The organism is Flavobacterium rhamnosi (assembly GCF_048286515.1).
Taxonomy (GTDB): domain Bacteria; phylum Bacteroidota; class Bacteroidia; order Flavobacteriales; family Flavobacteriaceae; genus Flavobacterium.
Genome location: NZ_JBLVPS010000003.1, coordinates 115,344 through 173,014, shown reverse-complemented (window position 1 = coordinate 173,014; position 57,671 = coordinate 115,344). Strand labels below are relative to the sequence as shown.

Genomic DNA, 57,671 nt, shown 5'->3' with positions numbered 1-57,671 from the left:
GGAACAACGAATTTACTTTCGGGAATTTTAAGACGACAATTCAGAACGCATCAGGAATATTTGGATTTCTGGTATTCAGCTTTGATTGATAAAATTGGAATGAACTCCATGATTATAGAAACGGATATGGCAGGTAATTATGTGGGTTCATCTTACGGATGGGCAACCGCTAGAGATTGGTCAAAATTTGGCCTGCTGTATTTGCACAAAGGCAATTGGAATGGCGAACAGATTTTAGATGAAAGCTGGGTGAAATATACTGCAACTCCCACGAATACTTCAAACGGAAGATATGGAGGACACTTTTGGCTCAATGCGAGCGGGCATTTTCCAGATGTTCCACGAGATATGTATTACTGTAGCGGTTTTCAAGGACAAATGGTGGCAATTATTCCATCTCTGGATTTAGTGATTGTACGAATGGGGTTAAATGAAGAATATAATTTTGATTTTAATGGGATGTTAAGTGGTATTATTGGAAGTTTGGAAAAATGATCCTATAAATAAAACAACCCTTTCAGAGAGTTTTAAAACTCTGAAAGGGTTGTTTTTATAACCTCTTGTTAGTGTTGATTACAAATCAAATCCTAATTTTACGCCTAATTTATTAGCTATAATAGTAGTAATTCGTTTTTTAAGTTCTGGTATTTTGATGTTTTCGATAACGGCATTTGAGAACGCATACATCAATAACGCTTTGGCTTCTTTTTTAGGTATTCCACGCGCTTGCATGTAGAACATAGCAGTTTCGTCCAATTGCCCGACAGTACAGCCGTGAGAGCATTTTACGTCATCAGCAAAAATTTCCAATTGTGGTTTTGCGTTTATAGTAGCTTTGTCACTCAATAAAATATTATTGCTTTTTTGGAACGCATTTGTTTTTTGAGCATCTTTCTCAACATACACTTTTCCGTTAAAAACGCCTGTAGAACGATCGGAATAGATTCCTTTATAGTCTTGGAAGCTTTCGCAATTTGGAGCTGAATGCTTCACCAAAGTATAATGATCTACGTGTTGTTTTTCACCAATAATAGTAATTCCGTTTAACGTACTTGTCAATCTTTCTCCAAAATGGTAGAAATTCAAGTTGTTTCTTGTCAAGTTTCCTCCAAAAGAGAAGGTGTGAACCGAAACGTGACTTTCTTTTTGTTGAGAGACGTATGTGTTATCGATTAGATTCGCTTCTAGGGTATCGTTTTGAATTTTGTAATAATCAACGATAGCACGTTTTTGGGCGAAAATTTCTGTAACGGAATTCGTTAGTACTGGATTTTCGTTTAAACTTTGATGGCGCTCAATGATTTGAACATGAGAATTCTCTCCAACAATAACCAAATTTCTTGGTTGAACCAAAAGAGCTGCTTCGCTTCCTGTTGAAAAGTACATGATCTCAATAGGTTTATCCGCTACTTTACTTTTTGGGATATGGATATATGCTCCTTCATTGGCAAAAGCCGTATTCAGTGAAGTCAAACTTTCTTCTTTGCTGGCAATTTGGTTAAAATACGTGTCAATAACCATTTTGTATTTTGGTTTTGTCAATGCCGATGACATCAAACAAATATCAATTCCGTCGTGCGTTGTTGATGATAAGTGTGAACTGAAAACGCCATCAATAAATACCACCTTATAGGTATCTATTTCGTGTAAAAAGTATTTTTTTACGTGGTTGAATTCAACTGCACTTTCTTGCTTTGGAAAAACGGTAAAGTCGTTTTTTAAGATGGCGTTTAGCGAGGTGTATTTCCAAGCTTCGTCTTTTTTGGTTGGGAAACCTTTATTTTCAAAGTTTTTTATAGCTGAAGTTCTCAAATCATGAAGTTCAGTGTGAACATCGACACGCTCTTCGAAAGCCATAAAAGACGATAGTAATTTTTCTTTTAATTCCATTTTTGGTAGTTATAAGTTGGTAGTTATAAGTTGGAGTTTTGCAAACTGCAAACTGTAAACTGCAAACTAATTTTACGCTTCTTGTTCTTGTTTAATCCAGTCGTATCCTTTTTCTTCCAGTTCATGAGCTAGTTCTTTGCCACCGGATTTTACAATTTTTCCGTTGTATAGTACATGAACGAAATCAGGAACGATATAGTCTAATAATCTTTGGTAGTGCGTGATAACTACGATAGCATTTTTGTCGCTCTTAAGCTTGTTAACACCATTTGCAACAATTCTTAAAGCATCAATATCAAGTCCAGAATCGGTTTCGTCAAGAATAGCCAATTTTGGTTCCAACATTGCCATTTGAAAAATTTCGTTACGTTTTTTCTCGCCACCAGAAAAGCCTTCGTTTAAAGAACGAGACAAAAATTTTCTGTCGATTTCTAATAATTCTGATTTCTCACGAATCACTTTTAGCATTTCGTTGGAAGGCATTTCTTCCAGACCATTTGCTTTACGTGTTTCATTGATTGCTGTTCTCATGAAGTTAGTTACTGAAACTCCTGGAATCTCTACTGGATATTGAAAGGACAAAAACACTCCTTTGTGTGCTCTTTCTTCTGGTGCTAAATCAGAAAGGTCTTCTCCATCTAAAAAGATTTCTCCTTCGGTTACTTCATAGTTTTCGTTTCCTGCAATGATAGAAGCAAGGGTACTTTTTCCAGCACCGTTTGGTCCCATTATTGCGTGAATCTCTCCAGCTTTTACTTCAAGGTTGATTCCTTTTAATATTTCTTTGTCTCCAATGGAGGCGTGTAAATTTTTTATTGATAACATAAACGTCTTGTTTTTATAAAGTCTTAAAAGGTTATCCTACAGAACCCTCAAGAGAAATTTCTAATAATTTTTGTGCTTCTACTGCGAATTCCATTGGTAGCTTATTCAATACATCTTTACTAAAACCGTTTACGATTAAAGCGATGGCTTTTTCGGTTGGAATTCCACGTTGGTTGCAATAGAAAACTTGGTCTTCGCCAATTTTACTTGTCGTAGCCTCATGTTCGATTTTTGCTGTTGGATTTTTATTTTCAATATAGGGGAAAGTATGCGCTCCACAATTGTTTCCCATTAATAATGAATCACATTGTGAAAAGTTTCTGGCATTGTCAGCTCTAGCACTAATTTGTACTAAACCACGGTAACTGTTTTGTGATTTTCCAGCAGAAATTCCTTTAGAAATAATGGTCGATTTAGTATTTTTACCTAAATGGATCATTTTGGTTCCGGTATCGGCTTGTTGGAAATTATTAGTTACAGCAATCGAATAAAATTCTCCTACTGAATTATCTCCTTTTAAAATAACGGAAGGATATTTCCAAGTTATAGCTGAACCAGTTTCTACTTGTGTCCAAGAAATTTTTGCGTTTTTCTCACATAAACCTCTTTTGGTCACAAAATTAAAGACTCCGCCTTTTCCTTCTTTGTTTCCAGGATACCAGTTTTGTACCGTTGAATATTTTATTTCAGCATCGTCTAATGCAATTAATTCTACTACTGCAGCGTGTAATTGATTTTCATCACGACTTGGAGCGGTACATCCTTCAAGGTAACTTACATAGCTGCCCTCATCGGCAATTAGTAATGTTCGCTCGAACTGCCCTGTTCCTGCCTGGTTGATTCTAAAATAAGTCGAAAGTTCCATTGGGCAACGAATGCCTTTTGGAATATAACAGAAAGAACCATCAGAGAAAACTGCTGAATTCAAAGCAGCATAAAAGTTATCTTTTTGTGGTACTACTGTTCCTAGGTATTTACGAACTAATTCTGGATGCTCTTTGATTGCTTCAGAAATACTCATAAAAATAATTCCTTTTTCACCTAATGTTTTCTTGAAAGTAGTCGCTACTGAAACCGAATCGACTACAATATCCATAGCTACATTATTCATCATCTTTTGCTCATCAACAGAGATGCCTAACTTTTTATACATTTCTAAAAGTTCTGGATCTACATCATCCAGTGTTTTATTAGGATCTACAGCTTTTGGAGCTGAATAATAGGAAATGGCCTGAAAATCAGGTTTAGTATAATGTACATTAGCCCATTCTGGCTCGGTCATAAGCTCCCAGGCACGAAAAGCCTCAAGACGCCAATCAGTCATCCATTGTGGCTCACCTTTTTTCTGTGAAATAGCACGAACGATATCTTCATTTAACCCAATAGGAAACGTTTCTGATTCTAATTCGGTGTAAAAGCCGTATTCATATTCTTTGGTTTCGAGTTCGATTTTTAAATCGTCTTCGGTATATTTTGACATAATTTTTTGTTTAATGTTTTACAAAGAGAAACTCTCTCCGCAACCACAAGTTCTGTTGGCATTTGGATTGTTAAAAACAAATCCTTTACCGTTTATTCCTCCTGAAAATTCTAATATTGTTCCTGCTAAGTACAGAAAAGATTTTTTTTCTACAGCAATAGTGATATCGTTGTCTACAAAAATTTTATCGTCTTCGCTTTTTGTTTTATCAAATTTTAAATCATAAGACAATCCAGAACATCCGCCGCTTTTTACGCCAACTCTTACATAGTCGATTGCAGCATCAAAACCATCATCTTTCATTAGATCGATGATTTTTTTTCTCGCAGTGTCAGAAACTTTTATCATAGCTTATATTGATTTTGTCTAAATTAACAGCAAAGATAGTGTATAAAAACCTTTTTCCATAATTGATACCATTTTTATAACCAATGCAAAAATAGAAAAAACCTATTTCGTATCCTCATTATAAAAATTAAATTTATATTTAGGCTCTATTTAATTGTAACCAAATTACTAATAATAAAATTATGGAAAACGCTTTAGAAAGTCGCTCAACGTACAAATTGGAATTTCAAGGGAATGGCAAAGATTTTTTTGGTGTGGTAATAGTCAATTGGCTTTTGACTGTTATTACTTTGGGAATTTATTACCCATGGGCTAAGGCCAAGCAACTTCAGTTTCTTTATGGAGCTACTTCCTTAGAAGGTGACTCCTTTTCTTTTCACGGTACAGGAAAAGAGATGTTTAAAGGTTTTCTAAAAGCAATTCTGATTTTCGGTGTTCTTTACGGCCTCTTATTTTTGTTTTTATATCTAAAATTTCCTTTTGTGGGATTGCTATTATTTTATCTGGGATTTTTAGCTGTTTTACCATTGGCAATTCATGGTTCATACAGGTATAGAATGTCAAGAACCTCATGGCGTGGCATCCGATTTGGGTATAGGGGAGACAGAAAAGAACTTACCGTAAATTTCTTCAAATGGATTTTTTTTACCGTAATTACCTTTGGAATTTATGGTTCTTGGATGTCAATAAATTTAAGAAAATATTTGTTGGGGAATGTTCGTTTTGGAAATATTGAATTTGATTATAACGGAGATGGAGGTGATTATTTCGTATTAAATTTAAAAGGCTATTTCTTAACGATTTTCACCCTTGGAATTTATCTTTTTTGGTGGCAAAAAGACCTTTTTGAATACTATATCGAGAATTTAAGTTTAAATAAAGATGGGAAAGAAATAGCATTAAATTCGACTGTAACAGGTGGAGATTTCCTAAAATTAGGAGTTGTAAATATATTGATTATCATCTTTACTCTGGGCCTAGGTTATGCATGGGTCGTTACAAGAACATTGAAATACCTTTTCGATAACGTTGAATTAGACGGAAATATTGATTTGAATTCAATTCGACAAACAGAAGAGAATTTTAAAGACGCTACAGGAGAAGATATCAGTGATTTTCTGGATTTAGATTTTGTAATGTAAGGAGATGAAGGAAAAAGTAATCGGAGTTTTTTATGATGGCGCATCTTCTGTTTCACAAGAAGTTTCATTGAATTTTGACACGGACAAATGTATTTTTATTTTTGAAACCACCTATAATAAAACATATTATTGGGAATTAGCTGCCGTTATTATCAATGAAAAAGGCACGGAATTACAGCTTCAGCATGGAAACGATCCTATTCAAATCTTAAAAGTTGGAGATGCTCAATTCATAGACGATTTGACTGTTTTTAGAAGTAAAAATGGACATGTCGGGTGGTACCAAAGACTTTTAAATCTTGGAATTAAAGTCCACCTTGGCTTCGCGTTGTTTATTTTTTGTTTTATCGGTTTGTGTTATGTATATGTTATACCTTGGGTAGGCGAAAAATCGGTTGTTTTAATCCCTGCGGTGTATGATGACGCATTAGGAAATACATTTTTTGAGCAAAATACATTTTTAGGCACTGTTGATTCAAAGAAAACAAAGGCTTTGAATCTGTTTGCCAAAGAATTGAAACTAAGAAACACAAAAGAATTGAAATTCACCGTAATTGATTCGGACATTATGAATGCTTTTGCGCTTCCGGATGGTAGCATCGTTGTATATACCGGAATTATAGATTCTATGAAAGACTATGAGGAATTAGTGGGTTTAATAGGACACGAAGTTGCCCACGTAAATCAAAGGCATTCCATGAAAATGTTGTGCCGAAATTTATCGGGTTATTTATTTATTTCAACCATTTTAGGAGATGCAAACGGAGTCATGGCAGTACTTGGTGAAAATGTCAACACTTTGCAATCACTGTCTTTTTCGAGGGAATTTGAGCACGAAGCTGACGTCGAAGGTTTTAAAATAGTGACCTCAAATGGAGTTAACCCAAAGGGGATGTCAGTCCTTTTTAAACGTTTGCAGAAAGAGAATCATATCGAGATGCCTGAATTCTTAAGTTCACATCCAGTAACGGCGGATCGAATTCGATACATTGACAAAATGATAAGAACCGAATGTTTTCAATCCAAAGAAAATCCTCAACTGCAACGTTTATTTCAACAGATTAAGCAATAATTGTTCTTTGTGAAATTTTATTTCCGCCAATTCAAAGCTGAATTTTCTGCTGCGAATTGGCGGTTTTTTCTAGTATTAGCAGAAAACACTTAGTTTAACTAGAAATTATGCTTCTAAATGTGGTTTTAATTCGTTTTTAGTATTGAATCCTTTATATTTGGGTTTAATTACGGTTTTAAAAATAATTCTATGAGACTATATGCAATAGAAACTGGAAATTTTAAATTAGATGGTGGTGCAATGTTTGGAGTTGTTCCAAAAACTATTTGGAATAAAACTAATCCAGCAGATGAAAATAACTTAATTGATATTGCTGCACGTTGTCTACTAATTGAAGATGATAATAAATTGATTTTGATTGATACCGGAATGGGAAACAAGCAATCGGAGAAATTTTTTGGATATTATTCGCTTTGGGGAACGCATTCCATGGATAGATCTTTGGCTAAATTTGGTTTTCATCGTGATGATGTTACCGATATTTTTATGACGCATTTACATTTTGACCATTGCGGTGGGAGTGTGCAATGGAATGCAGACAAAACGGGCTACGAGTTAGCGTTTAAAAATGCTAAGTTTTGGAGTAATGATAAGCATTGGGAATGGGCAACAAAGCCTAATTTAAGAGAAAAACCTTCTTTTCTCTCCGAAAATATTTTGCCGATGCAGGAAAGCGGTCAGTTGAATTTTATAAAAAGACCAGAGGGTGATTTTCTTAAAAAATCGGAACTGGGTTTTGGTATACTGTTTGCTGATGGTCATACCGAAAAGCAAATGATTCCGCATATTCAATATCAAGATAAAACGATTGTTTTTTGTGCTGATTTATTGGCGACAGCCGGACATATTCCAATTCCTTATGTGATGGGCTATGATACCAGACCACTTTTAACATTAGATGAAAAATCAAAATTCATGAATGCTGCCGCAGATAATAAGTATTATTTATTTTTGGAGCACGATGCCCATAACGAAATTATAACTGTTGAAAAAACTGAAAAAGGAGTTCGATTGAAGGACGTTTTTAGGTGTGAGGATATTTTATAAAACATAAAAACCACATTTTCAAACGAATGAAAATGTGGTTTTTTACTTCTATATGGCCTTCTGTTTTACTCTACCGCTATTTTTTTGACAGTGTTAGCTCCTTCACTTTCTAAATACACATAATAGATTCCTTTTGCTAAACCAGCTAAATCTATACTATTAGTATTTGGACCATTAATGAATTTTGTTGTTTTTATCAATTTGCCTAAGGAATCGTACACCGTTACTTTTTCCAGTACAATATTATCAATATGCAACTGTCCTTTTACAGGATTAGGATATAAAGCTAGTTTGTCAAAAACTACATCTTCAATTCCTAAAGTACAGGCTGTTTTTGAATAAATTGCCGTTGCGTCTTTGGCTTCAGTCCAATTAGTATTAGAAAAGGCCGGATCATCTACGTTAATACACGATAATGACGAGTTGCTTTTAAAGTTTACATTTAGCATTTTAGTGTTATTGCCATTGCTCAAATTTAAATTTTGCAAACTATTGTTGGAACAATTTATATCCGTTAGAAAGGTGTTTTTAGAAACATCTAAACTTACTAATTGGTTATCGGAGCAACTCAATTTGGTTAAAAATAAATTATTGGAAAGATCTAAAACGATTAATTGTGCAGCAGTAGTGTTTTTTATAGTGCTATTTTTATTTGTAATTGTAACAACACCATCGCAGTAAAGTTCTGTAAGTAACTTATTTTTAGAAACATCGAGAGTTATTAGAGGATTATTGGAACAGTCTAAATATTTTAAGGCCGTATTATTAAAAACATTTATTGTAGATAGTGAATTTCCGCTGCAAATCAATGTCTCCAAAGAGGTAAATTGTTCAATGCCAGATAAATTCGAAATTCCGAAGTTTGATAAATCTAAACTCGTAATATTCGCTATATTAGAGATTGTGATTTTGCCATTTAGTCCATCGGTATCAATTCCCAATGCAATTAATTTGTTCTCAAAATTCACATCAGGGATCAAGGTATACGATATACACGCTGTATTATAACTCGCCGCCGCGTCCTTAAAATCAGCCCAATTGCTGTCGGAATAGGTCTTGTCATCGACTTGTATGCAACTTAAATCCGGATTTCCACCAAAAGACAACGTAGAATAGGTAGAAACTAGCTGCTGGTTATTTCCATTTTTTAAATTAAGGTTTTGCAATTTATTAACTGAACAATTCAATTTTTTCAAATTTTCATTTTTAGAAAGATCTAAATCTTTTAACTGATTACCAGAACAATTTAAACTATCCAGAACGATATTTAGAGAAATATCAAGTAATGACAACTGATTTTCATCGCAATTTAAAATTTTTATTGCAGTATTTTTAGAAACATCCAGCGTAAGTAATTGATTTGTTGAGCATCTTAAAGACGCTAATGATGAATTTGCAGAAACATCTAGGCTTTTCAAGCCATTTGAAGAACAATTTAAGGAATTCAAAGCAACATTCTGAGAAAGATTCAAAGTTGTTAAGTGGTTACCAATACATTCCAAAGTTGTCAAGGCTGTGTTTTTAGAAAGATCAAAAACTTTTAATCCATAATTATAAGAACAGTCCAAAGAATTCAAAGCGACATTTTGGGAAAGATCCAAAGCTGTTAATTGATTATTATTGCATTTTAAGGTTTTTAAGGCTGCAAAATAGTGGATTCCGGTAAGGTCAATAATATGACTAGAAGAAACATCCAAAGATGTTAACGAGGCAATATTTTCTTTAAGTACTTTTCCGTCAACAAGACCAGAGTCAATCCCAAGGGAAATTAATTTTTTTTCAAAATTCCCATCAGGGATTATTGTATAAAGATTAGCATTGTTTTTGAAATTATATAAACTGGTAATCTCATCCGCAGTTAATACACGATTCCAAATCCCAATATCGTCTATTGCACCTTCGAAATAGTTGTTTAATTTATTTCTTCCAATTCTAAATAGATTGCCAAAACCATTTGTATATAAATCGGCAGAACCACCCATCTTATATACGTTATTTATGTATAATGAATAGGTGTTGCTGGCATCATCAAAGGTCAATGCAAAAAATGTCCATGTGTTATTGAAATAATTTTCTTGAGATTGAAAAGTTTTAGAGTCAAATTGTACATCTAAATACCCTTTACTATAGAAACTGATTTTAAACCAATAATTTGGATCAGATATATTTCCATAATTTAAAAGACAAAAATTAAATTCTTTAGATGCAACAGGTGAAGCAGCTTTGAACCATCCTGTAATAGTACGTGATTCGCCTTTAAGAGGGTAGTTTTTTACATTTGCCTCAATGGTACTGCTAGTACCATTAAAAGAGTAAGCATTATTACTATTTCCAAATCTATCTGATGTTAAGGTTGCATCGGTAGTAATTCCATTATTTCCATTTCCGCTTGCGTCATTTGCATTAGCACTAAAAGGATAATATGCTATTAGCCCATTTGTTGGAACAAGAGAAGGAATATTTGAGTTTTGGGAGTAAGTTGAAAGACTCACTAAAAACACCAAAAGGAGTAGTTTTGTTTTCATATAAAAATTTGATGTCATACAAAAATAAGGATTTTTAATCATTTTCTTACATTTTTTTTATTCACAAAATTTTTCATAAAAAGCGGTTAATAAGTGCAGTAACTGTGTATAACTTAAAGTACTTTTGAACTTTAATAAATGAAATGACACGCAACTAATCTATGAAATTAGAACTGATTTGTCTTTGTGTCGTTCTTAAATGAAAAAATTTATGAAAGCCGCCGCCGTAACAATTACTATTTTTTTCGGAACACTATTTGCATAATGAAAAACGGTACAAAAAACCAAGAAACGATAAAGGAGTTGGTTGAAAGAACTATTTACTTGCAATGAAATCTTAACTTAGTGTTAATGCTATTTATTTTTGTAACAAATACATATATTTTAGACTAATTTTGTAACTTTTAAAAACGTAAACACATGAATACCATCAAACCTATTTACATTTCTGCTTTTGCTATTTTAGCTTTAGTCGGATGCGGCGCTTCAAAACAAGTTGCTAATTCTGCAGTAACGAGTACTGTGATAAGTGCACCGTTAAACATTAAAAAAAATGTCCCGATAAATGAAAATGATTTAAAGCGCTGGAGTCACTTAGATATAGTAAAAGATACTATTCCCGGAATGAGTGTTGACAGAGCATATTCTGAATTATTGAAAGGTAAAAAAGGGGTGACTGTAATTGTCGGGATTGTGGATTCCGGAGTGGATATTGAACATGAAGATTTAAAATCAGTTGTTTGGACTAATAAAAAAGAAATAGCAGGAAACGGAATTGATGATGATAAAAATGGATATATTGATGATATTCATGGTTGGAATTTTTTAGGTGATATCACCAAGGAGCATTATGAATATCAGCGAATTATCAAAAATAAAAACCTTGTAGACGAAAAAACATATCAAGAGGCTAAAGCTATAGGTGATAAAAAGATAGCGGATGCCGTAACTGGAAAAACGCGTACGGAGCAAATGTTACTAACGCTCAATGAGAGCGATGCGACTTTAGCGAAGCATTTTGGCAAATCGATTTATACCATTGATGAGGTGAAAGCAATTGTTTCACAAGAGCCAGAAATTCAAAAAAGTAAGGCAGCTATGGAACAAATGTTTTCTTATGGTATGCCTATTGCAGATTTGAAAGTTGGTGTTACAAAACAACTTAATGGTTTTGCCACAGCTTTAAGCGGAGAAAATTTAAAAACCGATTACAGAAAAATTATTGGAGATAATCCGGAAGATCTAACAGATACCAAATACGGAAACAACAATGTTATGGGACCAGACAAGGACGGGATTCTTCATGGAACTCATGTTGCTGGTATAGTTGCTCAAACGAGAAACAACGCTATAGGTGGCGATGGAGTTGCAAATAATGTTGAAATCTTAACTGTTCGCGCAGTGCCAGACGGAGATGAATACGACAAAGATATCGCTCTTGGTATTCGCTATGCTGTGGATAACGGTGCTAAAGTGATTAACGGAAGTTTTGGAAAAAGCTTTTCACCTCATAAACAATGGGTTTATGATGCTATTAAATATGCAGAAAAAAAAGACGTATTGATTGTTCATGCGGCTGGAAATGATGCTAAAGACATTGACTTTGCAGAGAATTTTCCGAATGATTCAGAAGATAAAGTAACAGAATTTGCGGATAATTTGATCACCATTGGAGCGTTGAATTTTGAATACGGAAACAAAGTGGTGGCGAGATTTTCTAATATTGGAAAAATCAATGTAGATGTTTTTGCTCCAGGAGTTAAAATTTACGCCACTACGCCAAATGATTCTTATAAATACTTACAAGGAACATCAATGGCTGCACCAAACGCTGCAGGAGTTGCTGCGTTAATACGTTCGTACTACCCAAAATTATCAGCTCAACAGGTAAAACACATTTTGATGGATTCAGGAGTGGCAATTACAGAAGATGTTATTGTTGCCGGAAAAAGTAATGACACTCGCTCTTTTACTACCTTATCAAAATCCGGAAAAATAGTAAATGCTTACAATGCTTTATTGATGGCTGAAAAAATGTCTAAAAAATAAAAGTTTCAATTTATTTATAAATGGAAGGGCAAATTGTCCTTCCATTTGTATTTTAGCCTGTATAAGAATTCCTTTTTTCATTATTTTACTTTCGATCAAATCTTAACAGAGTGTTAATCCACTTATATTCTTTTGAAAAAAGAAATAATTTAGGCCTCGCATTTAATTTAAAAATTTATAAATGAACAAGATTAAACCAATCTATTATTATGCTGTCGCTTTTTTTGCATTAGTGGGATGTAGCGCTCAAAAGCAAGTTTCCAAAAGTATTGCGCCTGTTGCGGTAACTAGTCCATTAATTATTAAGAAAGTTGCTCCTATAAGTGATGCTGATTTACAACGCTGGAGCCATTTAGATTTAGAAAAAGATACAATTCCCGGAATGAGCGTTGATAAGGCATATTCTGAATTATTGAAAAATAAAAAAGGAGTAAAGGTTATCGTGGGGATTGTAGATTCAGGAGTTGATATTGATCATGAAGATTTGAAATCAGTGATTTGGACCAATACAAAAGAAATCGCCGGTAACGGAATTGATGATGATAAAAATGGATTTATTGATGATATGCACGGTTGGAATTTTCTTGGCGATTCCGGATTTGAAAATTTAGAGATGACTCGAATTGTAAAAAAAGCAGATGACGGATCATTGGTTTATAAAAATGCTAAAGCTGACTATGAAAAAAAGTACAACGAAGCTTTAGAAGGGAAACAACAAGTAGATTTTCTGTTAAACACCAATAGCGTAATACAAACGTACTTAAAGAAAAACGATTATACACTTGAAGAACTTAATGCAATTGTTAGTACGGACGAAGTTTTAAATAGAAGCAAAATGATTATGACTCGCGTTATTGGGCAGTCAGGTCCTGCATTTAGTGCTGGTATTGAAGAATACAGAAAGTATATCTATGACCAATTGAATTATAATTTGAACAAAGATTTTAATGGCAGAAAAGTTGTTGGTGATAATCCTGATGATATAAATGATACAAAGTATGGCAACAATGTTGTTTATGGGCCGGATAAAGAAGAAGCATTGCATGGAACCCATGTTGCCGGAATTATTGCTCAAGTGAGAGATAACAGTATTGGTGGCGACGGAGTTGCAAATAATGTCCAAATTATGGCTGTAAGAGCTGTTCCTAATGGTGATGAATACGATAAAGATATTGCTTTGGCAATACGTTATGCAGTTGATAATGGGGCAAAAGTAATCAATGGAAGTTTCGGAAAAAGTTATTCTCCACACAAGCAATGGGTTTTTGATGCTATAAAATATGCTGAAAAGAAAGATGTTTTGTTTGTACACGCATCAGGAAACGATGGTAATGATATTGATTTAGAAAAAAACATCAGTTTTCCTAATGATTCTGAAGATAATAAAATAGAGTTTGCAAATAATGTTCTTACCGTTGGAGCCTTGAATAATGCATACGGAGAGTCGGTAGTAGCCCCTTTTTCAAATTACGGGTCAATCAATGTAGACGTTTATGCTCCGGGAATGGAAATTTACGCAGCAGTACCAAATAACAAATACAAATACGAACAAGGAACATCTATGGCTTCACCAAATGCGGCCGGAGTTGCTGCATTGATTCGTTCGTACTATCCGAAATTATCAGCAGCAGAAGTCAAACAAATCATGATGGATTCTGGAACACCGCTTCCCGTAACGGTTGAGTTGGGAGAAACTCAAGAGAAAAAAGCTACAGCTGATAGTTCAAAATCAGGAAAAATGGTTAATGCTTATAATGCCTTGATTCTTGCCGAAAGAATGTCAAAAAAACAAATTTAATAGTTATTAATCAAAAGGAAAAGCACTTGTTCTTCCTTTTGTATTAAAGAAATATAAAATCGCCAGGATTCAAAATATAAATCCTATAGATAATTAGCGGTTCTATATTTCATTAAAAAATAAATTTTAGCCTCGTATGAAAAAAATCCTTTTACTATCTTTTATCGCACTTAATTTTGGGGCCCTATTTGCCCAAAGTTCTACTTATTGGCAACAACATGTCGATTACAAAATGGATGTTTCCGTGGATGTAAAAACCTACCAGTACAAGGGGAAACAAGAACTAGTTTACACCAATAATTCTCCAGATACCTTAAAAAAGGTGTATTACCATTTATTCAATAATGCCTTTCAGCCCGGAAGCGAGATGGATGCTAGAATCCAAAGTATTAAAGATCCTGATGGAAGAATGGTTACTAAAATAAAAGTTGGTGATAAAGAAATCAAAGAAAGTCGAATCAAAACTTTAAAACCAAATGAAATTGGGTATTTGCGAATTTCGAATTTCAAACAAGACGGAGTAGCTGCTAATGCAAAAGAGGTTGGAACGATTCTCGAAGTTACTTTGGCAAAGCCAATATTGCCTAACTCAAAAACCACTTTCACATTAGATTTTGACGGACAAGTTCCAATTCAAATTCGTCGTTCCGGGAGAAATAATGCAGAGGGAGTAGAATTGTCGATGGCACAATGGTATCCAAAAATGGCCGAATTTGATTTTGAAGGTTGGCATGCGGATCCTTACATTGCCAGAGAATTTCACGGTGTTTGGGGAAATTTTGATGTCAATATTACTATTGATAAAGCATACGTTTTAGGAGGTACCGGTTATTTACAAAACAAAAACGAAATAGGTCATGGTTATCAGGACCAAGGAGTTGTGGTGTCTGTTCCAAAGAAAACAAAAAACCTTACGTGGCATTTTACAGCACCAATGGTTCATGATTTTACTTGGGCAGCAGATAAAAATTACATTCACGATGTGGTGAAAGGGCCTAATAATGTTGATTTGCATTTTTTGTATAAAAACAATCCAAAATATATCGAAAACTGGAAAAAGATCCAGCCTAAAACGGCTAAGTTGATGGAGGTTTACAACAAAACTGTTGGAGATTATCCTTACAAACAATATTCCGTGATTCAAGGTGGTGATGGCGGAATGGAATATGCAATGTGTACCTTGATTTTAGGTCAAGGTGATTTTGAAGGTTTACTTAATGTTACCGCACACGAAATGGCACATTCCTGGTTTCAGCATGTTTTGGCTTCCAATGAATCAAAACACGGGTGGATGGACGAAGGATTCACCTCTTTTCTTGAAGATTTTGGACTGAATGAACTTGCAGATAAGAAAATGGAAAATCCATTTACCGGAGCTTATAAAGGGTATTTGTCAATGGCAAATTCTGGAAAAGAATTGCCTCAAAGTACACATGCGGATCGTTTTGATGAAAATAGAGTTTACAGCATTACCTCATACAGTAAGGGAGAACTTTTTCTGACACAATTAATATATCTGATTGGAGAGGAAAATTTGATGAAAACCTTGAAAAAATACTATCAGGATTTTAAATTTAAACATCCTACGCCAAATGATATCAAAAGAACTGCTGAACGTATTTCTGGAGCAAATTTAGATTGGTATTTGGTAGATTGGACACAAACTACCAATACAATTGATTATGGAATTAAAGATGTAAAAGAAAATGCCGATAAAACTGTAGTACTATTAGAAAGAATCGGTAGAATGCCAATGCCGATTGATCTTATTGTTGAATATACCGACGGGAGTAAAGAGAGTTTCTACATTCCATTGCGTATGATGAGTTTTGAAAAAGAAAATCCGAATCCTTCGTTAAAAAGAACGATACTGAAGGACTGGGCTTGGGCATATCCAACTTTTGAATTTAGTATCTTGAAATCTAAAGCTTCAATCAAGAAAATCACTATTGATCCAAGTGGATTAATGGCTGATCTAAAACCAGAAAACAATACCTATCAATTGAAGTAATGTTTTATTTAAACCAAAAAAGTCTAGTTTTAACGCGAGACTTTTTTTGGTTTGTATTTTTTTGAAGAACTATTTTAAATGCTCCAGCATATCCACTGTCATGGATTCCAAATCAAATTTGTGATTCCAGTTCCAATCTTTTCTGGCTTGAGCATCATCAATACTCGCTGGCCAGCTGTCGGCAATTTTTTGACGAAAATCAGGTTTATACGTAACAGTAAATTCAGGAATATGTTTTTTGATTTCGGCCGCAATCTCCGTTGGCGTAAAACTCATTGCAGCCAGATTATAAGACGAATGAATTTTAATTTGTTCAACTGGTGCCTGCATAATCTGTATTGTTGCGGCTATTGCATCATCCATATACATCATTGGCATTTTAGTTTCTGATGATAAAAAACATTCGTAGGTTTTATCCGAAATTGCTTTATGAAAAATATCCACGGCATAATCCGTAGTTCCTCCTCCAGGGGGTGTAGACCAACTAATCAAACCAGGGTAACGGATGCTTCGTACGTCAACGCCAAAAATATTATGATAGTACTCACACCACCTTTCACCAGCTTGTTTGCTGATTCCATAAACCGTTGAAGGCTCCATGATGGTATATTGTGGCGTGTTTTCTTTGGGTGTTGTTGGACCAAAAACCGCAATACTGGAAGGCCAGAATATTTTTTTTATTTTTTTTGCTTTAGCTAAATTCAAAACATGAAACAAAGAATTCATATTTAAATCCCAGGCAAAAGCTGGATTTTTCTCAGCCGTTGCTGATAGTAAGGCCGCCATTAAATAGATCTCATCTATTTGGTGAATCTCTACAAGATGCTCAATTTGATTGAAATCCAGCGCATTTACTACTTCGAAAGGGCCTGAATTAACAACGTCATTATTCAGTTTTCGAATATCAGAAGCTATTACGTTTTCTGTTCCATATATTTTTCGCAACTTATGGGTAAGTTCCGTTCCAATTTGTCCGCAAGCGCCGATAATTAATATTTTAGTACTCATTTTGTCTGTTTTGATAAACAAAGATAACGTTTTCGTAAATAACACAAATTTAATGTAAAAAGTTATAAATTTATTAAAATAGCACTTAAAATAGCTGTAAAATTCTTAATTTTTGATTTTTTTATCTATAAAAATACTCCGTTACTATTAGATTGTTATTCCCGTGCTGTAATTCGTAATTATAAATTTACTTTGTAACTTTGTGCTTTAATGAAAATTCAATGAAATGAGCTGACGGGAATTTCATGCTAACAAGATAAATGTTATCTGCAAATTACATAGGATCATTAAAGACAATAAATTACAACATATGAAATATAAAATAGTGGTATTCTTTTCTATGGTTTTCATTTTGTTCTCGTGCCAAAATGACAATCAAAAGCGTTTAGCCGAAAACAAAAAAGAGGTCAAAAAAAGAGAAATAATATTTAAAAAAATAGAGAAAGGCTGGGTTTTTTATGACACGCCTATAACGGAGGCTTCTGAAGCAAGTATCGCTACTTGGAATGAATTCCGTATGTTTCTGGCTGAATTAGCCCAAAAACCTAAAAAGACTATCGGAGCTTTCCAACAAAAAGCAACAGCACTTTCTAAAAAAGCAACAGCTTTGAATGATAATATACCGTATGAGTTCAACAAACCTCAGATTAAAAGCAGAATTTCGACCTTAATCACTAAAGTACGATTGCTGGATTTATTCATTCATTTGCATAATATTCCAGATAAAAAGGTGACGCTGTTAGTTTCTGAAATTAATTTAGAATTGGTTTCACTACAAAGGCAAATGGATAAAATTGTTGAAAAAAGTAAGATTCCTGTTGAAGAAGGAGAGTCTGACTTGTTGAAAATGATGGATACCACAAGAGCTATTCCTAATACACCAATCGATCCAAATCTACCACGCATTGAGTAAAAAAGCTTTATATAATACTTACGATAATTCGCCAAAAACCCAGCAGATTGTTGCTCGTTTATTAGAAAATAATCAAGTAAAAATGCATCTTAACGGCTTACTTGGTTCTGCACTTTCATTTGTGATTCGTTCGGTGTTCAAGAAAGCTGAACTTCCTTTTTTAATCGTTTTAAACAATAAAGAAGAAGCCGCCTATTATCTGAATGATTTGGAACAGATGGTTGGCGATCAGGATGTGCTGTTTTATCCCGGTTCATATCGCCGTCCATATCAAATTGAAGAAACGGATAATGCGAATGTTTTGCTTCGTGCCGAAGTCCTCAACAGAATCAATTCCCGCAAAAAACCGGCGATTATTGTTACCTATCCCGAGGCATTATTCGAGAAAGTAGTGACTCGAACAGAATTGGATAAAAACACATTAAAAGTTAGTGTTGGCGACAAGATTTCTATTGATTTTATAAATGAAGTATTATTTGAATACGAGTTCAAAAGAGTTGATTTCATTACAGAGCCCGGAGAATTTTCGGTTCGTGGGGGGATTGTCGATGTATTTTCTTTTTCGAATGATAATCCGTATCGAATTGAGTTTTTTGGAGATGAGGTGGAGAGTATTCGTAGTTTTGATGTTGCGACCCAATTGTCAATTTTGCAACAAAAAAAAATCACTATAATTCCAAATGTGGAAAACAAGGTTTTTCAGGAGAACAGAGAAAGTTTCCTGGATTATATTTCGGAAAAAACAGTTATTTTTATTCAGAATACCGAAGATTTACTATCACAATTAGATAAACTATTTGCTAAGGCCGAAGAAGCTTTCGCAAAATTATCGCAGGAAATAAAGCGTTCTGCACCAGAACAATTGTTCTTGAACCAATCGGAGTTTATAAAAAGAGCGTTGGACTTTGCGATTGTGGAATTGAGTTCGAAAGCTATTTTCAGAACAAATGAAAAATTCGAATTCCACATACTGCCCCAACCTTCGTTCAATAAACAATTTGATCTGCTGTTGAATAACCTGAATGAAAATCATTTTAATGGCTACAAAAATTATTTGTTTTGTTCCAATGAAGCCCAAGCCAAACGATTTCATGATATTTTTGAGACTTTGGACGAAGCTAATTCAGAGAATATTCGCAAGCAATACCACACTGTTGTTTTGCCGTTGTATCAAGGATTTATAGATCAGGAAAACCAAATTACTTGCTATACGGATCATCAAATTTTTGAACGCTACCATAAATTCAGTATCAAAAATGGCTATTCAAAAAAGCAGAATATTACCTTAAAAGAATTAACGACCTTGTCTGTTGGGGATTATGTAACACATATCGATCACGGAATTGGACGCTTTGGGGGCTTGCAAAAGATACAGGTCGAAGGCAAAACACAGGAAGCGATCAAGCTAGTGTATGCTGATAATGATATTGTGTATGTGAGTATTCATTCGCTTCATAAAATCTCGAAGTACAACGGAAAAGACGGAACACCACCGAAGATTTATAAGTTAGGTTCGAATGCCTGGAAGATTTTAAAACAAAAAACTAAGGCACGTGTCAAACATATTGCATTCAATTTGATTCAATTGTACGCCAAAAGAAGACTGGAGAAAGGATTTCAGTTTGCACCTGACAGTTATTTACAAAACGAATTGGAAAGTTCGTTTATTTACGAAGATACACCGGACCAAACCAAATCGACACAAGAAGTAAAAGCCGATATGGAAAGTGATCGCCCGATGGATCGCTTGGTTTGTGGAGATGTGGGTTTTGGTAAAACAGAAGTCGCTATTCGTGCCGCTTTCAAAGCAGTGGATAACAGTAAACAGGTGGCAATATTGGTCCCAACAACAATTTTGGCGTACCAGCATTACAGAACTTTTACAGAACGTTTAAAAGATATGCCGGTTTCCGTTGGCTATTTAAATCGTTTCAGGACTGCAAAACAAAAAACGGAAACGTTAAAATTATTAGCCGAAGGAAAACTTGATATTGTTATCGGAACGCATCAATTAGTCAACAAAAATGTTGTTTTCAAAGATTTGGGATTGTTGATTGTGGATGAGGAGCAAAAATTTGGAGTCAACGTAAAAGACAAACTCAAAACGATTGCCGCCAATGTGGATACACTTACTTTAACAGCAACACCAATTCCTAGAACGTTGCAGTTTTCGTTAATGGCAGCGCGTGATTTATCCGTAATTACTACGCCTCCGCCCAATCGTTATCCGATTGAAACTAATGTTGTCGGTTTTAGCGAAGAGTTGATTCGAGATGCGATTTCGTATGAAATTCAGCGTAATGGACAGGTTTTCTTTATTAATAACCGAATAGAGAATATCAAAGAGGTTGCAGGAATGATACAACGTTTGGTGCCTAATGCCAGAGTTGGAATTGGTCACGGTCAAATGGAAGGGAAAAAATTGGAAGACTTGATGTTGGCTTTTATGAACGGGGAATTTGATGTCCTAGTGGCAACAACAATCATCGAAAGCGGGCTGGACGTTCCTAATGCGAATACTATTTTTATCAATAATGCAAATAATTTCGGATTGTCTGATTTGCATCAGATGCGTGGTAGGGTCGGGCGTAGCAATAAGAAAGCATTTTGTTATTTTATTTGCCCTCCATATTCAGCGATGACTGACGATGCCAGAAAACGAATTCAGGCATTGGAACAATTCAGTGAACTGGGAAGTGGTTTTAACATTGCGATGAAAGATTTGGAGATTCGTGGAGCGGGAGATTTATTGGGAGGCGAACAAAGCGGGTTCATCAATGAAATCGGTTTTGATACTTACCAAAAAATCATGAACGAAGCCATAGATGAATTAAAGGAAAATGAATTTAAGGATTTGTATCCGGAGGAAAATAATTTGGAAACCAAAGAATATGTGAAAGACCTGCAAATCGACACGGATTTTGAGTTGTTGTTTTCGGATGAATACATCAATAATGTCTCTGAACGATTGAGTTTATATAATGAATTGGGCGGTGTAAAAAATGAAGAAGAGCTTATCATTTTTCAGAATAAATTGATTGACCGTTTTGGTCCTTTGCCGCCACGAGCAAATGCGTTAATGAACAGTATTCGCATCAAATGGATTGCTACCCGCATTGGAATTGAGAAATTGGTGATGAAGCAAGGTAAAATGATTGGTTATTTTGTATCGGATCAGCAATCGGATTATTACCAATCCAATCGTTTTCAAGGTGTTTTGCAGTTTGTGCAAACACACACTTCTATTTGTAAAATGAAAGAAAAACAAACGCCGAATGGTTTGCGATTGTTGTTAACTTTTGACAATGTAAAATCGACTAGGAAAGCATTGGAACTTATGGAATTGCTAGGAAAAGTAGAGTAGATTGAAATAAAAAGCTTCCAGTCCTTAAAAGGCTGGAAGCTTTAAAATATATAGGAACTATTAATTTTTTAAATCCTTAATCACTTTAAAAGCGACGTCTACTTCATTTTCACTCACCAAAATTGTAAACTCATTTGAAGTCGAAATCACTTCATTGATGATAATTCCTTCCCAAGCCAAACGCTGAAAAATGAAGTAGTAAATACCAGGCACCACGATATTTTCTTTAGGCAATTTTACCGTAATAGAGGCAAGATTGTCTAGTTTTTGAATCAGTTTTTCATTGGCAAAGTGTTTGTCAACTAGGTGATTGATGGTATTGCTTACCACAATATTGGTTTCATTTACCCCTCTTGATGAGGTATAAAAAATATCAGGGAAAGCATTCAAATCTGTAATTAATTCAGCTTGTTTATTTAAAACCGTGTCTGATGCCGCAAAAGTATAATCAGTTAGCTCCGAGCGAACTGTGATTTCTCCAATATTTTTTATTACTTTATTGATTTTATGATTTAATCTGAAATCTAATTCTTCGGTAAGTCTTTTTAGAGACATAACAACTGCTCCTTGTTTTACTTCTTTACCAAATTCGGATTCCAATTCAGTCATTATATTTCGGGAAAGGGAAGTCAAATTGATGATTCCAAGAGATAAAGCATTTAATAAAAAAGGCTTTGTTTTGATGTAATTTTCTACAATGGATGAAACAGTTTTCATAATGTATTAGGTGTTTTTACTTAGTTCTTACTTAGCTAGAGTGTCAAAAATCTCTGCAAAGATAGATAAAAAACAATTTGTTACAAATATAACATTAAATTTTTTTGTTAAAAATGATAAAAAACAGCTATAAGGTGTTCAATTACAAAAGATTTGCCTTGTTTATAATAGGAAATGTCGTCAAAATGGACTTCAGTGTGCAAATTCCTCTTACTTACGAAAGTATCTAATTCCTTTGTCAGAAGCTAAATTTTTTGGTGTTAAAATCTTGTTGCAAACCAATTCTAGGGACGAATGAGTTTTAGCCTCAATAACAGCACGTCTATTCTTTTCAAGGCTGGAATGTTAATTTCAGCTTTTTAAACGTCCAATGGTTTTAATTACAGTTATAACGCTGTTCTGTGGTGTTCCGCAACCATTTCTTCCTTAAGCTTTCACAGTTTGTTCTGTTTAGCAATGAAAAATAGTATTCAGTGGTGATTTTTAGACTTCTCCCAGCAAAAAGTCGTTAATTGAATAACCTAAGATCAAATTTCTTTTTTTTACTCAAAAACAACACTACTGGAATTTTTATTCAAATGGAGCGTTACTTTACTGCCTAAAATCAGTGCTCTGTTATCATGAATATGGCCCGCCGGGAAATTATAAATAACAGGAATGTTGTATTTTTTAGTGACATCATCTACAATTTCAAGGGCATTTTTTCCCCAAGGAATATCATTGTCTTTCATTTTTGACATGGAGCCGACAATAATTCCTCTTATGCTTTCCAAGCAGCCGTTGCGTTTCAGGTTCATCATCATCCGATCAATATGATATAAATATTCGTCCAAATCTTCGATGAACAAGATTTTATCCGTGCAATCGATAGCCGATTCAGAACCAAATAAACTATATAAAATAGATAAATTTCCGCCTACTAATTCGCCAGAAGCATCACCGAATCTATTCATTGTATTTGGCTGAATTGCATATTTTAATGGCTCACCAAACATGGCAATCCTCAAGGATTCAATAGCTTCAGGTGTTGCTTTTGGTATGCTGATGGGCATAATACCATGAATGGATTTGAAACCCATTGTATTCAAATGGTTGTGCAAAACAGTGACATCGCTAAAACCAATAATCCATTTTGGATTTTGTTTAAACCTGGAAAAGTCCAATAAGTCAACCATTCGTACCGTGCCATAACCACCTCGAACACACCAGATTGCCTTAATGTTTGGATTGTCTAGTTGTTCTTGAAAATCGGCGGCACGTTGTTCATCGGTACCCGCTAATTGATTGTCATCTAAACCAATACTTTTTCCAATAACAACTTCTAATCCCCAGCTGTGTAACAAATCTATGGCAGGTTTAAGATTGTCGTCTATGTTTTTTCTGGCTGTAGCTAAAATAGCTATGGTGTCTCCTTTTTGTAAAATAGGTGGTGTAATCATTATTGTATGGGCTTGAGAGTTGAAGGATTGTAAAACAAAAATAAGAAATAGAAATTTATATAAAACAGAATTTCTACCTATAAAAGTAAATCGGCTAGCATGCATATTTGTTGCTTTTTTCTAAAATAAATCAAATGAAGTCTTTAGTGATTAAAACAAAGATAGACAATTTGAAAATAATTTTATGTTCCATCTTCAAATGACTATTTTTATAATGATCGGTAAATTTGGGGAATGTTGCAATGACAAAAAACAGATTTGTATTTATGAGAAGTATCGACTTTATTTCTTTGGTTTTTTATGGGAAGAATAGGAATTTGCAATAAGTCATTTCCGATGCAAGAATATAGTCTGTAGCAAGCATATCCATTGCGAAATTCTGCAGTTGAAGTGTGCTATAGTGTTTGTTTTGGAGTTTATTTATTTAAGCAAAGGAAAAAAATAGCGTTTTTTATTTCATAACTTTACATTTAAAAACAGAAAAAATGGCAATAGCAAAACCTTTCAACCTTAATAAATGGATAGACGAAAACCGTAGTCTGCTTAAGCCGCCAGTTGGGAATAGAAATTTGTACAGAGAATCCGGTGATTATATCGTGATGATTGTTGCGGGGCCTAATGCCAGAAAAGACTATCATTATAATGAAACGGAAGAATTATTTTACCAGCTCGAAGGTTCTATTAAAGTAATTATTCAAGAAGATGGTGAGCGAAAAGAAATGGAACTTCATGCTGGTGACATGTATCTTCATCCTGCCAAAATCCCACATTCTCCAGTCCGTTCCGAGGGTTCAATAGGTTTGGTGATCGAAAGAAAAAGAGCTGGTAAAGGCTTCACGGATGGCTTGATGTGGTTTTGCGATAACTGCAACCATAAATTACACGAAGTCTATTTTGAACTGCATAATATCGAAAATGATTTTCTGCCTCATTTCGAACATTTCTATAGTTCAGAAAAGTTGAGAACCTGTGAAAAATGCGGAACCGTTATGGAAACTGACCCAAGATTTGTTATACAAAAATAAAAATTTTTTGATGGAAGGCCTCCCTGAAGAGTCTTTACAAGTATACACTCTTGAAAGGAAAGAGGACAGGAATGCCGATTCAATGGTGTTAAAAACCGTTTGCTAAAAATTACCTGGCATACGACGAAGGAGGAATTTGATGGTTTGAGTGATTTATAATGAGTTTTTAGCTTGATTTTCAGGGTAAATGAGGAGGAAAGAATCGAGCGAGATAGTTAAAATAAAAGCGACAATGTTTAGTATTTCAGGTTAAAATAATATATTTGTAAAAAAACATAACAATTTTCAATAAAAAAGTTACAATGATAACAATAGCAGATCAGTTCGGAATGAAAGAGGCATTGGCGCAATTGGGTGTAAAGGCCATAAATGAAGGAACATCAACAGGAATAAAGCATTTTTCAAATGGTGAAATACTGGAAAGTTATTCACCAGTTGACGGTCAATTAATAGCAGCAGTAAAAACTTCAACCGCTGCTGATTACGAAAAAGTAATGCAAACCGCAACTGAAGCTTTTAAAACATTCAGATTAATGCCGGCGCCACAACGTGGTGAAATCGTGCGTCAGTTTGGGGATAAATTACGTAAAAACAAGGAAGCTTTAGGGAAATTGGTTTCCTACGAAATGGGAAAATCATTGCAGGAAGGATATGGAGAAGTTCAGGAAATGATTGATATCTGTGACTTTGCAGTTGGATTATCACGACAATTACATGGATTGACGATGCATTCAGAACGTCCTGGACATAGGATGTATGAACAATACCACCCCATGGGTGTTGTTGGAATCATCTCGGCATTCAATTTTCCTGTAGCGGTTTGGGCTTGGAATACAGCATTAGCTTGGATTTGCGGAGACGTTTGCGTTTGGAAACCTTCGGAAAAAACGCCACTTTGCGGAATTGCATGTCAAAACATTATTGCCGAAGTAATCAAAGAGAATAATCTTCCAGAAGGAATTTCTTGTTTGATAAACGGTGATTATAAAGTGGGTGAAATGATGACCAATGATAAACGTTTACCATTAATTTCAGCAACAGGATCAACTCGTATGGGTAAAATCGTTGCGCAAGCTGTGGCGGGCCGTCTTGGAAAATCATTATTGGAATTAGGTGGAAATAATGCGATAATTGTAACGCAGGATGCCGATATTAAAATGACTGTTATCGGTTCTGTTTTTGGAGCAGTGGGAACGGCAGGACAACGTTGTACGTCAACACGTCGTTTAATCATTCACGAGAGTATTTATGATAAAGTAAAAGATGCGATTGTTTCGGCTTACAAGCAATTGCGTATCGGAAATCCTTTAGACGAAAACAACCATGTTGGTCCGTTAATTGACAAACATGCTGTCGAAATGTACAATAAAGCGCTAGAAAAAGTGGTTGCTGAAGGTGGGAATATCCTTGTAGAGGGAGGCGTTCTTTCGGGTGAAGGATACGAAAGCGGGTGTTATGTAAAACCTGCGATTGCTGAAGCTGATAACAGTTTTGAAATCGTTCAGCATGAAACTTTTGCTCCCGTTTTATACCTGCTAAAATATTCGGGCTCTGTCGAAGATGCTATTGCTATTCAAAACGGAGTGGCTCAGGGATTGTCATCTGCGATTATGACGAACAATTTACGTGAAGCGGAACTTTTCTTAGCCGTTACAGGTTCTGATTGTGGAATTGCAAACGTAAACATTGGGACTTCAGGCGCTGAGATTGGTGGTGCTTTTGGTGGAGAGAAAGAAACAGGTGGCGGACGTGAGTCTGGTTCTGATGCTTGGAAAATCTATATGAGAAGACAAACCAATACAATCAATTACACAACAAGTTTACCATTGGCGCAAGGGATAAAATTTGATTTATAGGATAGTAATGGCTGTAAACCAAAAAAGGCAATTTGAAAGTTAAATTTCAAATTGCCTTTTTTCTTATTAAGAATTGCTAATCTAGTTCAGAAAAATCTTTGTACTAGTTATGCTACATATTGAATGAAGCGCCAATATTAAATGTAAATTGGTTGTTTAAATGATTGAAAACTTCAGAATTCTTATTGTATTTTGCAATTGGAAAACCAGCTTCGGAATAAATTCCAAAACCTTCCGAAAAGAAATAGCGCATGCCAACGTGTCCTCCAAAGTTTCTAAGTCCTAAATTCAATCCTGGATAGAAGTCTAATTTCTCATCTACTTTTAGAACGTTTCCAAGATTTGCATTGATTCTAAATTTAGCATCAAAACGATCTTTGAATTCTGGTTTTTCGTCTAAAACTTCTTTTACGCCTAATAAATAAGATCCAACAAATCCATAAGATAAATTTTCGCCAATTCCAAAATCAGAAGATACCTGGATTCCTGTTCCGCCGTTTTGAATATTAGCTCCTACATTAAACTTTGCATCACCTTTTCCTTTAAAAGCTTGTGCGTTTATTAAACCAAATGACAGTATTAGTGATAACGTAATAATCTTTTTCATAACCTTTTAAAATTTAAATTTTAATGCAAAAATAGTTTAAATAAACTAATTCCTACCTTTTTCACTTGGATATAAAGTCGGTAGAGGTTCGCTCTGCCAGAATTCTTTTGTATCAACATCCATAATGGTTAAAGGACCTTTGAAAGCGGCACCGGTATCTATATTCCAGATACAGGCCATTTGAACAGGAATGGTTTCCCCAATTCTCGAAACAGGCGTGTGGCCAATATAAATTTCGTTGTATAAGGTGAATCGTTTGGGGTATAATAAATTATCAGATTTCAGGTTTTTATCTAAGGCCAAAGCGGTTTCCCACAAGGTTCTGTCCCAATAAAAAAGTTTTGGAAAATATTCAAAATCAATACCGTTCATATTAGTAAAACCAGCGTGAATAAACAAACGATTTTGTTCATCAAGATAATAATTTTCCAGTGACTGTAGGAATTCGATATGTTTTTTCTTGGTCTCCGCATTCGTCTTTTCATACGCTATAACCGTTGCTTCACCACCATGTTTGTACCATAAAAGATTGTCTTTGCTGTCGTTAAGCCAGTGCAACAATAATTCATCGTGGTTGCCGCGAATAAAAACACAATTGTTTTTGCCGCTCAATTCAATTAAATAATCAATAACCTGAGGGGATTGGCTCCAGCCATCAACATAATCTCCCAGGAAAATTAATGTGTCTTTTGTGCTTACTTTCGCTCTTTCCATAATTTGGTGTAGCGCATGCAAACCACCATGTATATCGCCGATGACGAGTGTTCTCATTTCTTAGTATCTCAAATTGTTCTTTTACAAAAATAGCAGAAAAACCGTATCGTTTTCATATTTTTTTTTGTTTCAATAGGAGCTATTATGGTTTAAATAAAGAAGCAATTTCTTAAAAATATTTTCTCAATACGTTAGGCATTTTATTTGTTGATTTTATCATTACTCTTTGATACTGCTCTTTGAATAAATTAGGCATTGTGTTGGCGTGATAATTTAGGCTATTTATTTGAAATTAAACTGGTTGTATTTAATAATTTAGATTTATATTAGTACTTTAGCACTATGAAAAAATCACTATTTTTGGTGATAGCGCGGTAAGATATTTTGGGTTATTTTTACAAAAAATTTAAAAATATATAAGATGAATGCAGTTCTCGCTTTGTTGCTTCTATTGACCAGTTTGATATGCCAGGTGATCAATGAATTCCTAGTTTGGTTAGCGACTTTGTGGTTGTAAAACCTTCGAGAGGAATCAGTACCTCAATTTTTCACAATACATTCAATTTCATTTTCTCAGAATTTCCGAGCGAGCTGTGGTACGGCTTTTAAATTTGTCTTTTTGTAAAAGATAGAATTTCAAAATAAATATGAAAATATACCTACAAGTGCTATTTTGCTTTCTTCTAATTAGTTGTGTTTCAAATAATAATTTGATAAATGAAAAAACTGCAAATAAAAATTTTGAAGTTAAATTAGACAGTGCAAATTGGTACGACACTGTCCGAAAACGTTTAATTCCAGTTGCATTTTATTTGCCAAAAACAAACGATAAAATTATAAATCAAAAAGTGGTACTTGTCAGTCACGGTTATGCGGAAAATAAACCGGGGGCAAATAGAGGCTATTCCTATCTGACTAAAAAATTAGCTTCCAAAGGGTATTTTGTAGTTAGTATCCAGCATGAGTTGCCTACGGATGATTTGCTGCCTTTAACTGGTATTCCTCGGGTTGTACGGCGATCAAATTGGGAAAGAGGCGTTGAGAATATCTTATTTGTTATTAATAAATTAAAAATAACAAATCCAGAATTAGATTTCAAACAGCTAAACTTAGTAGGGCATTCCAATGGAGGTGATATGACCGTTTTATTTGCCCGTAAATACCCAAATTCAGTTAACAAAATAATTTCGTTAGATAACCGCAGAGTAGAATTGCCAAGAACTTCACAGCCTAAAGTCTACTCACTACGATCCAGTGACCAACCAGCAGATGAAGGCGTTTTATTGACTCTTGCTGAACAGGAAAAATTCGGAACAATAATTATTAAACTCCCCAATACGATTCATAATGACATGAGTGATAGAGGAAATAACAGACAGAAAAAAGAAATTAATGGGTATGTTATGCGTTTTTTATCGGAATGACATAACAAAAAATAATTAGAGTCGGCAAATATCACTGCACATCATATTTCATTTTCCTCAAAATACGTAATGCTTCCTTAAACGACAAATACACTTGAGTGAAAGGTTTTAAAAGTGTTTTTGCATCAATCAGTTTTTGTTTGGCTTCTTCAAAACCGTTGAGGTAACAAATCATGAACGTTGATGGCAGATTCTCTAAATCTTTACGTTCTCTTTCTGTTAAAGAAAGTCCTTTTTTTAGTTTGTTCAGCAAAGAAATATTGGTGTTATAAATATGGAATAACATTTTTTTGTTGAATTCAGGTGGTTGAAATAGCATTTCTCGCTCAATTTTGTAATAGCCATTATCATGAAAATGAATCGTTTGTTTCTCTAAAGGATAGTAACTCGTTTTGTCGTTCAAACCCAAAGGAACATACTCGATAATAATAAAAGTATCTTCGTCAAAAGTGATTTCGACAACATCCTGAGCTGAATAAAACAGTTTGATTTGCTCATTTATCAGTTCAATATCAACACGTGATAAATAGGTTTTGTCACGTGATTTTTTGGCAATTCCTGCCCAGCAAATCACAAACAGTTCTTTGAATACTTTATATTTTGGCGACATGTCTTTGTGCCGAAAATTCATGAAATCGATTACCCCATCAAGTGTGTATTCGATGCTGTTTCTAGAATTATTTTCGATCCCAATTACGGTTTCTGTGTTCTGGTAATTTTTTTCGATGTCGCCTTCTACCGGCATTGTATTACTGCCGCGTCGTATGAAAACGCTGTTGGCAGGAATGGTATGAATTCCTTTTTTAAAAAAGGAAGTGTTGCTTTTGGGTTTAATGGTTACTAAGCCAATCACTTTGTCCTTTGGTAAATTTGGGAAGGGTACATTTTCATATTGTATTTTCGGAGGGTTTTCAAGGTATGCATTTACTAAATTCTGGATTCTGCTATCATCAAAGAAATCATCGCCAACAATAGTATTGTCTTGATCTTCAACACCCACAACAATATAGGAATTGTTTGTGGGATTTGAATTGGATAAGGCGCAAATGTGTTTCAAAAACTTGGATTTTCCCTCTCGTGTATGTAAATTCAACTGCCGCTTTTTGTCATAAAAACTGCTTTCATCATTGTGAGCGAGAAGGTTTTTAATTAAAATGCGTTTATTGATCATTTTTTTTGAAATGTATTGATTTAATTGTCAGTTGTCCTATTTAAAATAGTTGGTGAAGCTTGTGCGGTTGGGAATACAATTAAATCGGCAATATTTACATGATAAGGTCTGGAAACTACAAAATGGATGATATCAGCAATGTCTTCTGGCTGTAAGGCTTTAAAACCTTTATAAACATTGGCAGCTCTGTCTGCATCGCCTTTGAAACGAACTTCGCTAAACTCGGTTTCTACCGCGCCCGGATGAATGGCACCAACCCGAATTCCAAAAGGATTCAAGTCCATGCGCATGGCTTGGTTTAGGGCATCAACGGCATGTTTTGAAGCACAATACACATTCCCGTTTAGATATACTTCTTTTCCGGCGATAGAACCGATGTTTATAATATGACCTGATTTCCGTTCGGTCATTTGTGGAATTATTGCTTTGGAAACATACAAAAGGCCCTTTACATTGATATCAATCATTGCGTCCCAATCATCTAAATTTCCATTTTGAATGGAATCCAAACCGTGCGCATTTCCAGCATTGTTAATTAAAACATCAATTTTAGAAAATGCTTCCGGCAACGAATTGATGCTTTCAAAAACGGCTTTTTTATCCCGAACATCAAATGCTAAAGTATGAATTTCCGTAAATTCAGAAAGCTCTTTTGCAAGAGCAATTAATCGGTCCTCGCGTCGTCCACAAAGAATAATTTTATAATTGTTTTTGGCTAATATTTGTGCTGTTGCTTTACCAATTCCGCTGGTAGCACCAGTCACTAGTGCTGTTTTACTCATGATTTTTTTTCTGTTTTGCAATCATCTGTTTTTTTGCGATTCCCAACCTGACTATGGTACAGTATTTCCCATACTTTCTGACCAGATAGCAAACCAGTCTTCTTTTTCTAATTTTAATTCGACCGCTTTCATCAATGCTTGAATTCTTGCCACATTTACAGTTCCGGCAATAGGAATAACTTGTGCAGGATGTTGTAAAACCCAAGAGAGCAAAATAGTGTCGGAGCCCAAATGATATTTTGAAACTAATGTTGCCAATAATTTTTTTAATCGGTGGGTTTGGGGAATATCTTCTCGGAAAACACATCCCAAAGGATTCCAGGACATAGGGCGAATGTGGTTCATTTGCATATAATCAAAACTTCCGTCAAGCATCGGTTCGAAGTTGGTAGCCGAAAACTGTATCTGATTGTAGCTAATTGCTGTTTTCTGACGAATTAATTCTGTTTGCCACGCGGTAAAATTAGAAAGTCCAAAATCAATGATTTTTCCGTCCGATTTTAGTTTCAAAACAGCTTCGGCAATTTCATCCGCTTGCATCAGGGGGCTTGGTCTGTGAAGCAAGAATACATCTAAATAGTCGGTGTGTAAATTTTTTAAGGAGTTTTCAACAGACCAAATGATGTAATCTTTTGAATAATCATAATGTTTTATTGAGTTTTTACGGTTTTCGGTCACCATTTGAATACCGCACTTGGATATGAGCTGTATTTTTTCTCTGGCTATTTTACTAGAAGCAAAAGCTTTTCCGAAATCGGACTCGGTGGTGTAGTCACCATATATATCCGCATGGTCAAAGGTGGTGATTTTGTTTTCTAAACAGAGATTAATCATGTTTTCCATTTCTTTGGTATTGAGATTTTTATCCCAAATTCCCCAATTCATGACACCTGCAACAATAGGTGATAATTTTGTTTTACTCATGGTTTTTATTTTTTATTGAAATGCGTAATTCTTCGAATTCAAAGTATATTTTTCAAAGTTCTTAAAAATATAAAAATTGTATCATAATTCGTCCTTAAAATTAGGGCATTTGTCGAAGTTTTAACCATTTTTTAACATCTTACTTCTAAAAAAAAATTCAATTTGCACTCTCAAAAGTAAGGCATTAAATAGACGGTTTTAAAAATAATAAAATGGAAGAAAATACAGCGACTTTGGACATCAGAGCAATCAATGAAAAAATCGAAAGAGAAAGTGCTTTTATAGACCTTCTCACAATGGAAATGAACAAGGTTATTGTAGGTCAAAAGCACATGGTGGAGCGCTTGTTAATTGGATTGTTGGGTCAGGGGCACATTTTGTTGGAAGGTGTTCCAGGATTAGCAAAAACTTTAGCGATTAATACACTATCACAAGCAGTACACGGATCTTTCAGTAGAATACAATTTACGCCTGACTTATTGCCTGCTGATGTTGTGGGAACCATGATTTACAACATTAAACAAAATGAATTTTCGATAAAAAAAGGACCAATTTTCGCTAATTTTGTCCTTGCTGATGAGATTAACCGTGCGCCTGCGAAAGTGCAGTCGGCATTGCTGGAAGCGATGCAAGAAAAGCAAGTGACGATTGGTGACACAACTTTCAAGCTGGATAGACCATTTTTAGTTTTGGCAACTCAAAATCCAATTGAACAGGAAGGAACATACCAATTGCCGGAAGCGCAAGTCGATCGTTTCATGTTGAAAACGGTTATTGATTATCCAAAAATGGAAGACGAACGATTGGTAATTCGTCAAAATCTAAAAGGAAGTTATGAAAAGGTAAATCCTGTTGTTTCCGTAGAGCAAATTTTGCGTGCTCAAGAAGCAGTTCGTGAAGTTTATATGGATGAAAAAATTGAAAAATACATCCTTGATATCATTTTCGCTACCCGTTACCCAGAGAAATATAAATTGGCTGATTTGAAACCATTAATTAGTTTTGGAGCGTCGCCACGTGGAAGTATTAATTTGGCGAATGCCGCAAAATGTTACGCTTTTATCAAACGTCGGGGGTATGTAATTCCAGAAGATGTTCGTGCCGTAGTTCATGATGTGTTACGTCACAGAATAGGGGTTACCTACGAAGCAGAAGCAGAAAATATTACTTCGGTGGATATTATCAACAAAATCGTAAACGAAGTAGAAGTACCTTAAATCAGATGGCAGTTTGCGGTATTCAGATAGTATTTTTATCTGAAATCTGACTAGAGCTTTTTGCACTGGCAGAGCAAATCTAAAATCTGAAATCTGAAAAAATGGATACAAAAGAGCTTTTAAAAAAAGTACGAAAAATAGAAATTAAAACCCGAAGATTGAGCGATCATATCTTTTCGGGAGAGTATCATACTTCTTTCAAAGGACGTGGAATGACGTTCAGTGAAGTGCGCCAATACCAATACGGAGATGATATTCGTGCTATTGATTGGAATGTAACCGCACGTTATAATGAAGCACACGTTAAAGTTTTTGAAGAAGAACGCGAATTGACCATGATGTTAATGGTTGATATTTCAGGTTCGGAAAGTTTCGGTTCAAAAAACCAATTCAAAAAAGATATCGTTACCGAGATTGCTGCTACGATGGCTTTCTCAGCTACTCAAAACAATGACAAAATCGGTTTGATTTTGTTTTCAGATGAAATCGAATTATATATTCCACCAAAAAAAGGTAGGTCACACGTATTGCGAATTATTCGGGAATTGATAGAATTCCAGCCTAAGAGCCGTAAGACAGATGTTGCCCAGGCCTTGAAGTTTTTATCAGGAACCCAAAAAAAGAAAGCCATTGTGTTTGTAATTTCTGATTTCATGTCGGACGATTACGAACAAACATTAAAAATAGCGTCTAAGAAACACGATATAACAGGGATCCGCGTATACGATATTCGTGAAGAAAAAATGCCAAATTTAGGTATGGTTTCTATGCTCGATGCCGAAACAGGAGAAATAGAATTGATTAATACTGGCTCAAAATCGGTGCGAATGAATTATGAAAAACATTATTACGATAAAGTAAACTATTTTAAAGAAACATTCAGTAAATCAGGTTCGGGTGTAGTAAATACAAGAGTTGATGAAAGTTATGTGACTAAATTATTAAGCTATTTTAAATCGAGATAAGACAAACCTGTTAGGTTTAAATAACAATTAAATGAAAATTAGACTTTACCTACTTTTTTTACTGGTTACAACGTTTGTTTTTGCGCAACAAAAACAAGTAGTTACAAGTATTGACACGATTAAAAATAAAATTGGTGCTGAATTTAAACTATCGATAAAAACGACTGTTGATACATCATCTAAAGTGATTTTTCCTAATCTAAAAAGCATTGGAGCTTTAGAGATAATTCAGTCCTATCCTATTGATACCATCAAAACGGACGGCCGTTATGAATTAATCAAAAAATATGGTTTAACCCAGTTTGATTCCGGTAGATATGTTATTCCGAGTATAAAAATTTTCATTGACAGTAAGCCTTTTATGACGGATTCGCTTCTGGTTGAAGTGGCGAATGTTCAGGTCGATACTTTAAAACAAAAAATGTTCGATATTAAGGATATAGCCCCTGCGGACAATTCAATAGGAGATTGGTGGAAGTATCTTTTGATTATCGCCTTGATTGTTGGAATAGGAGTGTTGATTTACTGGGTAATTAAAAAACGTCAGGAAAAGAAATTACAAGAAGAAATTTATAAAACTCCAATTGAAAAGGCGACCAGTCTGATGGATACTTTGGAGAAAAAAGAACTTTGGCAAAAAGGAGAAGTCAAAGCCTATTACAGTGAATTGACAGATATTGCCAGAAATTATATTGAAGAAGCGATTGAAATTCCAGCAATGGAAAGTACTACTTCGGAACTGATTCAAGGGCTTAGAGCGGCTTCTGTTAAAAAGAAAATGACGCTTTCACAGGAGACAATAGAAAATCTGGAGCGTGTTCTGAAACAAGCTGATTTAGTGAAATTTGCAAAATCTAAACCATTGGATTTTGAAATCACCGAAGACCGTAATAAGATTCAAAAAGCAATTCTGACATTGGATAATTCCATTCCAGTGGAAGTTCCGGTAGAAGAAGATACTTTATTGAATGAGGCACAGAGGCAAAAACAGATACAAATTCAATTGCAGAAAAAGAGGAATAAGCGTATCGTAACTGCAGTTGCTTCGGTTGTCTTTGTAGTAGTAGCTGTCACCACTTTTTTCATCGTTCTGAAAGGATTTGATTATGTAAAAGACAATATTTTTGGCCACCCTACTAAAGAATTATTGGAGGGCGAATGGGTGAAAAGTGATTACGGTAATCCAGGCATTATTATAGAAACACCAAAAGTGTTGAAAAGAGTTGATTTAACCAAAACATTGCCTAAAAATGGAATGGCTTTGATTAAAGAGATGCAATCTTTTGCATATGGAAGTGTAATAGATCCTTTTTACCTGATGGTTTCTACTTTAAAATTCAAACAGGAAACTGAAATAGATTTGGCTAAATCAATGGATGGTGCGCTGCAATCATTTGAAGCTCAAGGAGCCCAAAACATGATTGTTAAGCAAGAAGATTTTGAAACCAAAGAAGGGATTAAAGGACTTAAAGCATACGGAACATTCTCGCAAATTAATGGTGCTAATAAAACGAGCGTCAAAATGTACTATGAAGCACTTTTGTTTAGCCAAGAAGGCGGATTACAACAAATCTTGCTTTTTCATGAAGAAGGAGATACATACGCAAATGAAATATCAGAAAGAGTTTTGAACTCTGTCGAATTAAAACAAGCAAGTAAATAATGGACAAAATAACTTTTTTAAACCCAGAATTTTTTTGGTTGTTTCTGTTGATTCCAGTTGCAATTGTTTGGTTGTTTTGGAAGAAAAACCAACAATCAGCTACATTAAAAATAAGTTCAATACAAGGATTTAAAGGTACAACTTCTTATTTAACAAAGCTGAAACCAGTATTGAATGTGTTTCGAGTATTGGCTTTATGTTCTTTGATTGTTGCAATGGCACGACCAAGAACGGTTGACGTGAGCAATAAAACAAAAACTACCAAAGGAATCGATATTGTCATGGCAGTGGACGTTTCGGGAAGTATGCTTGCCAAAGATTTGAAACCAAATAGAATGGAAGCTCTGAAAAGAGTGGCGGCCGATTTTGTTGAAGAACGACCAAATGATAGAATTGGATTAGTAGTTTATGCATCGGAAGCATATACAAAAACGCCCGTAACCAGTGATAAAGCAGTTATTTTAGATGCAATCAACAGTATAAAATATGATACTGTTTTACAAGATGGAACGGGAATAGGAATGGGATTGGCCACTGCTGTAAATCGTTTGAAAGACAGTAAGGCAAAAAGTAAAGTGATTATTCTTTTAACGGATGGTGTAAATAACGCTGGATTTATTGAACCGGAAATGGCATCCGAAATAGCCAAACAATACGGGATAAAGGTGTATGCAATAGGAATTGGAACCAATGGAATGGCAATGTTTCCTTATGCAGTAGCGCCGAACGGGCAGTTTTTATTCCAAATGATGAAAGTGGAGATTGACGAGCAATTAATGAAAAATATTGCCAGAAAAACAGATGGAAAATATTTTAGAGCCACGAGCAATAGTAAATTGGCCGAGATTTACGCCTCGATCAACAAACTAGAAACCACAGAAATTGAGGAACTAAAATTCTACGATTATGATGAAAAATTCAGGCCTTTTATATGGTTTGCAGGGTTTTTGCTATTACTTGAAATAGGATTGCGTAATACGGTTTTTAAAAGCTTTATATAATTAAGAGTCGCAAATTGAAAGCTGCGACCAAAAGATAAGAAATGGAATTAGACGAAAAAAAATATTTATACCTTCTTTTTATACTACCCCTTGTGGTGTTGGTTTTTCTGATTAATTTATATTGGAAAAGGAAAAAACAACGCGAATTTGGAGATTTGGAATTGGTAAAAAAACTAAGTCCTGAAAGCTCTGTTTTTAAGCCTGTTTTGAAGTTGGTATTGTTGCTTTTAGTAATGCTGGGATTGATTTTAGGATTGGTAAATCCAAAGATTGGTACCAAAATGGAAACCGTAAAGCGTGAAGGAATTGACATTGTTTTTGCAATGGACGTATCCAAAAGTATGCTGGCTGAAGACGTAGCGCCAAATCGTTTGGATAAAAGCAAGCAAATTGTTTCGCAAATTATCAATCAGTTAGGAAGCGACAGAATAGGAATTGTGGCTTACGCCGGAAGTGCTTTTCCGGTATTACCTATTACAACAGATTATGGTGTTGCAAAAATGTTTTTGCAAAGTATGAATACTGGGATGGTTTCTTCTCAGGGAACATCGCTGGATGAGGCCATAAAACTGTCGTCAACTTATTTTGATGATAAAAGCAAAACCAGCAAATTATTGATTTTGATTTCAGATGGTGAAGATCATTCTGAAGGTTCCGAAAGTGCCGCTGAAGAAGCCAATAAATTAGGAATGAAGATTATCACTATAGGAATTGGAACTGAAAAAGGAGGTACGATTCCATTGAAAAAAAATGGAATTGTTGAAAGTTTTCAGAGAGACAATAACAATGAAGTCGTAATTACTAAATTGAATCGGGCCAGTTTGGAGGTCATTGCAAAGGCCACAAAAGGGGGGTATGTAAATGGGAATAATACCAAAGAAGTGCTGGAATACATCAAGAATGCTTTGGATAAAATCCAAAAAACCGAATTTGAGGCGACAGAAATGGCCGATTTTCAATCACAATTTCAATGGTTTTTAGGATTTGCTTTTGTATTGTTATTTCTAGATATTTTTCTTTTGGAAAGAAAAACAAGTTGGGTAAACAAATTGAATTTATTTAACGAGAATAAATAAAATACAGCAAAGTCTGAAAAATGCTCCGTTTTTGGAATAAAAGCTATTTACATTTAAAAAATAAAATGAAGAACATAATTTTATATTTACTATTACTTTTTTCTTTTGTTGTAGAGGCACAACAGAAAGACAGGATATTGCCTAAAGCAAACGAGGAATATGCTGATAATAAATTGGTAGAGGCCGAAGCCGATTATAGAATTTCGGATTCTAAATTTCCGAATAGAGCAGTTGCGCCTTATAATTTAGGGAATGCTATTTACAAGCAAAAACAATCTTCTGAGGCAAAATTTGCCTATGTTAAGGCATTGAAAAATTCTAAATCAAGGCCGCAGAAACACAGAGCTTTTCATAATTTGGGAAATGTTTTCATGAATGAAAAGGATTATACACAAGCGGTGGAGGCATATAAAAACGCGTTGAGGAATGACCCCGCAGATGAAGAAACCCGTTATAATTATGCTTTAGCAAAGAAAATGCTGAAAGAAAATCCTCCAAAGGATGATAAGAAAAAAGACGACAAGAAGAGCGATAAAGAGAAAAAAGAGGATAAAAAAGACGACAAGAAAGACGGCGAAAAAGATAAGAAGGATAAAGAGAAAAAAGACGATAAGGGAGATAAGGACAAAGATAAGAAAGAGCCTAAGCCAAACGAGAAAGGGGAGCCAAAGCCTGCGCCAGGGGGAATCTCTAAAGAACGTTTAGAAAATCTTTTGGATGCGGTAAATAAGGAAGAAAAGAAAGTTCAGGATAAAGTGAATGCCCAAAAAGTAAAAGGAAAACCAATGAAAACGGAGAAAGATTGGTAGTTCAATTAGATAGTTTGAAAATGAAAAAATTTATAGCAGTAGTTGTTTTATTAGTGTGTAACTCACTTAGCGCTCAAGTACAATTTGAGGCGCGGGTAAGTAAAACCACATTAGGCTTAAACGAAAGACTTCGTATCGATTTTATAATGAATGTGGATGGGGATAATTTTAATCAGCCTTCTTTTGATGGGTTTAGAATTATTGCGGGACCAAGCCAACAGGTGAGTCAGTCATGGGTGAATGGAAGAAGCTCCTTTGAGAAAGTATATTCTTATTTTTTGCTGCCAAATCAAAAAGGAACATTAGTTATCAAGCAGGCTGCCATAGAATACAATGGGCAAATTTATAAAACATCACCTCTGAAAATAAATGTTACAGCCGCAACTGAACAGCCAAGAGATCCTAACGATACAAGTGTTTCGGCAGATGATAATATTTATCTGGTTGCTGATATTTCTAAAACAAATCCATACATCAATGAACCAATTACGGTGGTTTATAAATTGTATTTCAGTTACAATATTGGGATTACTAATTGGAGAGAATTAAACAAACCGAAGTACAACGATTTTTGGAGTCAGAACATTGATATCAAACAGCTTGTTGCTGAAGAAGGTATTTTTAAAGGGCAAAAATACCGCTATGTGGTATTAAGAAAAACCGTTTTATATCCACAAAAATCCGGAAAATTAGCAATAGAACCTTTGTCATTAGATATTGATGTGCAACTGCCGACAAATCGTCGGGATATGTTTGGACGTGTAGTTGTTACTGAAGGGAACAAAAGAGTTTCTGCGGGAACAAAAACAATAACCGTTAAGCCGCTTCCTGAGGCAGGAAAACCGGAAGATTTTTCTGGAGCTGTTGGGAATTTTAGCTTTAAAGTAACGCCATCAAAAACCGACTTAAAAAACGGTGAAAGTCTTGATTTGGTTGTAAGTGTTACTGGAAAAGGGAATATGAAGTTATTCAGCTTGCCAAAACCAGTGGTACCCAATGCACTGGAAATGTATGACGCAGTTCATAGTGAGCAAGTGAATACGCCGCTTTCGGGAATGTCGGGAAAAATCTCGGATAGTTATACTATTATACCACAATACAAAGGGGAGTATCCTATAAAGCCATTAAAATTTTCATATTTTGATTTGGGTTCAGGAACCTATAAAACCCTAAGTTCAAAAGAAATAATGATTAATGTTCTGGATGGCCCAATGGCTTCGGATGCTGCTACTGCTTCGAATTCAGGAGAGAATAAAAACAAAATAGGAAACGTTGAGCAATTCAAATACATCAAGTTAAAAAGTAATTTCTTGACAATAAATAAGAAGGACTTCTTGGGGTCTAATTTATTTTACGGATTGTTATTCTTCCCATTTCTATTATTGCCTTTGATTGTATTATTCAAAAGGAAAAAAGAAGCTATTGATGGCGATATTACCGGAAACAGAATCCGAATGAATAATAGATTGGCAAAGAAATATTTATCGGAAGCCAAAAAGCAAATCAACAACAAAGAACTGTTTTACATTGCCCTTGAGAAAGCAATGCATAATTTCCTTAAAGCTAAATTGCATATTGAGACTTCAGAAATGAGTAAAGATAATATTCAGGAAGTTTTGTTGTCCCGAAATGCAAATCCAGAAGCGGTGAATGATTTTATTGCACTTACAGAAAACTGTGAAATTGCGCGGTATGCACCATCTTCAAGTGTTACGATACAACAAGATTTTGATAAAGCGGTGTTTATAATCTCCGAATTAGAAAAACAGATATAAATTTAGATTTACGATTAACAAAAAGTCAATCGACAACTTATAACTTTTGAAATGAAAAAATTACTATACATACTCTTACTTTCAACCCAAGTTTTCTTTGCCCAAAATGGCTTCGAAAAAGGGAATGAATACTACGAAAAAGGGAAATACGATGATGCGGTAACTGCGTACGAAAGTGTTTTGAAAGAGAACAAGCATTCCTCAGAATTGTATTTTAATTTGGGAAATGCGTATTATAAATTGAATAAAGTAGCACCATCTATCTATAATTACGAAAAAGCATTGGTGCTTAATCCAAATGATAGCGAAAGTATCAACAACTTAAAATTTGCTCAAAAAAGAACCATTGATGAAATTAAAGTAGTGCCTAAGGTTGGTTTTGGAAAGTTAGTCCGTGACTTTACGGGAATCTATCATTACAATACCTGGGCATGGATTTCTGTTGGACTTGCGATATTATTCTTGTTGTTTTTTATAGGGTATTATTTATCACAAACTACTTTATCAAAAAGGATTTTCTTTTTTGGAATGTTTGTATTTATTTTTCTCGTTCTGCTAAGTGTTTTATCCGCAATTTTCGAAAAAAGCCATTTTGATATTGAAAAACCGGCTATTATTTTTGCAGAAATTGCAGATATAAAAAGTGAACCCAGAAATGGAGGTCAGGCAATCTTTGTGCTACACGAAGGAACAAAAGTGTATGTAGAGGAAATTATTGGAAAATGGAAAAAAGTGCAATTAACCGATGGAACGGAAGGTTGGATTGATAGTAGTGCAATAAAGGAGGTTAAATAATTCAGCTTTCAGATTTCAAGCCATAGTCTTATCGTTAAAATAAATGTTTTTTATTTGCAGATTTCTATCCTAAAACTAGCTACTGCTGCTTTTTTATACCATCATACCATTTTGCTATTGAAGGAAAAATATACCCTGCAGTTTTTTGAATTGGATTGTAAAACAGGGATTTGTCCAGTGTTTCTTTTTTTGCTAAAATGTTATTGAAATTTATTTTTTCGAAAATTGTAAAGACAATACTGATTATTAAAACTGTTTTTAACACGCGAAAAAAACCGCCGCCTAATTTGTTCAGCCACCCTAAAAAGGCTAAATCAGCTATCCCAGTGAGGACTTTTCCTAAAAGCGTTACACCAATTACAATAAGAATAAAAGTGAAAATAAAAGCAATTATTTGAATAGTTTGGGGGCTCCAGTGAACAAATCCTACCAATATTTCCTTGATAAATGAAGAGAATTTTATAGCAAAATAAATTCCGGCTAACAATGAAATCAAAGAAGCTAATTCTACAAAAAGTCCATTTCTAAAGCCTTTATACAAAGCAAACGCAAGAAAAACACCCAAAATAATATCTAAAAGTCCCATGAAAGTTAATTGATAAAAATTGAAGTGCAAATATAAAAGAATTGTTCGGTATCAATTGCCAATTAACAAGTTCTTATCTTTGTCCAAATAATTTTATGGGATGTGAATTAATAACTCATGGTCCGTAACTGATAATTCATAAAAATGTCTAGAGATATACAACTTAAAGAACGCTGGGAACAGCTTGTAAATATACTTTCTAATCAATTTTCTCAAGGAGAGGATTTAGATCTCGATGCTATCATTTATCTAATTGGAGTGCAAGAACTCGGAAAAGTGCATAGTGAATACAAGAAAGACGAAAAACTAAATCTGATGCATATCGCGATTTGCAGGTTATTAGAGCCGTATGGTTTCTATGAATTTGAATTTTTTGATGAGGATGGTTGGCCTCATTACAAAGTGAAAGAGGAATTACCTCCATTAAAAGCAGGAGAACAATCGGTTTTAATGAAAGAAGCCATTGTAAACTATTTTATCGAAAGAGAGCTGATAGAGTAATGTTCTTTTAAATTACAAGCTTAAAAGGATTATGTTATTGACAGGTTAAAAAGAGGTTGCCTGTACAAACAAAACAATCTCACAATTTAGGAGGGAAACTTTAAACTTTAAAAGAGTATACTTGGAACAAATTTCCTAAATTTGCACTCTCAATTATTGGATGAAAATGATAGACAAGATAAAAGAATATATTGGCGAAGCACAGGCCTTCTCAACGCAAAATAAAGAAGATTTAGAAGTATTCAGAATTAAATTTCTAGGAAGTAAAGGGCTTTTAAAAGAATTTTTTGCTGAATTCAAAAATGTGCCAAACGAACAAAAAAAGGAATTTGGTCAAGTGATCAATTTGCTTAAAACTTCTGCTGAGGAAAAAGTAAAAACCATACAAGAAGCTTTAGAAAGTAAGGAAGAAATCAAAGGTTTTTACGGTGATTTGACGCGTTCGGCTGAACCGATAACGATTGGTTCTCGTCATCCTATTTCATTAGTAAAAAACCAAATTATCGATATCTTTTCGAATATAGGTTTCAATGTTTCTGAAGGTCCTGAAATCGAGGATGACTGGCATAATTTTACTGCATTGAATTTACCGGAATATCATCCGGCGCGTGATATGCAGGATACTTTTTTCATTCAAACCAATCCTGATATTTTATTGCGTACGCACACATCATCCGTTCAAGTGCGTTATATGGAAAATAACAAGCCTCCAATTCGTACAATTTCTCCGGGAAGAGTTTTTCGTAATGAAGCTGTTTCGTCACGTTCACACTGTATTTTTCACCAAGTGGAAGGATTATACATTGACAAAGATGTTTCTTTTGCCGACTTAAAACAAACGCTTTTATATTTCACCAAAGAGATGTTCGGAAAATCAAAAATCCGTTTACGTCCGTCCTATTTTCCCTTTACAGAGCCAAGTGCTGAGGTCGATATTTATTGGGGTTTAAAAACAGAAACTGATTATAGAATCACCAAAGGAACAGGCTGGTTAGAAATTATGGGTTGTGGAATGGTAGATCCTAACGTTTTGAAAAATTGCGGCATTAATCCTGACGAATATAATGGTTTTGCATTCGGAATGGGAATTGAAAGAATAGCTATGTTGTTGTATCAAATCGGCGATATTCGAATGTTCTACGAAAATGACGTGCGTTTCCTGGAGCAGTTTAAATCAAGTATTTAATTTATTGATTTACACCAGATCTTTTTTTCTGTCTAAAGTAGCCAGAAAACAGGGCTCGTTTCCATCTGAGATAAGGCTTTCGGTTTGCAAAAATTTAGTCTGTCTATTGGTATAACAACTATTATCTTTAAAAAATGAAAAAAGACATTGTCATCCCCGAAGTAGAAAACGTATTCCTAGCTGCAGTTCAGGAATGGAGTGACGATTTCATGGAAAAAGTATGGTATGCCTATTTAATAAACGATAGTGATTACTTAATAGAAAGTGTCATGGTGGTTTCCAAAGCTTTTGGAACTATTGATGGAGAAATGAAAAAAACATCACTCCTACGTCATGCTTTTGTAGAAGTGCCGCCAGTTTCAGTTGTAAAAATCGAAATGATAGAAAAACGTGTATTGGCACTCAATAATGAGTTCATGCTGACTTTTTTCATAGGAGACAAACTACACGACAAAAAGTACACTTTTAAGGCACATTCGATTAATGAGGATTTTGTGGAAGAAGTGCCTATTTTATTCGTTGACGGAGTTATTGTCAGATAAAAGTTATGTCTTTTATTTTTTTGAATTTCCAAGAAAATAATCCAAAATAGAAATACCTAGAGAACACTAAATTTCTCCATTTTTAATGTGATATTTCTATCTTTCTCCATAAGATCTGCATTTGATTATTAATTTGCAACCTCGCGGTTATCTGGATTAATCCAGCTGATCAGTCAATGCCTTAAAAACAGTTTTTGCATCCTTTCCTTCGTATAGAATGTCGTAAACTGCATTAATAATTGGTGTTTTGGCTCCGTATGCCTGATTGAGTTTATAGGCGCTTTTTGCGGCATAATAACCCTCGGCAACCATACTCATTTCCATCATTGCTGATTTTACCGTATAGCCTTTGCCAATCATATTTCCGAACATTCTATTTCTAGAGAACACAGAATAACCCGTTACCAGTAAATCGCCTAAATAAGCCGAATCATTGATGTTACGTTTCATTTTATGAACCTTTTTAATGAATTTTTTCATCTCTCGAATTCCATTACTCATTAACACTGACTGGAAATTGTCGCCATAACCTAATCCGTGAGCCATTCCAGCTGCAATTGCATAAATATTTTTCAGCATAGCAGCGTATTCGGTTCCTATGATGTCATCTGTAATTTTTGTTTTGATGTAATTTCCAGATAAGTTTTTAGCAACAACTTTAGCTTTTTCATCATCACCACAAGCAATAGTCAGATAAGACAATCGCTCCATAGCAACTTCTTCTGCGTGACAAGGACCGGTAATTACACCTATATTGTAATAAGGAATATCATATTTAACATGGAAATGTTCGCCAACAATTAAACTCGTTTCGGGAACGATACCTTTTATTGCCGAAAAAATGATTTTATCTTTTAATGAAACGGTTAATTTTTCCAATTCAGCATCTAAAAAAGCAGATGGAATTGCAAAGATGATATAATCTGCATAAGCCACAGCTTCATTGATATCACTCGTGAGTTTGAGTTTTTTCACATCAAATTCGACAGAACTTAGATAATTTGGATTGTGTTTGTAGGCTTTAATGTGTTCTATAGCAGATTCATTGCGCATATACCACGAAATCTCCGAAAGATTTACACAAAGCATTTTTGCGATTGCTGTTGCCCAACTTCCTCCTCCAATCACTGCAAATTTTATATTTTCGGCCATTTTTTTATTAAATTTAATCAAAAGTACTTAAAAAAGTAGTGATTATACAAATAAAATTAGAACAAGAAATTTGCATTTTAAGTGTTTTAAAATTGCAATAATTATAGGGATTAGAAAATAATTTTTAATTTTTTACAATTTAATACAATATGTATATCTAACCTGCGTTGTAAGTGTTTATAAATTAATTATTTAACAAATATAATGCAGATTGAATTAGTTGGTTTTGTTTTAGTATTTTAAAAGGCGTCCCCATTATAAAAATGAGAACGCCTTTTTATTTTGAGATACTATCAATCAGCAACAGGGTTATTTGGAATTAATAACTCATTTCAATAATTGCTTTTACCTTTTCTAAAGTAATATTCTGTTTTTCACCCAACGCTAACCACCCTCTATCTTCAAAACGATTTGCAATAAAATCAGCCGTTTTGTGAAATTCTTCCGTGTAATCAGATAATCTAGTTTGCATTCCCATAGTTTGGAAAAATTCGGATGTTTTATTGATGGCTTCGTTTGCGATTTCGTCGTCAGTTCCGGTCAAATTGAAAATACGTTTTCCGTATTGTGCTAATTTCCCTTTTTTGGTTTCAAACATCACCCGGTATAAATTTGGACCTACAACGGCCAACGTTCTGGCGTGATCGATTCCGTACAAAGCCGTTAGTTCGTGGCCAATCAAATGCGTGGCCCAATCGTTGGGCACTCCTTTTTGGATTAATCCATTCAAAGCCATCGTACAGCTCCACATAAAATTAGAAGCCAAAGCATAATCTTTTGGATTTTCAACAACTTTTGCTCCCACTTCAATTAGGGTTTGTAAAATTCCTTCTGCAATTCGATCCTGAAGATACCCTTCATGAGGATACGTAAGATACTGCTCTAAAACATGTGTATAAGCGTCGACAACTCCGTTTTGCAATTGTCTTTTTGGTAACGATTCAATTACGGTTGGATCGCAGATAGAAAATTTTGGAAATAAAGCTGAACCACCAAAGGCTAATTTTTCTTGGGTGGACTCAATAGTAACTACTGCGCCAGAGTTCATCTCACTTCCTGTTGCCGGCAAAGTTAAAATCGTTCCGAAAGGAACCACTTTAGACAAATCTTTAACCAACAATCGCTTTTGAAGAAGATCCATTGGATTTCCATCAAAATGTACTGCAGCCGAAATGAATTTTACACCATCAATTACAGAACCACCACCTACAGCAAGTATTAAATCGACTCTTTGTTCTTTAATAAGTGCAACCGCTTTCATTAATGTTTCAAAATGTGGATTTGGTTCAATTCCTGCAAATTCTACGATTTCAAAACCTTTTAGATTATCGATTACCTGTTGATGGATTCCATTTTTGAAAATACTTCCCCCGCCATAAGCCAAAAGAATTTTTGCTCCTTGTGGAACTAAAGTTGATAATTTTTCAATTTGTCCTTTTCCAAAAATTAAATTAGTAGGATTGTATAATTCGAAATTTAGCATGTTCTTATTTTTTTGAATTCAATTGGTTTAGTAATTTTTCAGCAACTAATTTAGACGAAGCCGGGTTTTGGCCAGTAATCAATAAACCATCAACCACAGCATACGGATTCCAGTCAGCAACTTTGCTGTAGATAGCTCCGTTTTCCTGCAAAGCATCTTCTAATAAAAACGGAACTATATCAGTTAAACCAACGGCTGCTTCTTCGGTATTAGAAAATCCGGTTACTTTTTTACCTTTTACCAGAAATTCACCATTCACTTTTACGTTTTTCAATACAGCTGGGGAATGGCACACAAAAGCCACAGGTTTGTTATTGGTGTAAAATGCTTCAATCAAAGCGCTTGAATTTTTATCATTTACCAAATCCCATAAGGGTCCGTGACCTCCAGGATAAAAAACGGCATCATAATCAGACTCATTTATATCGACTAATTTGAGCGTATTTTTTAGTTTAGCCAGTAATTCTGTATCGCTATCAAATCTTTTGGTGTCCGGAGTTGCGGCGGAAGGGTCTGTACTTTTTGGATCAATTGGCGGCTGTCCTCCTAGTGGAGTAGCAATGTCAATGACGACTCCTTTGTCTAATAATTCGTAATATGGAGCTGCAAATTCTTCTGTCCAAAATCCTGTTTTTTCTCCTGTGTTACCTAATTTATCGTGACTGGTAACAATAAATAATACCTTTTTCATACTTGTTTTATTTAGTTTTTGTGCAGTTACCGTAATGCAACTTGTAGTTAATGCTACAACAGCAAATAGTGCAATTTTCTTCATAATTTATTTTCTTAGTACAAATTTAGGTTGATTATGCTATTAGTAAAAATAATTTAAATTATGTTTGTGATAAATATATTTATATCATGGTCAATTTAGAATGGTATCGAACGTTTAAATCAGTATATAAAAATGGAAATTTTTCTTTGGCGGCGAAAGAATTATTTATTAGTCAACCTGCTGTAAGTCAGCAAATATCGATGTTGGAAGCACATGTAGGCTATAAGCTTTTCAATCGAAAATCCAAAGGTGTGGAGCCAACGGAGTACGCCAAGTTGCTTAATAATTTAATCATTGAGGCTTTAGACCGTTTGGAAAATGTGGAGAATGGTTTTCGTGCCAAAGCATTCAATGCTAATCGTTTACTTTCAATTGGAATTTCCAAACATTTGATGAGCAGTTTGGGGAGTGCTTTGGTTTCAAAATTTGAATTCATTGATTTTAGTTTTCATGAAAACGATATGCTTTTTGAACTGGTAGATTCTAAAAAGCTCGATTTTGCGGTTGTCACTAAACAATATGACACCTTCGATACCATTCAACAGAAAGTGGGGGAAATTAAACAAGTAATAATAGGTTCAAATAATATCGATTCTTCCAAATTAAAATCCGATATTAAAGAAAGAGATTTGATGGCAATCGAATATTGGTTAAACGAGCAAAAATGGTTCAGCCACAATGCTCAAATTCCTCATATCAAACTGTTCTGGTTGCATGTCTTCAATAAAAAAAGACCTTCAATGGTTCCTAATTATATCATTCCCTCCGAATACGAAATGTTGGAAATAATTTCAAAAAACACTGGAATAGCCGTCGTTTGGAATTGCAATGCAAAAAGTTTAATTCAGGAAAAAAAAATTCAGTTATTATGGAACAGTATCGAAATGCCCTGTACAAATGTTTTTTTATTGTCAGGTAAAAACGATAATTTGAATGCTCTTTTCAAAAATATTGAAGTGGAATTGAAAAGAGTTTTATCGTAATTACTTCCTGTAAAAATTATTGTGATCTATATATTGCCAAACTTTCGAAGGCAATAACGGCTGTACATTTTTTCCTTTTTTAATATTGTTGCGAATAAAAGTCGATGATATTTCTACAACAGGCGCATCAATCATATGGATTTTCGGGTGGTTTTGGAATGTCAGATTCTCTTCCTCTGAAGAAATCCTCGGATAGACATAAATATCATGATGCGCCAGAATTGCCTCATAATTTTTCCATTTATGCAACGACTTGAGATTGTCTTCGCCCATGATTAATGAAAATTCGTAATTTGGGTATTTTTCCTGTAGGTGAACTAGGGTATTTATGGTGTAATTAGGTTGTGATAACTTGAACTCAATATCTGAAGGTTTAATTTTTGAAAAATCTTCAGTGGCAAGGTATACCATTTGCAAACGGTGGGAATCATCCAGCAAAGTGTTTTTTTTCTTCAAAGGATTGTGTGGCGTAACCACCATCCACACCTGATCCAGCTCAGCATGCTCCGCCATATGATTGGCAATAATGAGATGCCCAACATGTATGGGATTAAACGTTCCGAAATACAAGCCTATTTTCATAAAAGTTATATCACAAAATTCTTTACCAGTTGATACGCTTCTTCAAGAGCAATATCCAAATCGTAGTTTTTTATAATAACATCAAATTGTGGTGCTGTTGCAAGTTCTACTGAAGCTTTTGCTATACGCATGTTAATTTTGTCTTCACTTTCAGTGGAACGTTCTTTTAGTCTTCTTTTTAGTTCATCTACACTTGGTGGTTTTACAAAAACAGCTAAAGTCTCCTCTGGGAATTTATGCTTGATGCGCAATCCGCCAGCTACATCAATATCAAAAATCACATTTTTTCCTTTAGCCCAAATACGTTCCACTTCACTTTTTAAGGTTCCGTAGAAATTATCGCGATAGACTTCTTCCCATTCTAGAAAATCTTCGTTTTTGATGTGCTTTTTAAACGCTTCAGTAGACATGAAATAGTAATCTTTTCCGTTTACTTCTTCACCTCGTGGTGCGCGAGAAGCAGCCGAAATAGAAAATTCAAGATTCAAATCTTCTTTGCTTAATAAATGTTTAACTATGGTAGTTTTTCCAGATCCTGACGGTGCTGAAAAAACGATTAATTTTCCTCCTGTACTCATTTTGTGTTTATTCTGGAATAAAATCGTCAATCAACGATTTACAATACGTTTAATACTTGTTCCTTAATTTTTTCTAATTCATCTTTCATCTGAACGACTAGTTTCTGCATTTGTGCATGATTGGATTTTGAACCCATTGTATTGATTTCACGCCCCATTTCTTGTGTAATGAAACCTAGTTTTCTACCGTTGGCTTCGGTTCCGTTAATGGTTTCTAAGAAATAATCCAGGTGATTCGTTAAACGTACTTTTTCCTCCGTGATATCTAATTTTTCTAAGTAATAGATTAGTTCTTGTTCGAAACGATTTTCGTCTACATTAACTTTAAGTTCTGAGATCGCAGTTTGTAAACGGTCTTTTATGGCTTGAACTCGCTCTGGATCAAGTGCCAAAGCGTCGGTCATGTATTGGCGAATGTTACCAATTCGCAATTGAAATTCTTTTTCTAAAGACATTCCTTCATCTCGTCTAAAGCTCAAGATGTTTTGTAACGCTTCTTCGATAACAGTTTGGATTTGAACCCAGTCGTTTTCATCGATTTCATCACGTTCTATTTTCATGGTGTCCGGCATGCGAATAGCCATTTTCATCAATTCAGTTTCATCAGCATCAGCATAAACTTCTCTCAACTGGTTAATGTAGGCTTTTATAATTGGCACATTAACTTTGGTAGAAGTTTGTTCAGCGGTACTTTCGATAAAAATAGAAAAATCTACTTTTCCTCTTTCCAGTTTTAGCGCGATTTGGTTGCGTAAACCCAATTCCATTTCGCGGTAAAGAGAAGGCATTCTCACATTCAAATCCAAACCTTTACTGTTTAAGGATTTTACTTCTACCGTGATTTTTTTGGTTGGTAATTGCAAAGTCGCTTTACCAAAACCCGTCATTGATTGTATCATATATTTTTCTAAAAGTGTCCAAAGATAATAAAAAAGTTTTCAGTGCTTCATTTTCGGTTTTTCAGTTTGGCACTGAGAGTTCTAACTTCTTTTTTGTGTAACCAGATAAACCCCTGTAAATATCAAAATTGCCGAAACAATTTTTACCCAGTTCAACTCGTCTTTTCCTAAGCTTATGGCAAAAACACTAGCAAACAAAGGTTGTAAATAAATAAAAACGGCGACCGTGGTTGGTTTTAATTCTTTCATAGAAAGTAAATTCAGCAAATAAGTTAGGAATGTGGAAAAAACAACCACAAATCCTATTTTCCAGCAAATGTCAGTAGGAACTAAAGCCCATTCGACTGCTGAAAATTGGTTCCAGCCAAAAGGCAAAACCATAATAAAACCGAATAAATAAATCCATTTTACAAACGTAAATGCATTGTATTTTTCCATTAGTTTCTTAACGATAATCAGGTAAAAGCCATAAGAAATCGCATTGATTAACACCAGGAAATTTCCAAATCCCGCATTTGTTGCGCTGCCAATGGATTTCCCGTTAAGAATGAGAAAAGCAGTTCCTATTAAACCAAGGATAATCCCAAAAACCATTCGTTTTTGCATTCGTTCCTTCATAATCAATGCCGAAAGTGTCAAAACAATCATTGGTGTTGAAACCATGATTACTGCAGCGCTAATGGGAGAAGTCAGGCTTAAGCCTTTGAAAAAAGTAAGCATGTTGAACGCTACGCCAAAGAAAGCCGCAGCAATAATTCTGGGGAAGTCATTAAGAGCAATTTTTTCTTTGCATGTAAAAAGCCAAACCAGCCAAAACAAAATCAGTGAGCCTCCAGCACGCAGTAGGATAAAGCCGTAGGCGTCAATGTATAATGGCATTACATCTTTGGCAATAGTAAACGTAACGCCATAAATCAAAGAAACAATGGTGGCGCCGATAAGCGCACTATTTCTTTTGGACATTATGCCAAAGCTTTCATTACCTGCAGCATGTTTTGTTGTGTATTACCAATGAAAATTTTACCGTCAATAATAAAAACAGGACGGCTCAAAAAAGTATAATGCTCAAGAATATATTTTTTGAAATCATCTTCAGTTAAAGATTTATTCTTCAAATCCATTGATTTGTATAATTGTGCTTTTTTGCTGAAAAGGGCTTCGTAACTCCCTGAAAGTTCCCTCATTTGCTCCAATTCTTCAACTGTAATCGGATCTTGTTTGATGTCATGAAAAACAAGATTGTTGTCTTTTGGCAATGATTTAATAATTTTTCTGCAGGTATCGCAAGAAGCGAGATAATATATTTTGTTCATACAAATAGCAATTTCTTTGTGCAAAGAAAATTCATTTAAGATGGAAAATGATTATTTTTATCAAAAAATTAAATAAATGGAGCAGACATTCGACGTAAGTACTACAAGCAGAAATATGATTTCAAAATTTCTGGAAGGTTATACTTTAGAACAACTCAACACGATTCCTGTAGGATTCAGCAATAATTTGATTTGGAATATTGGCCACGTTATTGTGACACAACAATTGTTGGTTTATAAACTTTCAGGATTACCCATGATGATTTCAGACGAAATGATCGAGAAATATAAAAAAGGAACCAAGCCGGAACACATTGCCACACAAACTGAAGTGGATGCCATGAAATCTTTGCTTTTTGAAACTATAAACCAAACCAGAGTTGATTTTGATAGTAAAATCTTCAACAATTATACTGAATATCCAACATCAACAGGCTTTATCTTAAAAGGCATTGAAGGTGCAATGGTTTTTAATAATTTTCACGAAGGGCTGCACATCGGTCTTATGATGAACATTAGAAAGTTTATTTAGGGCTTGCTGGCTCAAAAGAATTTTAACTGGTACCCAGCACCTGGGCAGTACTAAAAAATATTATAATTTGGTCTTTAAGAAAATTTAAAAAATTATAGGGACTTAAATTCCCTATAGGTTTATATTTTTTTAAAGACCATTTATTATTTAAGGGCCAAATAATCGTTGACTTCGGTATAAGGCAATAGTAATTCTTTTGGTCCGTCAGCATAGGATGCCGCTTCATAGGGATTATAATAAAGAAGTAATCCTTTATCGGTATAAAAAATATTTTGAGGGAGATTAAATTTCTCGTCTTCAAACATCAAACCAGTTGAATTAATAGAATTATTGGACGGTATTTTATATTTGGTTCTGAATTTTTTCTCGGCGAAAGCTTTAAAAGCATTCTTATCTTTAAATAATTTATTGTTTGGAATAAATTTCCCGGTGCTAGGTTCAAATAGCAGCGAGCGCAACCCTTGATAGCCATGAGCACCTCCCGTATAGGTGTAATGTTTTATTTCTATATTTAATATACTGTCGGATTGGTATTTTAAACGTCCTGTAATGTCAGCTTCCCAACCAAATTTTTCATTCGGAAATTCTTTCTGTAGCTTTTCATAGGAGCCGATAAAAGAGGTTAACAGCCCGTCATAATTCGTCGAAGTATATGGTTTTTCTCCAAAATAAATAATCTCCTTCAATACCGAAAACACTTTTTTATTGATGCTGTCTGCTACAATTGGGACGGCCTTTGCAACAGGTATTTTTACATTGATTTGAGGGCAATTTTCTTTGCAGGGCAAGGTTGTTTTTTTCTTGAAAGACTGGTCTTCAAAAACCAATTCGTTAGAACATCGCGCTGCCGAAAAAAGCAATAAAGTAAAAATTATAAAGTGTTTCATCCTAGAATTGTTAATTAAATACAAAGGTACCTACTTGTGGCTTGGTTAAAATAAATTAAAAGGTAAATTTGTAAAACAAATTTGCATTAAAAATTTAAGATATGAAATTCAATACTAAAGTTATTCACGGCGGTCAGCATCATGATCCTAGTACGGGAGCGGTCATGCCTCCGGTATATCAAACATCGACATTTGTACAAACAAGTCCTGGACATCCGATAAATCCAGATTATGAGTACAGTAGAGCTTCAAATCCAACCAGAAGCGCTTTGGAAAATGCATTGGCCAGTATTGAAAACGGAACACGAGGATTAGCTTTTTCTTCGGGATTAGCAGCCACAGATTGTATTTTGCGTTCTTTCAAAGCTGGAGATGAAATCATTGCGATGGACGATCTATACGGTGGAACATACAGAATGTTTACCCGTATTTATAAAGACTCCGGAATAAAATTCCATTTTGTTGATATGAATGATATAGAGAAATTTAAGTCATTAATTAATAAAAATACTAAGTTGGTTTGGGTAGAGACACCAACCAATCCGTTGATGAAGTTAGCAGACATTCAAGAAATTGCTAAAGTCACTTCCGCAAATAAAATCCTTTTTGCAGTTGATAATACTTTTGCAACACCATATTTACAAAAACCATTAGACTTAGGAGCTGATATTGTGATGCATTCTGCAACTAAATATCTTGGCGGACATTCTGATGTTATTGCAGGGGCATTGATTGTAAAAGACGAAGCACTTGGAGAACAATTGCATTTTCAACAATTTGCAACAGGAGCAACACTTGGGCCGATGGACAGTTTCCTGGTACTTAGAGGAATAAAAACATTGCATTTACGTGTGCAAAGACATTGCGAAAACGGAGGAAAAGTGGTGGCGTTTTTAAGCAACCATCCGAAAGTTAAAACGGTTTATTATCCGGGATTGCCTACGCATCCGTATCATGAAATTGCTAAAAAGCAAATGAGTGGTTTCGGAGGTATGGTTTCGTTTACTTTTGTTTCTGGTAAAAAAGAAGATGCGATTGATTTTCTGGAGAAACTAAAAGTTTTCACCTTAGCAGAATCGCTTGGTGGAGTAGAATCATTGGCAAATCATCCGGCTTTAATGACACACGCATCAATTCCAGAAGAAAAGCGAAAAGAAATTGGAATTACAGACGATTTAGTTCGATTGAGTGTTGGTATTGAGGATGCTGAAGATTTAATTGAAGATTTAAAACAAGCATTGGCTTAAAAATATAGTTAAAAAATAGACCCCACTTCAAAATTTTAGAATTGGGGTTTTGTTTTTTATAAATGGTAGTGTTGCTATTGTAAGTAATAGATATAACCAACATTCAACCAGATTAACCAGTCGTTTGCCTTGTTTTCCTTAAAAAATTTTGGATTTGGATTTAAGCCGTCTACCCAATTGGAAAAATAATATTGGAATCTAAAATCAATCATTAAATCTTGTAAAGGCGTTAATTTATAACGGGATCCTACACTTGAAACTACTGACCAGACCGATCCGCCTTCTGTAGAAAATCCATAAGGACGATCGTCTGTAGGGATTAAATATTTTGGAAATGTAGTTAAGGGTGTTCCCAAAGTTCCCATTGTTGAATAAGCTTCGGCATTATAATAACTGAATTGGGCTCCAAGACTTACAAATGGTCCTATACTACCAATTCTTGCTGTAAAGTCTCTAATACTCAACGGGAAGTATTCCAGTTGCATTCCTATATTTGTAACCGCGGTACTTCCTTTCATTGCGCGCAATTGATCTGCTCCAAGAGAAGTTTTGTTTGGCTCTACCCATTCTCCAAAATGCTCTAATTGGGTTTTATTATAAGAAAGTTCAGATCTTAATTTGAAATGGTCGTTAAAATAAGTTTCCGGAGTATAACAGTTACATTCGGCTTTGTAAGAAAAATTCAGGTAATGAATAATTCCAATTCCCAAACCTGTATTTCCGGAGTTAGTGCTAAAGTCGTAACGTTCACCATAGTCGGATTGAAAGGCCACGGGACCAGCGATAATTCCTACTTCATGTGAAAATCCAAATTGTGCGTTTGAAACATTTGAAAATCCAAATAAAATAAATAAAGTAAAAATTGTTAGTTTGATCATCAGATGAAAAATTTTCAAATCTAGACAAATATATAAAAACATCATTCACCAAATTTAAAAAAGGACTATTAAAAAATAAGTAAACAAATTCTCATTTACTTATGGAAACTATAACGATTTCGTAATAAACCGTAATGGAAATGCAGATTTCTTTAAAATAGGCTAATAAATAGATAATTCTATTGATAAAATAAAAATTTTACGTCAAATATTCTTTTTAGATGTATCTTTGTGAGCACAAACGAAAACGTTTTCTTAAATGTTTATAATCTAAATATTATGTCAAAAAGCATTACTACTTTTATCGAATCGGTTGCCCTAAAAAACCCGAACGAGCCGGAATTCATGCAAGCAGTTGTAGAAGTTGCTGAAACAGTAATTCCTTTTATCGAAGAGAATAAGAAATACCAAAACAAGATGCTTTTGGAAAGAATGGTAGAGTCAGATCGAATTATTACGTTTCGTGTAACTTGGATTGATGATAAAGGAGAGATTCAAGTGAATAGAGGATATCGTATTCAGATGAATTCTGCAATAGGACCATATAAAGGAGGAATTCGTTTTCACCCTTCAGTGAATTTAAGTATTCTGAAGTTCTTGGCTTTCGAACAAACTTTCAAAAACAGCTTAACTACATTGCCAATGGGTGGTGGAAAAGGAGGGGCAGATTTTGATCCAAAAGGAAAATCGGATAATGAAGTGATGCGTTTTTGTCAAAGTTTCATGACGGAATTATGCAAACATATTGGTGCTGATACGGATGTTCCTGCTGGAGATATTGGTGTTGGAGGAAGAGAAGTGGGTTATATGTTTGGTCAATATAAAAGAATTAGAAACGAATTTACCGGTGTTTTGACAGGTAAAGGTATTTCTTTTGGAGGATCATTGGTTAGACCAGAAGCAACAGGTTACGGAGCGGTTTATTTTGCTCAAAGTATGCTGGCTACAAAAGGGGATAGTTTTACAGGAAAAACTGTTGTGATTTCCGGTTCCGGAAATGTAGCGCAATATGCTGCTGAAAAAGCTACTCAATTAGGTGGAAAAGTGGTGACCATGTCAGATTCTGGTGGATATATCTACGATGCTGATGGAATTGATGCAGAAAAATTAGCTCATGTAATGTTAATTAAAAATGAGTTAAGAGGAAGAATTAGTGCTTATGTTACTAAATATCCAAATGCAAAATACGTTGCAGAAAAACGTCCTTGGGAGGTGAAATGTGATGTTGCGTTGCCCTGTGCTACTCAAAACGAATTGAATGAAGCCGAGGCAAAAGCTTTAGTGGCACACGGATGTATCTGTGTAGCTGAAGGTGCTAATATGCCAACTACGCCAGAAGCAGTACTTGTTTTTCAACACGCAAAATTATTGTTTGCGCCAGGGAAAGCTTCTAATGCAGGTGGAGTTGCAACTTCTGGTTTAGAAATGTCTCAAAACTCATTAAGGTTAAGCTGGAGTTCTGAAGAAGTTGACGAAAGACTAAAAGGAATTATGTTGAATATTCATGCTTCTTGTGTGAAATATGGTTCTGATGCTAACGGTTATGTTGACTATGTAAAAGGAGCCAACATTGCAGGATTTGTAAAAGTAGCTGATGCTATGCTTGCTCAGGGAGTGGTATAAATCAAGTTTAATTATAATGTAAATGCCTTCAGTCCGACGTTACGGATTGAAGGCATTTTTTTTGTGTAACAAAATTCTAATACTTTCGTTTGTTCTATATTTGCAAACTAATAGGTATGCAAATAATGAAAAAGAGCGTTTTATGTTTTTTGCTTTTATTTTTTGCCCAGTTGGGTTTTGCCCAAAGTAATTTGTCGTGGCAAGGATATTTTTCATACAATGAAATTAAAGATGTTTCAGAATCTGCAACTTTTATTTTTGCGGCTTCAGAAAACGCCTTGTTTTCAGAAAATAGAACAACAAGTCAAATTAAAACCACCAATACTATTGACGGTCTTTCTGGAGAAACCATTTCCGCAGTATACCACAGCGCAACATTCAATAAAACAATTGTAGGATACGAAACGGGATTGTTAATAGTCATCAATGAAGCTGATGGGAATATGCTTAATGTGGTGGATATAATCAATAAACAACTTCCCTCAAACATAA

General features: G+C 34.7%; 52 protein-coding genes (2 of these 52 cut by a window edge). 28 read left to right on the top strand and 24 right to left on the bottom strand.

The window, feature by feature from the left end:
- A protein-coding gene (locus tag ACNQGN_RS03630) for a serine hydrolase domain-containing protein (protein WP_417986492.1) crosses the window boundary here: on the top strand, window positions 1–495 show its final stretch. 852 nt of this gene lie to the left of the window's left edge; the window shows 495 of its 1,347 coding nt (coding positions 853–1,347); its start codon lies off the left edge, out of view; it ends in the stop codon at window positions 493–495.
- Window positions 496–573: 78 nt separating this feature from the next.
- Here the strand turns inward: ACNQGN_RS03630 and sufD are convergent, their stop codons facing one another.
- From sufD to ACNQGN_RS03610, 4 genes are all read right to left on the bottom strand, one after another.
- On the bottom strand, window positions 574–1,890 hold the full coding sequence (gene sufD / locus ACNQGN_RS03625) for a Fe-S cluster assembly protein SufD (RefSeq protein WP_417986491.1): 1,317 nt from the start codon (window positions 1,888–1,890) through the stop codon (window positions 574–576).
- A 72-nt stretch (window positions 1,891–1,962) separates the two neighbouring features.
- Entirely contained in the window at window positions 1,963–2,715 is a 753-nt protein-coding gene (sufC, locus tag ACNQGN_RS03620) for a Fe-S cluster assembly ATPase SufC (RefSeq protein ID WP_417986490.1), read from the bottom strand.
- A 31-nt stretch (window positions 2,716–2,746) separates the two neighbouring features.
- Complete coding sequence (sufB, locus tag ACNQGN_RS03615) at window positions 2,747–4,195, bottom strand: Fe-S cluster assembly protein SufB (RefSeq protein WP_417986489.1); 1,449 nt, start codon at window positions 4,193–4,195, stop codon at window positions 2,747–2,749.
- A gap of 18 nt (window positions 4,196–4,213) precedes the next feature.
- On the bottom strand, window positions 4,214–4,543 hold the full coding sequence (locus tag ACNQGN_RS03610; RefSeq protein ID WP_039108447.1) for a HesB/IscA family protein: 330 nt from the start codon (window positions 4,541–4,543) through the stop codon (window positions 4,214–4,216).
- 182 nt (window positions 4,544–4,725) lie between these two features.
- On the opposite strand from ACNQGN_RS03610, the gene ACNQGN_RS03605 reads away from it, so the two are divergent.
- The 3 genes from ACNQGN_RS03605 (at window position 4,726) to ACNQGN_RS03595 (ending at window position 7,804) form a co-directional block, all read left to right on the top strand.
- Entirely contained in the window at window positions 4,726–5,685 is a 960-nt protein-coding gene (locus tag ACNQGN_RS03605; protein ID WP_417986488.1) for a YjgN family protein, read from the top strand.
- Window positions 5,686–5,689: 4 nt separating this feature from the next.
- A complete protein-coding gene (locus ACNQGN_RS03600) occupies window positions 5,690–6,757 on the top strand; it encodes a M48 family metallopeptidase (RefSeq protein WP_417986487.1) in 1,068 nt (355 codons plus the stop codon).
- Between the two features lie 189 nt (window positions 6,758–6,946).
- On the top strand, window positions 6,947–7,804 hold the full coding sequence (locus ACNQGN_RS03595) for an MBL fold metallo-hydrolase (protein ID WP_417986486.1): 858 nt from the start codon (window positions 6,947–6,949) through the stop codon (window positions 7,802–7,804).
- Window positions 7,805–7,869: 65 nt separating this feature from the next.
- Here ACNQGN_RS03595 and ACNQGN_RS03590 read toward each other — a convergent pair whose 3' ends face one another.
- Entirely contained in the window at window positions 7,870–10,329 is a 2,460-nt protein-coding gene (locus tag ACNQGN_RS03590) for a T9SS type A sorting domain-containing protein (protein WP_417986485.1), read from the bottom strand.
- Window positions 10,330–10,749: 420 nt separating this feature from the next.
- Here ACNQGN_RS03590 and ACNQGN_RS03585 point away from each other — a divergent pair, with 420 nt between their 5' ends.
- The 3 genes from ACNQGN_RS03585 to ACNQGN_RS03575 all read left to right on the top strand — a co-directional run bounded on the left by ACNQGN_RS03585 (window position 10,750) and on the right by ACNQGN_RS03575 (window position 16,187).
- The gene (locus ACNQGN_RS03585; RefSeq protein WP_417986484.1) at window positions 10,750–12,378 is read left to right on the top strand and encodes a S8 family peptidase; all 1,629 of its coding nucleotides are present in this window, start codon (window positions 10,750–10,752) and stop codon (window positions 12,376–12,378) included.
- 181 nt (window positions 12,379–12,559) lie between these two features.
- Entirely contained in the window at window positions 12,560–14,176 is a 1,617-nt protein-coding gene (locus ACNQGN_RS03580) for a S8 family peptidase (RefSeq protein ID WP_417986483.1), read from the top strand.
- Window positions 14,177–14,312: 136 nt separating this feature from the next.
- Window positions 14,313–16,187, top strand: a complete 1,875-nt coding sequence (locus ACNQGN_RS03575) for a M1 family metallopeptidase (protein WP_417986482.1) — start codon at window positions 14,313–14,315, stop codon at window positions 16,185–16,187.
- A 69-nt stretch (window positions 16,188–16,256) separates the two neighbouring features.
- Here the strand turns inward: ACNQGN_RS03575 and ACNQGN_RS03570 are convergent, their stop codons facing one another.
- A complete protein-coding gene (locus tag ACNQGN_RS03570; protein WP_417986481.1) occupies window positions 16,257–17,195 on the bottom strand; it encodes an L-threonine 3-dehydrogenase in 939 nt (312 codons plus the stop codon).
- Window positions 17,196–17,505: 310 nt separating this feature from the next.
- On the opposite strand from ACNQGN_RS03570, the gene ACNQGN_RS03565 reads away from it, so the two are divergent.
- A complete protein-coding gene (locus ACNQGN_RS03565; protein WP_417986480.1) occupies window positions 17,506–18,108 on the top strand; it encodes a hypothetical protein in 603 nt (200 codons plus the stop codon).
- Entirely contained in the window at window positions 18,101–21,472 is a 3,372-nt protein-coding gene (gene mfd, locus ACNQGN_RS03560; protein WP_417986479.1) for a transcription-repair coupling factor, read from the top strand. Before ACNQGN_RS03565 ends, mfd begins: the two co-directional genes overlap by 8 nt.
- A 60-nt stretch (window positions 21,473–21,532) precedes the next feature.
- Here the strand turns inward: mfd and ACNQGN_RS03555 are convergent, their stop codons facing one another.
- Together ACNQGN_RS03555 and ACNQGN_RS03550 are read right to left on the bottom strand one after the other, a co-directional pair.
- Window positions 21,533–22,189 (bottom strand): aspartate kinase, encoded by a 657-nt coding sequence (locus ACNQGN_RS03555; RefSeq protein ID WP_035669162.1) that lies wholly within the window; start codon window positions 22,187–22,189, stop codon window positions 21,533–21,535.
- 542 nt (window positions 22,190–22,731) lie between these two features.
- Window positions 22,732–23,628 (bottom strand): S66 peptidase family protein, encoded by an 897-nt coding sequence (locus tag ACNQGN_RS03550; protein WP_417986478.1) that lies wholly within the window; start codon window positions 23,626–23,628, stop codon window positions 22,732–22,734.
- 485 nt (window positions 23,629–24,113) lie between these two features.
- On the opposite strand from ACNQGN_RS03550, the gene ACNQGN_RS03545 reads away from it, so the two are divergent.
- Together ACNQGN_RS03545 and amaB are read left to right on the top strand one after the other, a co-directional pair.
- A complete protein-coding gene (locus ACNQGN_RS03545; RefSeq protein WP_417986477.1) occupies window positions 24,114–24,653 on the top strand; it encodes a 3-hydroxyanthranilate 3,4-dioxygenase in 540 nt (179 codons plus the stop codon).
- A gap of 302 nt (window positions 24,654–24,955) precedes the next feature.
- On the top strand, window positions 24,956–26,509 hold the full coding sequence (gene amaB / locus ACNQGN_RS03540) for an L-piperidine-6-carboxylate dehydrogenase (RefSeq protein ID WP_417986476.1): 1,554 nt from the start codon (window positions 24,956–24,958) through the stop codon (window positions 26,507–26,509).
- A 112-nt stretch (window positions 26,510–26,621) separates the two neighbouring features.
- On the opposite strand, the gene ACNQGN_RS03535 is transcribed toward amaB, so the two are convergent.
- Window positions 26,622–27,116: a DUF6646 family protein gene (locus ACNQGN_RS03535; protein WP_417986475.1), complete on the bottom strand. Its 495-nt coding sequence runs from the start codon at window positions 27,114–27,116 to the stop codon at window positions 26,622–26,624.
- Window positions 27,117–27,161: 45 nt separating this feature from the next.
- Complete coding sequence (locus ACNQGN_RS03530) at window positions 27,162–27,887, bottom strand: metallophosphoesterase family protein (protein ID WP_417986474.1); 726 nt, start codon at window positions 27,885–27,887, stop codon at window positions 27,162–27,164.
- A gap of 653 nt (window positions 27,888–28,540) precedes the next feature.
- Here ACNQGN_RS03530 and ACNQGN_RS03525 point away from each other — a divergent pair.
- On the top strand, window positions 28,541–29,254 hold the full coding sequence (locus tag ACNQGN_RS03525; protein WP_417986473.1) for an alpha/beta hydrolase: 714 nt from the start codon (window positions 28,541–28,543) through the stop codon (window positions 29,252–29,254).
- 31 nt (window positions 29,255–29,285) lie between these two features.
- On the opposite strand, the gene ACNQGN_RS03520 is transcribed toward ACNQGN_RS03525, so the two are convergent.
- Genes ACNQGN_RS03520 through ACNQGN_RS03510 form a run of 3 tightly spaced genes read right to left on the bottom strand, consistent with a single transcriptional unit; the run spans window position 29,286 to window position 32,131 of the window.
- A complete protein-coding gene (locus tag ACNQGN_RS03520; protein WP_417986472.1) occupies window positions 29,286–30,425 on the bottom strand; it encodes an ATP-binding protein in 1,140 nt (379 codons plus the stop codon).
- Window positions 30,426–30,445: 20 nt separating this feature from the next.
- Entirely contained in the window at window positions 30,446–31,207 is a 762-nt protein-coding gene (locus ACNQGN_RS03515; RefSeq protein WP_417986471.1) for an SDR family NAD(P)-dependent oxidoreductase, read from the bottom strand.
- A 51-nt stretch (window positions 31,208–31,258) separates the two neighbouring features.
- Window positions 31,259–32,131 carry an aldo/keto reductase gene (locus tag ACNQGN_RS03510; RefSeq protein WP_417986470.1) on the bottom strand — a complete coding sequence of 291 codons (873 nt, stop codon included), beginning with the start codon at window positions 32,129–32,131 and terminating at the stop codon, window positions 31,259–31,261.
- Between the two features lie 212 nt (window positions 32,132–32,343).
- Between ACNQGN_RS03510 and ACNQGN_RS03505 the strand changes: the two genes are divergently transcribed.
- The 8 genes from ACNQGN_RS03505 (at window position 32,344) to ACNQGN_RS03470 (ending at window position 41,432) form a co-directional block, all read left to right on the top strand.
- Window positions 32,344–33,348 carry an AAA family ATPase gene (locus ACNQGN_RS03505; RefSeq protein ID WP_131990630.1) on the top strand — a complete coding sequence of 335 codons (1,005 nt, stop codon included), beginning with the start codon at window positions 32,344–32,346 and terminating at the stop codon, window positions 33,346–33,348.
- Window positions 33,349–33,449: 101 nt separating this feature from the next.
- Entirely contained in the window at window positions 33,450–34,313 is an 864-nt protein-coding gene (locus ACNQGN_RS03500) for a DUF58 domain-containing protein (RefSeq protein ID WP_417986469.1), read from the top strand.
- Window positions 34,314–34,344: 31 nt separating this feature from the next.
- Window positions 34,345–35,976 (top strand): hypothetical protein, encoded by a 1,632-nt coding sequence (locus ACNQGN_RS03495; protein WP_417986468.1) that lies wholly within the window; start codon window positions 34,345–34,347, stop codon window positions 35,974–35,976.
- Window positions 35,976–36,977, top strand: coding sequence for a vWA domain-containing protein (locus ACNQGN_RS03490; protein ID WP_417986467.1), 1,002 nt, complete (start codon window positions 35,976–35,978; stop codon window positions 36,975–36,977). Before ACNQGN_RS03495 ends, ACNQGN_RS03490 begins: the two co-directional genes overlap by 1 nt.
- Before the next feature lie 41 nt (window positions 36,978–37,018).
- Window positions 37,019–38,053: a VWA domain-containing protein gene (locus ACNQGN_RS03485; RefSeq protein WP_417986466.1), complete on the top strand. Its 1,035-nt coding sequence runs from the start codon at window positions 37,019–37,021 to the stop codon at window positions 38,051–38,053.
- A 65-nt stretch (window positions 38,054–38,118) separates the two neighbouring features.
- Window positions 38,119–38,862: a tetratricopeptide repeat protein gene (locus tag ACNQGN_RS03480; RefSeq protein ID WP_417986465.1), complete on the top strand. Its 744-nt coding sequence runs from the start codon at window positions 38,119–38,121 to the stop codon at window positions 38,860–38,862.
- 20 nt (window positions 38,863–38,882) lie between these two features.
- Window positions 38,883–40,637: a BatD family protein gene (locus ACNQGN_RS03475; protein WP_417986464.1), complete on the top strand. Its 1,755-nt coding sequence runs from the start codon at window positions 38,883–38,885 to the stop codon at window positions 40,635–40,637.
- A 51-nt stretch (window positions 40,638–40,688) separates the two neighbouring features.
- Window positions 40,689–41,432, top strand: a complete 744-nt coding sequence (locus tag ACNQGN_RS03470) for a tetratricopeptide repeat protein (protein WP_417986463.1) — start codon at window positions 40,689–40,691, stop codon at window positions 41,430–41,432.
- Between the two features lie 79 nt (window positions 41,433–41,511).
- Here ACNQGN_RS03470 and ACNQGN_RS03465 read toward each other — a convergent pair whose 3' ends face one another.
- Window positions 41,512–42,018: a CvpA family protein gene (locus ACNQGN_RS03465; protein WP_417986462.1), complete on the bottom strand. Its 507-nt coding sequence runs from the start codon at window positions 42,016–42,018 to the stop codon at window positions 41,512–41,514.
- A gap of 144 nt (window positions 42,019–42,162) precedes the next feature.
- Here ACNQGN_RS03465 and ACNQGN_RS03460 point away from each other — a divergent pair, with 144 nt between their 5' ends.
- From ACNQGN_RS03460 to ACNQGN_RS03450, 3 genes are all read left to right on the top strand, one after another.
- The gene (locus ACNQGN_RS03460) at window positions 42,163–42,519 is read left to right on the top strand and encodes a hypothetical protein (RefSeq protein WP_417986461.1); all 357 of its coding nucleotides are present in this window, start codon (window positions 42,163–42,165) and stop codon (window positions 42,517–42,519) included.
- 166 nt (window positions 42,520–42,685) lie between these two features.
- Window positions 42,686–43,705 carry a phenylalanine--tRNA ligase subunit alpha gene (gene pheS, locus ACNQGN_RS03455; RefSeq protein WP_417986460.1) on the top strand — a complete coding sequence of 340 codons (1,020 nt, stop codon included), beginning with the start codon at window positions 42,686–42,688 and terminating at the stop codon, window positions 43,703–43,705.
- Window positions 43,706–43,839: 134 nt separating this feature from the next.
- The gene (locus ACNQGN_RS03450) at window positions 43,840–44,247 is read left to right on the top strand and encodes a hypothetical protein (RefSeq protein ID WP_417986459.1); all 408 of its coding nucleotides are present in this window, start codon (window positions 43,840–43,842) and stop codon (window positions 44,245–44,247) included.
- Window positions 44,248–44,403: 156 nt separating this feature from the next.
- Here ACNQGN_RS03450 and ACNQGN_RS03445 read toward each other — a convergent pair whose 3' ends face one another.
- The 3 genes from ACNQGN_RS03445 to ACNQGN_RS03435 form a co-directional block, all read right to left on the bottom strand.
- Window positions 44,404–45,399: an NAD(P)H-dependent glycerol-3-phosphate dehydrogenase gene (locus ACNQGN_RS03445; RefSeq protein ID WP_417986458.1), complete on the bottom strand. Its 996-nt coding sequence runs from the start codon at window positions 45,397–45,399 to the stop codon at window positions 44,404–44,406.
- A 319-nt stretch (window positions 45,400–45,718) separates the two neighbouring features.
- Window positions 45,719–46,882 carry an iron-containing alcohol dehydrogenase gene (locus tag ACNQGN_RS03440; RefSeq protein WP_417986457.1) on the bottom strand — a complete coding sequence of 388 codons (1,164 nt, stop codon included), beginning with the start codon at window positions 46,880–46,882 and terminating at the stop codon, window positions 45,719–45,721.
- A gap of 4 nt (window positions 46,883–46,886) precedes the next feature.
- Window positions 46,887–47,657: a type 1 glutamine amidotransferase domain-containing protein gene (locus ACNQGN_RS03435; RefSeq protein ID WP_417986456.1), complete on the bottom strand. Its 771-nt coding sequence runs from the start codon at window positions 47,655–47,657 to the stop codon at window positions 46,887–46,889.
- 86 nt (window positions 47,658–47,743) lie between these two features.
- Here ACNQGN_RS03435 and ACNQGN_RS03430 point away from each other — a divergent pair, with 86 nt between their 5' ends.
- Entirely contained in the window at window positions 47,744–48,640 is an 897-nt protein-coding gene (locus ACNQGN_RS03430; RefSeq protein WP_417986455.1) for a LysR family transcriptional regulator, read from the top strand.
- Here ACNQGN_RS03430 and nadD read toward each other — a convergent pair whose 3' ends face one another.
- The 5 genes from nadD to ACNQGN_RS03405 all read right to left on the bottom strand — a co-directional run bounded on the left by nadD (window position 48,641) and on the right by ACNQGN_RS03405 (window position 52,012).
- The gene (gene nadD, locus ACNQGN_RS03425; RefSeq protein ID WP_417986454.1) at window positions 48,641–49,222 is read right to left on the bottom strand and encodes a nicotinate (nicotinamide) nucleotide adenylyltransferase; all 582 of its coding nucleotides are present in this window, start codon (window positions 49,220–49,222) and stop codon (window positions 48,641–48,643) included. It abuts the gene before it with no gap.
- Between the two features lie 5 nt (window positions 49,223–49,227).
- Window positions 49,228–49,800, bottom strand: a complete 573-nt coding sequence (gmk, locus tag ACNQGN_RS03420) for a guanylate kinase (RefSeq protein WP_417986453.1) — start codon at window positions 49,798–49,800, stop codon at window positions 49,228–49,230.
- 38 nt (window positions 49,801–49,838) lie between these two features.
- A complete protein-coding gene (locus ACNQGN_RS03415; protein ID WP_417986452.1) occupies window positions 49,839–50,699 on the bottom strand; it encodes a YicC/YloC family endoribonuclease in 861 nt (286 codons plus the stop codon).
- Window positions 50,700–50,780: 81 nt separating this feature from the next.
- Window positions 50,781–51,662 (bottom strand): DMT family transporter, encoded by an 882-nt coding sequence (locus ACNQGN_RS03410; protein ID WP_417986451.1) that lies wholly within the window; start codon window positions 51,660–51,662, stop codon window positions 50,781–50,783.
- Window positions 51,662–52,012 carry an arsenate reductase family protein gene (locus ACNQGN_RS03405; protein ID WP_417986450.1) on the bottom strand — a complete coding sequence of 117 codons (351 nt, stop codon included), beginning with the start codon at window positions 52,010–52,012 and terminating at the stop codon, window positions 51,662–51,664. The genes ACNQGN_RS03410 and ACNQGN_RS03405 overlap by 1 nt, the downstream gene beginning before the upstream one ends.
- Before the next feature lie 76 nt (window positions 52,013–52,088).
- On the opposite strand from ACNQGN_RS03405, the gene ACNQGN_RS03400 reads away from it, so the two are divergent.
- Window positions 52,089–52,544: a DinB family protein gene (locus ACNQGN_RS03400; RefSeq protein ID WP_417986449.1), complete on the top strand. Its 456-nt coding sequence runs from the start codon at window positions 52,089–52,091 to the stop codon at window positions 52,542–52,544.
- Window positions 52,545–52,687: 143 nt separating this feature from the next.
- Here ACNQGN_RS03400 and ACNQGN_RS03395 read toward each other — a convergent pair whose 3' ends face one another.
- Window positions 52,688–53,431, bottom strand: coding sequence for a DUF3298 and DUF4163 domain-containing protein (locus tag ACNQGN_RS03395; protein WP_417986448.1), 744 nt, complete (start codon window positions 53,429–53,431; stop codon window positions 52,688–52,690).
- Window positions 53,432–53,532: 101 nt separating this feature from the next.
- On the opposite strand from ACNQGN_RS03395, the gene ACNQGN_RS03390 reads away from it, so the two are divergent.
- The gene (locus tag ACNQGN_RS03390; RefSeq protein WP_417986447.1) at window positions 53,533–54,678 is read left to right on the top strand and encodes a cystathionine gamma-synthase; all 1,146 of its coding nucleotides are present in this window, start codon (window positions 53,533–53,535) and stop codon (window positions 54,676–54,678) included.
- Between the two features lie 74 nt (window positions 54,679–54,752).
- On the opposite strand, the gene ACNQGN_RS03385 is transcribed toward ACNQGN_RS03390, so the two are convergent.
- Window positions 54,753–55,556 carry a THC0290_0291 family protein gene (locus ACNQGN_RS03385; protein WP_417986446.1) on the bottom strand — a complete coding sequence of 268 codons (804 nt, stop codon included), beginning with the start codon at window positions 55,554–55,556 and terminating at the stop codon, window positions 54,753–54,755.
- Between the two features lie 279 nt (window positions 55,557–55,835).
- Between ACNQGN_RS03385 and gdhA the strand changes: the two genes are divergently transcribed.
- Window positions 55,836–57,179, top strand: a complete 1,344-nt coding sequence (gene gdhA / locus ACNQGN_RS03380; protein WP_417986445.1) for an NADP-specific glutamate dehydrogenase — start codon at window positions 55,836–55,838, stop codon at window positions 57,177–57,179.
- 125 nt (window positions 57,180–57,304) lie between these two features.
- Window positions 57,305–57,671, top strand: partial view of a type IX secretion system anionic LPS delivery protein PorZ gene (porZ, locus tag ACNQGN_RS03375; protein ID WP_417986444.1) — the 5' end (the start) only. 1,922 nt of this gene lie beyond the right edge of the window; the window shows 367 of its 2,289 coding nt (coding positions 1–367); it begins with the start codon at window positions 57,305–57,307; its stop codon lies beyond the right edge, outside the window.

What these genes read in the sequence shown, in the direction of transcription:
- sufD (WP_417986491.1), bottom strand. Translation starts at nt 1,890, where the DNA reads ATGGAATTAAAAGAAAAATTACTATCGTCTTTTATGGCTTTCGAAGAG.
- sufC (WP_417986490.1), bottom strand. Translation starts at nt 2,715, where the DNA reads ATGTTATCAATAAAAAATTTACACGCCTCCATTGGAGACAAAGAAATA.
- sufB (WP_417986489.1), bottom strand. Translation starts at nt 4,195, where the DNA reads ATGTCAAAATATACCGAAGACGATTTAAAAATCGAACTCGAAACCAAA.
- ACNQGN_RS03610 (WP_039108447.1), bottom strand. Translation starts at nt 4,543, where the DNA reads ATGATAAAAGTTTCTGACACTGCGAGAAAAAAAATCATCGATCTAATG.
- ACNQGN_RS03605 (WP_417986488.1), top strand. Translation starts at nt 4,726, where the DNA reads ATGGAAAACGCTTTAGAAAGTCGCTCAACGTACAAATTGGAATTTCAA.
- ACNQGN_RS03600 (WP_417986487.1), top strand. Translation starts at nt 5,690, where the DNA reads ATGAAGGAAAAAGTAATCGGAGTTTTTTATGATGGCGCATCTTCTGTT.
- ACNQGN_RS03595 (WP_417986486.1), top strand. Translation starts at nt 6,947, where the DNA reads ATGAGACTATATGCAATAGAAACTGGAAATTTTAAATTAGATGGTGGT.
- ACNQGN_RS03590 (WP_417986485.1), bottom strand. Translation starts at nt 10,329, where the DNA reads ATGAAAACAAAACTACTCCTTTTGGTGTTTTTAGTGAGTCTTTCAACT.
- ACNQGN_RS03585 (WP_417986484.1), top strand. Translation starts at nt 10,750, where the DNA reads ATGAATACCATCAAACCTATTTACATTTCTGCTTTTGCTATTTTAGCT.
- ACNQGN_RS03580 (WP_417986483.1), top strand. Translation starts at nt 12,560, where the DNA reads ATGAACAAGATTAAACCAATCTATTATTATGCTGTCGCTTTTTTTGCA.
- ACNQGN_RS03575 (WP_417986482.1), top strand. Translation starts at nt 14,313, where the DNA reads ATGAAAAAAATCCTTTTACTATCTTTTATCGCACTTAATTTTGGGGCC.
- ACNQGN_RS03570 (WP_417986481.1), bottom strand. Translation starts at nt 17,195, where the DNA reads ATGAGTACTAAAATATTAATTATCGGCGCTTGCGGACAAATTGGAACG.
- ACNQGN_RS03565 (WP_417986480.1), top strand. Translation starts at nt 17,506, where the DNA reads ATGAAATATAAAATAGTGGTATTCTTTTCTATGGTTTTCATTTTGTTC.
- ACNQGN_RS03555 (WP_035669162.1), bottom strand. Translation starts at nt 22,189, where the DNA reads ATGAAAACTGTTTCATCCATTGTAGAAAATTACATCAAAACAAAGCCT.
- ACNQGN_RS03550 (WP_417986478.1), bottom strand. Translation starts at nt 23,628, where the DNA reads ATGATTACACCACCTATTTTACAAAAAGGAGACACCATAGCTATTTTA.
- ACNQGN_RS03545 (WP_417986477.1), top strand. Translation starts at nt 24,114, where the DNA reads ATGGCAATAGCAAAACCTTTCAACCTTAATAAATGGATAGACGAAAAC.
- amaB (WP_417986476.1), top strand. Translation starts at nt 24,956, where the DNA reads ATGATAACAATAGCAGATCAGTTCGGAATGAAAGAGGCATTGGCGCAA.
- ACNQGN_RS03535 (WP_417986475.1), bottom strand. Translation starts at nt 27,116, where the DNA reads ATGAAAAAGATTATTACGTTATCACTAATACTGTCATTTGGTTTAATA.
- ACNQGN_RS03530 (WP_417986474.1), bottom strand. Translation starts at nt 27,887, where the DNA reads ATGAGAACACTCGTCATCGGCGATATACATGGTGGTTTGCATGCGCTA.
- ACNQGN_RS03520 (WP_417986472.1), bottom strand. Translation starts at nt 30,425, where the DNA reads ATGATCAATAAACGCATTTTAATTAAAAACCTTCTCGCTCACAATGAT.
- ACNQGN_RS03515 (WP_417986471.1), bottom strand. Translation starts at nt 31,207, where the DNA reads ATGAGTAAAACAGCACTAGTGACTGGTGCTACCAGCGGAATTGGTAAA.
- ACNQGN_RS03510 (WP_417986470.1), bottom strand. Translation starts at nt 32,131, where the DNA reads ATGAGTAAAACAAAATTATCACCTATTGTTGCAGGTGTCATGAATTGG.
- ACNQGN_RS03505 (WP_131990630.1), top strand. Translation starts at nt 32,344, where the DNA reads ATGGAAGAAAATACAGCGACTTTGGACATCAGAGCAATCAATGAAAAA.
- ACNQGN_RS03500 (WP_417986469.1), top strand. Translation starts at nt 33,450, where the DNA reads ATGGATACAAAAGAGCTTTTAAAAAAAGTACGAAAAATAGAAATTAAA.
- ACNQGN_RS03495 (WP_417986468.1), top strand. Translation starts at nt 34,345, where the DNA reads ATGAAAATTAGACTTTACCTACTTTTTTTACTGGTTACAACGTTTGTT.
- ACNQGN_RS03490 (WP_417986467.1), top strand. Translation starts at nt 35,976, where the DNA reads ATGGACAAAATAACTTTTTTAAACCCAGAATTTTTTTGGTTGTTTCTG.
- ACNQGN_RS03485 (WP_417986466.1), top strand. Translation starts at nt 37,019, where the DNA reads ATGGAATTAGACGAAAAAAAATATTTATACCTTCTTTTTATACTACCC.
- ACNQGN_RS03480 (WP_417986465.1), top strand. Translation starts at nt 38,119, where the DNA reads ATGAAGAACATAATTTTATATTTACTATTACTTTTTTCTTTTGTTGTA.
- ACNQGN_RS03475 (WP_417986464.1), top strand. Translation starts at nt 38,883, where the DNA reads ATGAAAAAATTTATAGCAGTAGTTGTTTTATTAGTGTGTAACTCACTT.
- ACNQGN_RS03470 (WP_417986463.1), top strand. Translation starts at nt 40,689, where the DNA reads ATGAAAAAATTACTATACATACTCTTACTTTCAACCCAAGTTTTCTTT.
- ACNQGN_RS03465 (WP_417986462.1), bottom strand. Translation starts at nt 42,018, where the DNA reads ATGGGACTTTTAGATATTATTTTGGGTGTTTTTCTTGCGTTTGCTTTG.
- ACNQGN_RS03460 (WP_417986461.1), top strand. Translation starts at nt 42,163, where the DNA reads ATGTCTAGAGATATACAACTTAAAGAACGCTGGGAACAGCTTGTAAAT.
- pheS (WP_417986460.1), top strand. Translation starts at nt 42,686, where the DNA reads ATGATAGACAAGATAAAAGAATATATTGGCGAAGCACAGGCCTTCTCA.
- ACNQGN_RS03450 (WP_417986459.1), top strand. Translation starts at nt 43,840, where the DNA reads ATGAAAAAAGACATTGTCATCCCCGAAGTAGAAAACGTATTCCTAGCT.
- ACNQGN_RS03445 (WP_417986458.1), bottom strand. Translation starts at nt 45,399, where the DNA reads ATGGCCGAAAATATAAAATTTGCAGTGATTGGAGGAGGAAGTTGGGCA.
- ACNQGN_RS03440 (WP_417986457.1), bottom strand. Translation starts at nt 46,882, where the DNA reads ATGCTAAATTTCGAATTATACAATCCTACTAATTTAATTTTTGGAAAA.
- ACNQGN_RS03435 (WP_417986456.1), bottom strand. Translation starts at nt 47,657, where the DNA reads ATGAAGAAAATTGCACTATTTGCTGTTGTAGCATTAACTACAAGTTGC.
- ACNQGN_RS03430 (WP_417986455.1), top strand. Translation starts at nt 47,744, where the DNA reads ATGGTCAATTTAGAATGGTATCGAACGTTTAAATCAGTATATAAAAAT.
- nadD (WP_417986454.1), bottom strand. Translation starts at nt 49,222, where the DNA reads ATGAAAATAGGCTTGTATTTCGGAACGTTTAATCCCATACATGTTGGG.
- gmk (WP_417986453.1), bottom strand. Translation starts at nt 49,800, where the DNA reads ATGAGTACAGGAGGAAAATTAATCGTTTTTTCAGCACCGTCAGGATCT.
- ACNQGN_RS03415 (WP_417986452.1), bottom strand. Translation starts at nt 50,699, where the DNA reads ATGATACAATCAATGACGGGTTTTGGTAAAGCGACTTTGCAATTACCA.
- ACNQGN_RS03410 (WP_417986451.1), bottom strand. Translation starts at nt 51,662, where the DNA reads ATGTCCAAAAGAAATAGTGCGCTTATCGGCGCCACCATTGTTTCTTTG.
- ACNQGN_RS03405 (WP_417986450.1), bottom strand. Translation starts at nt 52,012, where the DNA reads ATGAACAAAATATATTATCTCGCTTCTTGCGATACCTGCAGAAAAATT.
- ACNQGN_RS03400 (WP_417986449.1), top strand. Translation starts at nt 52,089, where the DNA reads ATGGAGCAGACATTCGACGTAAGTACTACAAGCAGAAATATGATTTCA.
- ACNQGN_RS03395 (WP_417986448.1), bottom strand. Translation starts at nt 53,431, where the DNA reads ATGAAACACTTTATAATTTTTACTTTATTGCTTTTTTCGGCAGCGCGA.
- ACNQGN_RS03390 (WP_417986447.1), top strand. Translation starts at nt 53,533, where the DNA reads ATGAAATTCAATACTAAAGTTATTCACGGCGGTCAGCATCATGATCCT.
- ACNQGN_RS03385 (WP_417986446.1), bottom strand. Translation starts at nt 55,556, where the DNA reads ATGATCAAACTAACAATTTTTACTTTATTTATTTTATTTGGATTTTCA.
- gdhA (WP_417986445.1), top strand. Translation starts at nt 55,836, where the DNA reads ATGTCAAAAAGCATTACTACTTTTATCGAATCGGTTGCCCTAAAAAAC.